This is a genomic window from Bifidobacterium sp. LH_450, from assembly GCF_056356715.1.
Genome location: NZ_JBKEUU010000002.1, coordinates 1 through 57671 on the forward strand (window position 1 = coordinate 1; position 57671 = coordinate 57671).

A 57671-nucleotide genomic window follows, 5' to 3' on the forward strand; every position below is an offset into this window, starting at 1 on the left:
TCAAGCCCAAAACAGGCCGCGTCACGCCCCTTTTAACTCTTTTCGGATTAAAGGCACCCCGACACGCAAAGCGCCGCAACGGATGGACGCCAATATAAGACCCATCTTTTGTTACTTAACCCGCCGAAGACCTAGCCGGCCGGATTCCGTTTGCCTAGGCGTGCTTGCCGGCTGGGTCGCCGCCGCTACTGGCAATCTCCCGCGTAGTCGCACAGAAACGCAACGAAAAGAAACATTTTGCAACACGCCGAAACGGAATCTTGATTTGATTGTGCGCGAATGTCGCGTTAAGCTGCCGCGTAGCTTTTCGAGATGAACAAAAGCGAACACGACAGTGCAAAAGCTCTCATGCACTTCTGCTCACCCCGATTGGTCGAAGTGGATCATGCTGTTGGGTGGCTTTCCAGGCATCCGGCGGCAAAAGCCCGCAAGAGGAAGCTCGTGGCGCCGCCGGCTGGCGGTGGCCATCGAACGCATGCCTGAAACGATCCAAGGAGGAATCATGTCGGCAGTGCAGACCACGCAGCCCGATGGCGCCAGCGGAGGAGTCATCGCGCGCACCCATCACGAAAGCGCTTTTGAGGAAGGCCTCGAAGCAGGCGCCGCAAAGACCGGCTCGATGAAGTACGTCGTCATCCTGGCCGTCAGCGCCGGCCTCGCCGGCCTGCTGTACGGCTACGATACCGTCAGCGTTTCCGGCGCCGTCACCTACCTGACCGCGCTGTGGCATCTGTCGACGGGCATGGAAGGCCTGATCGTGTCCTCGATCATGATTGGCGGCGTCGTCGGCGTCGGCTTCTCCGGCTTCGTTTCCGACCGCTTCGGCCGCCGCCCGGTGCTCATGGTCGGCGCCGCGCTGTTCTTCGTCGCCGCGCTGTGGTCGGCTTCGGTTTCGACGCCGGGCGCGCTCGTCGCGGCCCGCATCGTCGGCGGCCTGGGCATCGGCCTAAGCTCCAGCCTTGCCATCACCTACATCACCGAATGCGCCCCGGCCCGGTTCCGCGGCACGCTTTCGAGCATGTACCAGTTCCTGTGCACGATCGGCATCCTGCTGACCAATATCATCAATTTCGCCTCTCCGCCAACGGCGGCATCCATTCCGATTTCGCCGACAAGGCGTGGCGCTGGATGCTCGGCATTGGCGCGGTCCCGGCTCTCGTGTTCTTCGTTGCGCTCGTCTTCATGCCGGAATCCCCGCGCTTCCTCGTCCAGAAGGGCGAGAAGGAGAAGGGCTTCCGCATTCTGGAGAAGATTGGCGGCACCGCTTCCGCCCGCGCCGACATGGCCGAGATTTCCGCCGCCATCGAAGACGACAAGAAAGGCTCGTTCAAGGACCTGTTCCGTTCGCCGCTGTCGCACGCGCTGCTGATCGGCATCTTCCTTGCGCTGTTCAACCAGTGGGTCGGTCAGAACGCCATCTTCTACTATGCGCCTACGATTTTCGAGGACATCTTCCCCGGCGGCAACACGTCGTTCCTGTGCTCGGCAGTCACCGGCACCGTCAACGTCCTCGCCACGATCGTCGGCCTCTACCTGATCGACCGCATCGGCCGCAAGCCGCTGATGCTGTCCGGCACCATCGGCATGTGCGTGTCGTACGTGCTGATGGGGTGCTCGATGCTCTTCCATTGGAACGGCGTGCTGACGCTCGTCTTCGCCTGCATGGTCATCATCTTCTTCGCGTACTCGATGGGCCCGATTACCTGGGTCATGGTCTCGGAACTGTTCCCGACCTACATGCGCGGCCGCGCAGCCGGCTTCTGCACGATGTTCACGTGGGGCGCCAACTTCCTGGTCGCCCAGTTCACCCCGCTGATGATGAGCGCATGGGGCGGCGGCACGTTCCTGTTCTGGGCCGGCATGGACCTCGTCGCCTTCCTCGGCGTCAAGTTCCTCGTTCCGGAAACCAAGGGCAAGACGCTCGAGGAGATCCAGGCCTTCTGGACCAAGTAACCCCCGCAAGGCTGTCGCCAAGATGCCCGCTCCTGACCAAGCGGCGGCGGCTCGGGGCCGATAACGTCGCCAACGCGCCCGGTTCGGGCCAAGCGGCGACGGGTCCGGGGGCGATAATGTCGCCAACACGCCCGAACCGGGCAATATGGCCACAATCCAGGGGCGAAAAATGAGGCCAACACGCCGCGCATGGGCGTGTTGGCCTCATTTTGGAGCCGTCTTTTCTCGCCGACATGCCGATGGCGGGCGTGTTGGCGACATTTCAGCTTCTACCGCGTGACGATGAGGTTCTCCAGTCCGTCGGATTTGGCTTCGGACGAGGAGGAATTCTCGGCCGAGGAGCCGTCGGCGCCCGTTGCCTCGTCGGCGTCCGATGCCTCGTCGCCGCCGGGCAGCTCGTCCGGCAGCTCCTCAAGCGGCTCGCCGGAGTCGCGCGCGAGCTTGATCTGCTCCTTGAACCACACGCGCACGGCAGGGTTGATGTCCTTTGCTTCGAGGTAGTGCTGGTAGATGGGGTAGAGGGCGTGCAGCCACGGATACATCAAATACAGCTGGTGCTCGCTCTTGTGCTTGCGCCAGTGTTCGGGGTGCGCCTCGAACGTGTTGCGGAACCTGTTCATATAGGAATGGAACGAACGGAACTTCGTGTCCATGCGCCGGGCGGAAATGCCGCAGATCATCCGCTGCGAATACACCGTCTTCAGGCCGCGGCCAAGCAGGTGCAGCGAGATGTCGATGTCCTCGTGCATCTTGTCTTCCTTGTCGAGGCACACCTCGTTGGCGATGAGCTTCCAGGCGGAGGCACGCAGCGCCATGTTCGAGCCGAACAGCAGCACCTGGCCGCCGTCGGCGCGGTAGGCGCGGCGCCGGGCGCGGTCGTCGCCCTTGAGCGCGATCTTGTGGATCGGCATGTCGTAGTAGGTCACCGGCCCGGTGGCGCCCATCGCTTCGGCATCCTCGGTGAAGATGCCCGACACGATCTCCACCCAGTCGGGCTTGAGCATGCAGTCGGCGTCGACGCGGCCGAGCACGTCGCCGGTGGCGTGGTTGAAACCGTAGTTGCGCGTCGGGATCAGGCCCTGCTGCTCGTCCTGGTGCATCAGCTTGACGGGGGTGCCCGGATGTTCGGCGATGAACTGCTGGACCTTGGCGACGGTGGAATCGGTGGACTTGTTGTCGACGACGATCACTTCATGGGGCATCACCGTTTGCCGCGTGGCGTTCACGAGGCAGTCGACGATCCGTTCCTCCTCGTTCCACGCAGGGATGATGATAGAGACGTTAAGCATGGTTTCAAGAATATGAGGTCGGCTCTACCGCCGTTCGCTACAATGGGGGCCATGAGCGAAACAGAGCACCAGCCCAAAGAGGAAAGCAAGATCGACCTTGCCTCCATCTTCCCGTCGAAGGGCGACCCCCGCCGCCCTCCCGAGTGGTATAGCCGGGCGCTGCTGTACCTGGTCATCGCCGTCTACATCGGCTGGTTCTGCTTCTCGAGCTGGGGCAAGATCTCCTACATCGTGCTCGACGTCGTCATCGCGCTGTTCCTCGCGCTGGCCGTCGAACCGCTGATCATCAAGCTGATCAAGCACGGCTGGAAGCGCGGCGCGGCGGCCGTCGCCTGCCTTTCGGGGCTCATCATCATCATCGTCGCCCTGCTGGCCCTCTTCGGCAACATGTTCGTCCAGCAGATGATGTCGATGCTCAAGGGCATCCCGGACCTTTATAACCAGCTGGTGGAGAGCCTGCAGGAATACGCCCACGTCCAGCTGCCGCAGATGAGCGACCTGGGCAGCGAGGTGATGAAGAACGTCAAGTCGAGCTGGGTGACCGACGTGGCCGGCCAGGCCGTCAGCACCACCGTGGGCGTTCTGGGCAACCTGCTCAACCTCGTCACGGCGATCATGGTCGCGTTCTACATCGCCATCGCCGGCCCGCGCCTGCGCCGCAGCCTGTGCCAGTGGCTCGCCCCGCGCGCCCAGCGCAAGTTCCTGCTGACCTGGACCGTCGTGCAGGACCAGATTTCCAGCTACCTGTTCTCCCGCTCGATCCTCGCGGCGATTTCCGCGACCTGCATGTCCATTTTCCTCGTCATCATCAAGGTTCCGTATTGGCTTCCGCTGGCGCTGTTCTGCGGCATCGTCTCGCAGTTCATCCCGACGATCGGCACCTACCTCGGCGGCGCGCTGCCGGTGCTCTTCGCCTGGGGCGAGCGCGGCATCTGGTATGCCGTCGGCGTCGTCGTGTTCATTACCTGCTACCAGCAGATCGAGAACCTGCTGCTGGCGCCCAAGATTTCGGAAAAGACGATGGATCTCAACCCCTGCGTCGCGTTCCTGTGCGTCCTGTTCTTCGGCTCGATCTTCGGCGCGCTCGGCGCCTTCCTCGCGCTGCCGATCACGGCTGCGCTCCAGGTGCTGTTCAAGGTGTATACGAAGCGCTACCAGCTCGTCGACATGCCGCTGATGGAGGATCCGGTGCCGACGAAGAAATCGAAGGTCGCCGAAGCGGGCGAAGCGCTGGGGGAGATGGCGCAGCATCTGCCGCGCGCCGCCCGCGGTTCGTCCGGCCACGTCACGATGGACGACGAGATTCGCGCGCTGCAGCAGGCCGCGTACGACCTTCCGGATACGCACGAGTCGCCTCGCCAGCGCGAGGAGGATCCGACCGTCGCCATCCCGAAGGGCGTGCTGCGCAAGGAACAGCCGGCAAAGACGAAGCTCGACGGCTTGCGCGGCGTCGGCGATGAAGATTCTTCCCAAGATTCAGATTCCCGCGCCGCCAGCGAAGCGTCCGCAACCGCCGGGGGTGCCTCGGCGGCAGCCGAAGCGCCGGCGGTGGCCGGCGGCGAAGCCGCGCAACCCGCCCATGCGGCCGACCGGAAGGACGGCGGAGTAGAATCGTCGGGTTCCGCAAGCGGCGCGGCCGCCGAAGGAAACGCGCAGGCCGGCGCAGACGCGTCCGGCAGCGGTGCGGATGGCCGCGCGTCCGGCGACGGCCACGCCGCGGCGCAGCCCGAAGCGGGCGAGGGCGGCAAGGCGCCCGATACGAAGAACCCTAGGAGAAACTGGCGCTAATGGTCCTGCTCAACGTAGTCAATGCCCTGATGTGCATCGTCGGCGCGGTCGGCGTCGGCTACCAGGCGCTGTGCATCGTCATCTCGCTGTTCGCCAAGCCGGTGACGTTCCCCGAGGCGCCGATGGACAAGCGCTATGCCGTGCTGATTTCCGCACGCAACGAGGAGGCCGTCATCGCCAACCTCGTCAACGACATCAAGAACCAGACGTATCCGTTCGCGCTCGTCGACATCTGGATCGTCGCCGACAACTGCACCGACAGCACGGCGCAGCTGTGCCGCTCGCTGGGGTGCAACGTCGTCGAGCGCTTCGACCAGACGCAGGTCGGCAAGGGCTACGCGCTGACCTACCTGCTCGACCACATGATCGACACGAAGGCGGCCGACGCCTACGACGCGTTCTTCGTGTTCGACGCCGACAACCGCCTCGACAAGAACTACATCGCCGAAATGAACAAGGCGTTCCAGTCGGGATTCCGCATCCTGACCAGCTACCGCAATTCGGTCAACCTCAACGAGAACTGGGTGTCCAGCGGCTCGGCGCTGTGGTTCATCCGCGAAAGCCGCTTCCTGTCCGCCTCGCGCATGGCGCTGGGCAATTCGTGCCATGTGGGCGGCACCGGCTTCATGTTCTCGCAGGCCGTCATGCGCCGCAACAAGGGCTGGAAGTTCCACCTGCTCACCGAGGACCTCGAGTTCACGATGGACTCGGTGCTGCACGGCGACCGCATCGGCTACGTCGGCTCGGCCATCCTCTACGACGAGCAGCCGGCCACGTTCGCGCAGAGCTGGCGCCAGCGCCTGCGCTGGAGCAAGGGCTTCCTGCAGGTGTTCCGCTACTACGGTTCGGCGCTGATGCGCCGCGCCATCACCGAACGCGACTTCGCCTGCGTCGACTTCACGCTGCTGCTGTGCCCGTTCATGCTGCTCGCGCTGCTGCGCATCGGCCTGGGGCTGCTGTTCGCCGCCTGCGGCTTCGTGTCGTGGGCGTCCCAGCTGTCGTCGCTGATCAGCTGGACCGCCGGCATCATCATGTCGTGCGTGGGCATGATGGCGCTGGCCGCGCTGACGATCGTCGTCGAACGCGACCAGATCGGCGCCACCAACAAGGAGCTCATCGCCTACGTGCTGAGCTTCCCGATCTACATGTTCTCCTACGTGCCGATTTCCTTCCAGGCCATCTTCTCGAAGGCACAATGGAAGCCGATCGTCCATTCCGGCGGCGGTTCCGGCTCGATTGGCGCGGCCGACGACGCTGGCTCTGAGGAGAGCGGCCCCGCGGAATCCCATCCTGTCGCTGCGGCATCGGCTGCCCACGCCTAGCCGTCAGCCCTGGTCTGCCCCGGCGTAGTTTGCCAGCCTGTGTCCACCAAGGAGGTGAACACCATGCCGCTCGGTCTGCCCGGCGTAGTTTGCCAGCCCCCTCGTCCGTCAGCCCACCAGCTGCCATGCATCTCCCGTGCTGGCATGCCGGCTTTTCCCGGGGAACTTCCCCTGTCCCATCATCCGCTGGGCGGATAACTCGGCATACCCCCGTCGGGTACTGTAAGCGGCATGGACCAGAACCCCAGAGAACCCGTGCCGGCCGTTGCGTTGCAAGGGCTGACGAAGCGATTCGGCGACAAGAACGCCGTGACCAACCTGTGGCTGGCAATCCCCGCCGGCTCCTTCTACGGCCTTGTCGGGCCCAACGGCGCCGGCAAGACGACGACGATCAACATGATGACCGGCCTGCTGATGCCGGACGCCGGCAACGCCGCCATCTTCGGCACGCCGGTCTGGCCCGACGTCAACCAGGCCAAGCGCCAGTTCGGCCTGATGCCGCAGGCGGACCAGATCTTCGACCGCCTCACCGGCATGCAGCTGCTCGTCTACGCCGGCATGCTGCGCGGCATGAAGCGCGGCGAAACGATCGCCCGCGCCCGCGACCTGCTCAACGCGTTCGACCTGGCGCAGGCCGCCGACACGATGGTGTCCCAGTATTCGGCCGGCATGACGAAGAAGATCTGCCTGGCCTCGGCGATGATCCACAGCCCGCGCATCCTCGTGCTCGACGAGCCGTTCGAGTCGGTCGATCCGGTCTCGAGCGCCAATATCAAGGACCTGCTCGCCGAATACGCGTCTACCGGCGGCACCGTCATCGTCTCCAGCCACGTCATGTCGCTGGTCGAGAAGATGTGCACGCACGTCGCCGTCATCAACCACGGCCAGGTCGCCGCCGCCGGCACCGTCGCGCAGGTGGCGGCGGGGGAGGACCTCGAGGAGCGCTTCCTGCAGCTGGTCGGCGGCCGTCATCAGGCCGCCCACCTCTCGTGGCTCGACGGCGCGGGGGATTCCCAGCCACAGCCGCAATCCGGGCAGCCGCCATACCCGTACAACCCGGAGGCCATGCGATGATCGGCACGCTCGTACGCCTGCGCTGGACGCTGACATTCAGCGCGCTGAAGAAGTCGACCTGGCAGAAGGTCTCCTTCATCGTCGGCATCGTGATCGGCGCAATCGTGGTCCTGTCGGTCATTCCGATGGCCTGGGCCCTTGGCGCCGGCCCCCAGGGCTTCGCGGATCTGTCTGGCGAAGCGGGCGCCCCGATGGACGACGCCGCATTCCGCGCCTGGTTCGAGGCGGTGACGCTGCTCGTGGCGACGCTGGCCATCGGCGTGGCCGCGCTGGTCCAGGTCATGTACATCGGCGAATCGTCGACGATGAGCCCCGGCAAGTTCGGCATGTACGGCATCCGGGACCGCACGCTGCAGGCCGGCCTGCTCGCCTCGGGGCTGACCGGCATCCCGGCCGTCGCCACGCTGCTGGCCCTCTTCGCCTGGAGCGCCGCCTACCGCTGGCTGGGCGCCGGCGGCGTCATCGGCATGCTGGTCGCCGCGCCGCTGATCGTGCTCGTCGCGATGTGCACCTGCAAGATGTTCCTGTCGCTGTCGGCGCTGCTCGTCAAGTCGCAGACCGGCAAGAACCTGTTCTACATCGTCTCCGTCGTGCTCATCGTGGCGCTGTGCCAGGTGCCGAACCTGCTGGTGAACACCGACGCCGGCGCCCAGTTCGGTTCCGGCCTGCTCGGCGCCGCCGGCCCCCTGCGCTTCCTGCCGTGGAGCTGCCTGGCGGCCCTCCCGTTCCGCTTCGCCGACTCCCGCTGGGGCTTCGCGCTGCTCGCCGTCGCCATCGCCGCCGCCTACTGCGCGGCCTGCTTCGCCGTATCGGTATGGTGCCTCAAGCGCGAACGGCTGACGGACGGCGCCGACCATGTGCAGGCCAAGGCGCGCGGCATCGGCATGTTCGCCCGCGTCGCCGACTCGCCGGCCGGCGCCGTCAGCGGCCGCCAGTTCACGCTGCTCAAGCGCGACGCGCGCCAGGCGATGGTCTTCGTCATGCCGGCGTTCTTCCTCATCCTCTTCGCGTTCGAAGGCCACATGATGGACGACGCCGAGGCGATGTCGGCCATGACGTGGACCGGCGTCGTCATGAGCGCCCTGTTCTTCGGCGTGACCGAAAGCAACGGCCTCGCCTACGACGGCACCGGCTTCACGATGGAGGTCATCGCCGGCACCCGCGGCATCGACGACCGGCGCGGCCGCGTGTCCACGATGGTGACGATCGTCATCGCCTCCTACGCCGTCCTCGCGCTCGCCGCGTTCATCGTCACCGGCGACTGGCACACGGCCTGGGGATGGCGCTTCGGCCTGATGATGACGGGCCTGGGCATCGGCCTGGCGTGCAGCGGCATCGGCCTCGCCCAGCTGTTCTCCGCCGTGTTCATGTACCCGGTGCCGTCCATCGACAAGCCGTTCAGCTCGCCGCAGGGCCGCGGGGTGGCGCAGGTCTTCATCCCGCTGTTCTACATCCTGATGATGTTCGTCACGATGATCCCCACCGGGCTCGTCGCCGTCCTGTTCGCCGTTACCGGCCAGTGGGGCGCGCTGTGGCCGTGGATCGGCGTCGCCGCGCTCGCCAACGGCGCCGCGATGGTCGCCATCGGCGTGAAGGCCGGCGGCAAGTCGCTGGACGCACGCCGGCTCGACGTGCTGCATAATCTGGAGGAATTCCGCACGCTGCAGCGTTAGCGCCGCTTCCAGCCAACGTATAGGGTCGCCCCGCTACAATGCACCGAGGGATTTATCCAAGATTTTCGAAAGGTGCGTTGTGGGCGAACGGGACGAGATTGCCGCGGCGGTGCGCCGCAAGCTGCGCCGCCGACGGCTTACCGTCGCCATCGCGTCGGCGGTGACGCTGCTGCTGTGCGCCGGGTACGTTGCCGGCGACGCGGCCGGGCTGCTGCCGGGGATCCTCACGACGCAGCCGGTGTCGGTACGGCAGCTGGACGATGCCGGCGCGCCGCTGGCGGCGGCCGACATCGCCGGCGACGCCGATACGGCGAAGGCGATCGACGCCGGCGCCGCCGGGAATCTCATTGACGAACTCGTCTCGACGGAAGGCGTCGGTTCCGACGTTTCCGTCGCCATTGCGCAGGCGGACGGCACGATCGTCGCTTCCAAGGCCGCCGACACGGCCCGCGAACCGGCTTCCACGATGAAGACGCTGACGGCGCTGGCGGCCGCCTCCGTGCTGGACATGGGCTCGACGCTGTCGACGGACGCGTACCTCGAGCAGACCGACGACAGCGCGACGATCGTGCTGCAGGGCCATGGCGACATGCTGCTCGGCTCGGGCGAATCGGATGCGAACCATGTCAACGGGCGCGCCGGGCTGGGCACGCTGGCCGAAGAGACCGCGAAGGCGCTGAAGGCGCGCGGCATCGGCAAGGTCTCGGTCGCCTACGACGACTCGCTGTTCGGCAATGCGCGCTACCCGAGCACGATCAGCCAGAACAACGGGGACCACCTGTACTACACCGGCGTCTCCTCGATGGCCATCGACGGCGGCCGGCAGTGGAACGGCGCCGAGCCGGACGACCCGGACACGTTCGAGGCATACCCGGTGCTGTCGCAGCGCACGGCGGTGGACGCCGCGGAATCGTTCGCCGCGAGCCTGGAGGACGCCGGCATCGAGGTGGACGGATCGGTCTCGCCAGGCAGCGCGCCGAGCGGCAAGAGCCCGCTGGCGAGCGTCGAGTCGGCGCCGCTGAGCTCGATCATGATGTTCATGCTGCGCCATTCCGACAACACGCTGGCCGAGGAGTTCGGCCGGCTGCTGGCGCTGGCTACCGGGGAGTCGAATTCGCCGGCCGGCGCGACCGCCGCCGTCAAGGCGCAGCTCAAGAGGCTCGGCGTGCCGCTCGACGGCCTCGTCATGGCCGACTGCTCGGGGCTGTCGCCCGGCTCGAAGGCGACGGTGAAGACGCTCGTGGCCGCGCAGGTCAGGAACCTGGACGCCGGCATCGCCGTCGCCGCGGCCGAAGGGCTGTCGGTGGCCGGCCTCGTCGGCACCGCCTCCGGCCGGCTCGCCTCGCCCAAGGCGGCCGGGCTGCTGCGCGTCAAGACCGGCAGCCTCGACACGGTGACGTCGATGACCGGCAACGTCTCGAGGGAACATGGAGGCGTGGCGGCCTTCAGCGTCATCATCAACGACCCGTCCGATTATGCCGCGGCCAAGGAAGCCATCACGACGTTCGTATCCGGCGTGGCCGGACTGTAGGCCATAAATTCAAGGCGGAGCGGAGGCGGCGGCCATGGCGTATGCGAAGGAAATCAAGCAGGCGGTCGGGGCCGTGCGCGCCTCGCTGTCCGCCGCGGGGTTCGGCCCGCAAGGCCCGCAGTTCGCGCGGCATGGGCGGCACGACCCCGAGCCGGACGCCCCGCTCATGCTCGTCGCCTGCTCCGGCGGCCGCGATTCGATGGCGCTGGCGGCCGTCGCCGGCATCGTGTGCGCGGCGTGGGGGCTGCGGTGCGGCGCCGTCATCGTCGACCATCGGCTGCAGGCCGGTTCCGGCGACGTGGCGCGCCAGGCCGCGGAACGCTGCCGCGCGCTGGAACTCGATCCGGTCATCGTGCGCGCCGTCGACGTTCCGGGCTTTACAACGGATGCCCCGGCTTCTCCGGCTTCTCCGGATTCCCGGGATGCTTCGCATGCTCCGGTAGGACGCGGGGAGGGGCTGGAAGCCGCCGCGCGGCAGGCGCGGTACGGCGCAATCTGTGAAACGGCCCGTGAAACCGGCGCTGCCGCCGTCCTGCTGGCGCACACGCTCACCGACCAGGCCGAAACGGTGCTCATCGACCTGATCCGCGCGGCCGGCACCGATGCGATGGCCGGCATGCCGCCACGCTTCGAACGCGACGGGGTCGCGTTCCTGCGCCCCCTGCTGGAACTGTCCCGGGAACAGACGACGGCAATCTGCCGCGCGCTGTCGCTGGACTACTGGGACGACCCGACCAACGGCGACGACGTGCCGCAGGGGGAGCCGCTTGACGCATCGGCGCCGCTGCGCTCGCGCGTGCGGCACGACCTGCTGCCGGCCCTAAACGCGTTCGCCGGCTGCGACATGGCCGCCCGGCTGGCCGCCGGCACGAAGGTCGCACGGCGCGACGTGGCCTTCCTCGATGAAATGGCCGCCGAATGGTACGGGCGCTGCGTGACGGAAGAAGCGGTGGCGGGGGAGAAACGGCCCCATAATCTTGTCGTCGACGCCGACGTACTGGCCCGCGCTCCCGAAGCGATCCGGTTCCGCGTGCTCGCCCGGGCGATGGCGTCGCTCGGCGTAGCGTACAGCGCAAAACGGCTGGAAGCGCTTGAGCGTTTCGCCAGCGATTGGCACGGCCAGAAGCCCCTGAAAGTTTCCGGCGGACTCACTGCATGCCGCAAGAAACACGTCATTCGCTTGTGTAAAGATTGACTCCATGCAAATCAGCGACGTGCAGGATAAAATCGATCATGAACTGATCTCCCACGAGGAGATCGTGCAGCGTATCAACGAAGTGGCCGCACAGGTCAGCGAGGATTATAAGGACAGGAACCCGCTGGTCATCTGCGTGCTCAAGGGGGCCGTCCAGACGCTTTCGATGTTTACCCAGGCGCTGACGATCCCGATGGAAATGGACTTCATGTCGCTGTCCACCTATGGTTCCGGCACGTCGTCGAGCGGGAAGGTAACGGTGCGCGCCGACCTGACGACCGACGTGAAGGGCCGCGACGTCATCATCGTCGAGGACATCGTCGACTCCGGCTTCACGCTCAACTGGCTCATGGGGCAGCTCAAGGAACGCGAGGCCAACTCGGTGGAGGTCTTCGCGCTGCTGGAGAAGCCGGCGCGCCATACCGTCGACATCGACTTGAAGTACACCGGCTTCGTCATCCCCGACGAATTCGTCGTGGGGTTCGGCCTTGACTTCGATGAGGAATACCGTAACCTCGATTCCATCGCCGTACTGAAGCCGTCCGTATACGAAGGGGAGCTTTCATGAGCTATCAGGGGCCCGGCCAGCCGAACGGGAACGGGAACAACCCGTTCAACAACCCGTTCCGCGGCGGCCAGAACAACAACCGCAACAACAACGCGAACCAGAGCGGCAACAATGGCGGCCCGAAGTCGTTCTGGCGCTCGCCGTGGCTGTGGGGCATCATCATCGTGCTGCTCGTCATCTCGATGTTCCAGCTGTTCTCGGGTTCGGGCACGCAGACGATCACGACCAAGCAGGGCCTCGACATCCTCGAGAACAACGCGAGCAACATTGAATACGCCACGATCGTCGACAATACCCAGCAGGTCAAGCTGGAGCTGAAGAGCGACTACTCGGCCGCCGACCCGGATACCGGCAAGACGAAGAACTACGGCAAGGACGTCCAGTTCTACTACGCCTATGCGCAGAGCGCGACGGTAGTCAAGGACGTCGAGGCCGCCAACCCGGCCAACGGGTGGACCACGACGATGAAGTCGACGAGCGTGTGGAGCTACCTGATCACGTCGATCCTGCCGTTCATCATCTTCTTCATCCTCGTGTGGGTGCTGATGAGCCGCATGGGCGGCGCCTCGGGCATGCTCGGCATGGGCGGCAAGAAGAACTCCGGCAAGCTCAACGACGGACAGATCCCCCACACCAAGTTCGCCGACGTCGCCGGCGAGGACGCCGCCGTGCAGGAAGTCGAGGAAATCAAGGACTTCCTCAAGGACCCGTCCAAGTACAAGGCGCTGGGCGCGCGCATCCCGCGAGGCGTGCTGCTCTACGGACCTCCGGGCACCGGCAAGACGCTGCTGGCCCGCGCCATCGCAGGCGAGGCCGGCGTACCGTTCTATTCGATGGCGGGCTCCGACTTCGTCGAGATGTTCGTCGGCCTCGGCGCCTCCCGCGTGCGCGACCTGTTCGACGAGGCGAAGAAGAACGCCCCGGCCATCATCTTCATCGACGAAATCGACGCCGTCGGCCGCAAGCGCGGCTCCGGCATGAGCGGCGGCCACGATGAACGCGAGCAGACGCTCAACCAGCTGCTCGTCGAGATGGACGGCTTCAACAACGACACGAACCTGATCATCATCGCCGCCACGAACCGTCCCGACGTGCTCGACCCGGCGCTGCTGCGCCCCGGCCGCTTCGACCGCCAGGTCGCCGTGGAGGCACCGGACCTCGAAGGCCGCGAGGCCATCCTGAAGGTGCATGCCAAGGGTAAGCCGTTCGTCCCCGACATCGACCTGCGCTCGATCGCCGTGCGCACGCCGGGCTTCACCGGCGCCGATCTGGCGAACGTGCTCAACGAAGCCGCGCTGCTGTGCGCGCGCGTCGGCGCCCAGCTGATCGACAACCGCGCCATCGACGAGGCCATCGACCGCGTGATGAGCGGCCCGCGGCGCCGTTCCAAGGGCATGGCGCTCGACGAACTGCGCAACACGGCCTACCATGAAGGCGGCCACGCGTTGGTTGCCGCCGCCCTGCACTACACCGATCCGGTTACCAAGGTCACCATCCTGCCGCGTGGACGCGCATTGGGCTACACGGCCGTCATGCCGACCGAGGACCGCTATTCGCAGACGCGCAACCAGCTGCTCGACCAGATGGCCTATGCCATGGGCGGCCGCACCGCCGAAGAGGTCGTGTTCCACGACCCGACGACGGGCGCCTCGAACGACATCGAGAAGGCGACGAGCATCGCCCGCCAGATGGTCAACGAATGGGGCTTCACGCAGGAGCTCGGCGCCGTGCTGTGGCAGAAGCAGCAGGACGGTTCCGGCATCGACTCGCTCGAGCCGCACGAGTATTCCGACGCGACGGCCGAGAAGATGGACAAGCTCGTGCTGCAGTTCATCGAGAACGCCCACAACGAGGCGTACCAGATCATCACCGAGAACCGCGACGTCCTCGACGAGCTCGTGCGCCAGCTGCTGGTCAAGCAGACGCTGAACGAGAAGGAACTGCAGGTCATCTTCTCCAAGCTCAAGAAGGCTCCGGAACGTCCGGTGTGGCTGTCGAATCCGAACCGGCCCGACTCCGACATCCCGCCGGTGCCGATTCCCGAATCGCTCAAGAAGACGGTCGGCATCCAGCCGCCGACGCCGAAGGACGGACCATCCGCGTGACCCGGCTGAGCTGCAGCGGCATCGGCGTCGACGGCACGCCGTTCACCGTCGACTTGTCGTGGATCCGCCGGCCGGACGGAGGCGGCTTCGACGAGGCGATTGGCGACGTGCGCCGCTATGCCGCCGCGTTCGCCGGCGACGTCGCCGATGCCGCCGAACTGGCTGAACGGCTCGCGCCTGCGCTGCTGGCATCCCTAGATGCGCAGCGGGTCGAGGTCTGCGTACGGCAGGAACGCGACGGCATCCAGCTGAACGCGACGGCCGAGGCGCCGGCCGACTCAGCCGCCCAGGCTGCTCCTAATACAGGGGGCGAAGGCAGTGCGTGGGCGGATGCCGCCCAGCGCAACGTTGGCCCGGATGATGCCGGCCAAGGCAATCTTGAGCGGCGCGATTCTGAACAGCGCAATCGTTATCAAGGCAATCTTGAGCCCGAATCCCCGCGCTCCGCGTATCCCGAAAGCCATGCAGCGGTGCTGGGGCTCGAATGCCCCGAAAGCGCCGATGCCGAAGGGCTGCTGCAAGCCGTCATCGTCGCCGTTGACGCGATTGCCGGCGTGCAGGTGGAGGGCATTTCGCCGCTCTACCAGGTCTCGTCGCTGGACGGCGCGGACTCGCTGACGGCGGTGCTCTCGCTATCCACGTCGCTCGACGCCGCCGGGCTGCGCGAACGGATCGGCGAACTGGTCTTCGTACGGGACCATGTCTTGACGGTGACGCTGCTTGCGTTCGACGGCGCCGGCTGCGCCAGCGAAGCGCGGCGCGCGGCGTTCCTCGCGCCCTGGCTGGACATGGACGCGCAGGGCGAGCTCGACGGCACGCCCCTGTCGTTCCATCTGGCGACGGCTCCCGACGCATTGCAGGCCGGTCTCAAATCGGACCGTTGGGTGTTCGGAGGCATGCTGTGAACGCGCGGCGTACCCCGTGGTGGATCTATGTGGTGGCCGCAGTCGTAGGTTTCGTCATCGGGCTGCTGGTGACGCTTGCCGATGAGTCGCATGCGATGGGGTTGCTCGGCGCCCCGTGGTTCGTTTCCGGCATCCTCCTGCTGCTTGGATTCGTGGTGCTCTATCTGGCATGGCAGGTGCATAAATACGCCACCACCGACCCGAAGAAGCGCGCCGCGCTCAAAACGTTCGACGTCGACAAGGCCGTCAATACGCTGGTGCTTGCCAAGGCGCTGGCCGTCGCCGGCGCCATCCTGCTGGGGTGGTACGGCGGCCAGCTCGTCATGAGCGTGCCGCACTGGGAGGCCGCCTATTTCCACGACATCGCCATTCAATGCGCGGTGGCGGCCGGGGCGAGCCTTATCGACATGATTCTCGGCATCGTCAGCGAAGGGCTGTGCATGCTGCCGCCCAGCGAGGGCGGCGAGCATCCGAAGATGCGCACCCAGAACCAGGGGTGCGGCCAGCAGTACGCCAGCTGACCGTTACTTATTAGGAACCCGGATCATGGCTTCCTGCACCATCGCGGCGCACAGCTGGCCGTCCTGGTATACCTTCGCCGTGCCCAGCCCACGGCCGTGCGCCGCCGTCGGCGTATCCTGCACGTACAGATGCCAGCGGGTGACGTCGATGTCGCGGTACCACCACATCGAATGGTCGATCGTCGCGTAGCTGATGCCCGGCACCGTCAGCGCAAGCCCTGCGCGGCGCAGCTCCGGCTCCAGCATCACCTGGTCGCAGCCGAGCGCCAGCAGCGCCCGCTGCATTGTCTGCGTCAGCTCCATGTCGCCCGGCGCGCGCATCCACACGAGCTGGCGGCCCGAATCCGCCGCCGCGCTCTCCTTGTCGGGGGCGAGCATGACGGTCGGCGTGACGTGGCGCACGTCGAACGGTGCCGACGTGGCGTAGAACTTCGCGAAGGGGGACTTGTCGGCATACGGCGCCATCAGTTCGGATGCGGACTTGAGCGTTTCGGGGTCCGGCACGTCCTCGGGCATCGGGTCGAAGAAGTCGACGCCGGTCTGCCCCTGCTTCTGGAAGCTGACGATGGCGGTGAGGATCGTGCCTTCGGACTGCGTGACGTTGACGCGCCGCGCTGAGAACGAATGGCCGTCGCGCAGGTTCTCGACGTCGAACAGCACGTCCTGGTGGATGTCGCCGGGGGCGATGAAATACCCGTGGATCGAGTTGGGCAGCCGGTCTTCCGGAACCGTCTTCGAGGCGGCGATCAGCGACTGCGCCATCACCTGGCCGCCGTAGACGCGGCCGGTGGGGAAGTACAGCGACTCGCCATTGACGTACGTGTGGTCGCGGTACGCCGAAGGCTCCCCCAGGTTCAGGACGTGGGCAATGCGTTCCAGCGGCGTGCAGTTCTCTGCGCTCATCTTCCCTCGTTTCGTTCGGCCCGTGCGTCGCGTTCGCCGCGCCGGACAGGCAATCGTGGTGTTCCAACGGAAGTTCAGTGTACTCAGCGGGGGTTAAGAACAGCGAACATGCGCCAGAATGCGTCGGAATGGGTCGGAATAGGCCGGAAGGCGTCGGAACTAGGCCGGAACCAGGCTGGAATTCGCCGGAAGGTGTCCGCGATTTTCCAGCACGAAAGTCACTGGACGCAAATGGGCGTCTCAGCACCTTTCCACAAGCGCAGAAATGGCTATTTTCCCAGGATTTCGCCTTGGGCGTCGAAAGCCGGGATGTCCAGTGAACCTCCTGCGTGTAAAAGTCTGGACAGCACAAACGAAAAGAGGGGTGCTGAACGGTCCAGCACCCCTCTTTGCGCCCATACATGCATTAATCGCGCGTGAGCTTGCGATGCAGGCGGTGCGGCTTGGCGGCGTCTTCGCCCAGACGCGCCACCTTGTTCTCCTGGTAGGCCTGGAAGTTGCCTTCGAACCAGTACCAGTTGGCCGGGTGCTCGTCGTCGCCTTCCCACGCGAGGATGTGCGTGGCGATGCGGTCGAGGAACCAGCGGTCGTGGGAGATCACGACGGCGCAGCCCGGGAACTCGAGCAGCGCGTTCTCCAGCGACTCGAGCGTTTCGACATCGAGGTCGTTCGTCGGTTCGTCGAGCAGCAGCAGGTTGCCGCCCTGCTTCAGTGTCAGGGCCAGGTTCAGGCGGTTGCGTTCACCACCCGAGAGCACGCCGGTCAGCTTCTGCTGGTCGGAGCCCTTGAAGCCGAACGAGGCGACGTAGGCGCGCGTCGGCACCTCGACGCCGCCGACTTCGATGAAGTCGTTGCCGTCGGACACCGCTTCCCACAGGTTCTTGTTCGGGTCGAGGCCGGCGCGGTTCTGGTCGACGTAGCTGATCTTGACGGTCTCGCCAATCTTCAGGGAGCCGCCCGAGAGCGGTTCGAGGCCGACGATCGTCTTGAACAGCGTGGACTTGCCGACGCCGTTGGGGCCGATGACGCCGACGATGCCGTTGCGCGGCAGCGTGAAGCTCAGGTCGTCGATCAGCACGCGGTCGCCGAACGCCTTGTGGATGTGCTCGGCCTCCAGCACCGTCGAGCCCAGGCGCGGCCCCGGCGGGATCTGGATTTCGGAGAAGTCGAGCTTCTTGGAGTTGCGTGCCTCCTGCTCCATCTGGTCGTAGCGTTCCAAGCGGGCCTTGTTCTTGGCCTGGCGCGCCTTCGGCGAGGAGCGTACCCATTCGAGCTCGTTCTTCAGTCGCTTGGCGAGCTTGGCATCCTTGGCGCCCTGGATCTCCATGCGCTTGGCCTTCGTCTCCAGGTACGTCGAGTAGTTGCCCTTGTAGGGGTAGAGGTGGCCGCGGTCGACCTCGCAGATCCATTCGGCGACGTTGTCCATGAAGTAGCGGTCGTGCGTGACGGCGATGACGGCGCCTTCGTACTGGTGCAGGAACTTCTCGAGCCACAGGATCGACTCGGCGTCCAGATGGTTCGTCGGTTCGTCGAGCAGCAGCAGGTCCGGCGCCTCCAGCAGCAGCTTGCACAGCGCGACGCGGCGCCGCTCGCCGCCGGAGCACACCGACACCGGCGTATCCGGGTCCGGGCACTGCAGCGCGTCCATCGCCTGCTCGAGCTGCGAGTCGAGGTCCCAGCCGTTCGCCGCGTCGATTTCGGTCTGCAGCGTGCCCATCTCTTCCATGAGCTTGTCGAAGTCGGCGTCGGGATTGCCCATCTCCTCGCCGATCTGGTTGAAGCGCTCCACCTTGGCGGCGATGTCGCCGAACGCCATCTTGATGTTCTCGCCGACGGTCTTGTCGTCGTCCAGCGGCGGCTCCTGCTGCAGGATGCCGACCGTGAAGCCGGGCGTCAGCTGCGCCTCGCCGTTGCTGACGGTATCGAGGCCGGCCATGATCTTCAGCAGCGTCGACTTGCCCATGCCGTTGGGGCCCACGACGCCGATCTTGGCGCCGGGCAGGAAGCTCAGCGTCACGTCGTCGAGAATGACGCGATCGCCGTACGCCTTGCGCGCGTTGATCATCTGGTAAATAAACTCAGCCAATCCTAGGTTCCGTTTCTCTTGGAGAAATCCCGGCCGCCGCGGCGTTCGCGGCAGGGTGCGCGCCGTGGCCGGCCAATTGGATAGCGGACATAATCAATCGATCATTATTCCAAACCCGCTCTACTATTCCAACCTCCGTTGCAATATGCGCGCAAAGCGCACCCGTCCGTGCCGCATTGCCTTCGCCATGGCCGCTACCGCACCTCGGTGCGGCAATGCCATTTCCGGAAGCCTTCCCTCCTTGCGTCGTGGCGTCCGAGGGGGGCGAGCCGCCGGACGCGTCCGACGTGCATCCCACGGGCCGGACGGATTGTCAAGGATTCGTGAACGGCTATGGAACGCCGCTTGCTGGGACGACGGGGGTGCGCTAGTGTCGGTAGAGGAATGCAAGAGAGTTGGATTCTGATGGATCCGCGCGGCGCGAACCCCTTTCTCTTTCTCTGCGTTTCTCAACGCTACCTCTCGCGCCGCGCGGCCCCATCCTTCTCCGACCCGCTCCCATGCGTTTCCCTGCTTTCCTGCGTGTGTTTCATTCCGTCCCCAATACGTTCCAGTCACTGACGCCGCCTCACCGACTGAAACGTAGATTCTCGGCCACGTCCCAGTCACTGACGCCGCGTCACCGACTGAAAAATAGGCCTTCCGGAATATTCCAGTCGGTAGGCGCCCCAGCGACTGGAAAACAGAAATCTCAATACGTTCCAGTCGCTGGCGTCGCCTCACCGACTGGAACGTAGTTTTTTTTGCCACGTTCCAGTCGCTTAGGGGTCGTCAGCGACTGGAATGTAGATTCGTTGCTATGTTCCAGCGGCTACGATTCTCGCTGGGCGCGGTGGGGTTCTCGCGAAGTGCGGTATGCTTTTAGCGTAATTGAGGGAGATTTTTGCGCGCGCTTGAGGGAGAAGACCGATAAAAACGGCGGAATGACAACGAAAACGCGACATAGTTTTTTGAATTGACAAAATTGGGGCGTCGGTTATAGATTGCTTCGCAGACGAAACAGTTTGCCGGCGAATTGTTCCATCTAATCTGGCGCGACGCTTGCCGTTGCGCTGGTTTCCATACCCAATGCAACGCCACGAGGACGTGGCGGCGGCCGCCGTTGGCCACAGGACGAAAGGAACGAGAATGTCGCAAACGCAATCATTGTCTGCGCGGGGGAGTGCGCCGCGTGCCGGCGCAAGGCTGCCGAAGGGCGTCGTCTATTTCTTCGGGGCGCTCGGAGGGCTGCTGTTCGGCTACGATACCGGCGTCATTTCCGGCGCCATCCTGTTCATCCAGAACCAGATGAAGCTGGGGGACTGGGCGCAGGGCTGGGTCGTTTCCGCCGTGCTGGTCGGCGCCGTGCTGGGCGCCGCGTTCATCGGGCCGCTGTCCGACCGCGTTGGCAGGCGCAAGCTGCTGCTCGTTTCCGCCGTCATCTTCGTCATCGGCGCGCTCGGTTCGGCCTTTTCGCCGGAAGTCGTATCGCTGATCGCGTTCCGCATCGTGCTGGGCCTGGCTGTCGGCGCCGCTTCCGCGCTGATCCCGACCTATCTGAGCGAGCTTTCGCAGGCTTCCAAGCGCGGCACCGTCTCCGGGCTGTTCCAGCTGATGGTGATGACCGGCATCTTCCTTGCGTACGTCACCAACTACGCGTTCTCCGGGCTGTATACCGGCTGGCGCTGGATGCTGGGCTTCGCCGCGTTGCCGGCTATCGTGCTGTTCGTCGGCGGCCTGTTCCTTCCCGAATCGCCGCGCTTCCTCGTGCGCAACGGCAAGCTCGACGAAGCTCGCGGGGTGCTTGACGGCATCTATGACGGCGACGGCGCGAAGGTACGCCGCGAAATGGAGGAGATTCAGGAGCAGGCGCGCATCGAGGGAACGTCCGGAGGCTACCGTGAGCTGTTCGGCAAGCAGGTGCGCCCGGCGCTCATCATCGGCATCGGGCTGGCCGTGTTCCAGCAGATCATGGGCTGCAATACGGTGCTGTACTACGCGCCGACGATCTTCACCGCCGTCGGTTTCGGGGTGTCGGCGGCGCTGCTTGCCCATATCGGCATCGGCATCTTCAACGTCATCGTCACGGCAATCGCCATCGCCGTCATGGACAAGGTCAACCGCAAGACGATGCTGATTGTCGGCGCCGTCGGCATGGGCGTCTCGCTGTTCGTCATGTCGATCGCGATGAAGATGTCCAACGGCTCGCAGGCAGCCGCGGTCGTATGCGTCGTGGCGCTGACCGTCTATATCGCGTTCTTCTCGGGCACGTGGGGACCGGTCATGTGGATCATGGTCGGCGAGGTGTTCCCGCTGAACATCCGCGGCCTGGGCAATTCGTTCGCCTCCGTCATCAACTGGGCCGCCAACGCCCTCGTGTCGGTAACGTTCCCGTACCTGCTCAACCTGTTCGGTACAGGCTCGCTGTTCATCGGCTACGGCGTCATCTGCCTGGCGTCGATCTGGTTCGTGGCACGCTGCGTGTTCGAAACCCGCGGCCGTTCACTGGAACAGATCGAAGCCGACCTGCGCGCCCGCGCCGGAGTCCCGGCCGCCCAGACCGTCGAAATGGCTGAAGATATCGAGCGCGCCAACCCCGACAGCATGGTCGCCGCCCGCTGAGTATCGTTGTCGTTTTCGGCTGGACAGGTTCTCTTTAGAGAACCTGTCCAGCCATAGCTTAGTTGGCCGCATTCCGGCTGGCCGTGGCGGATGCGGAGGAGCCAAATAGGACGATGCCGATTTCAAGACAAAGGCGGTATGGTCCGCTATTGGCGTAGTTGCACTGGTGAGGAGGGTAACGGGTCTGGTATAGGTCCGGCAGCCCCTTCACATCGCGGTGTCTTACCGGTGGAAGAGTAGCGGCTTGCGCAACCATTCAGCAGTGCGTTATTCGCCGATGGCCTTGACGCTATGGCGCTCGATGAGCTCGCCAGGAATGACGGTCTTGACCCCGACCGGCACATGCTCGCCCTTCAGCATTCTCATCAGCATGTAGAAGGACTCCCTGCCGATATCCTCGAATTTGACGCGCATTGTCGTCAGTCCGAGCCGGGGGATGATGCCTTCGAGCGAGTCGTCGACGCCGACGACGCTGACGTCGTCCGGCACGCTCTTGCCTCCGGCGGCCAGGCCCGCGATGACGCCGCAAGCCATCTGGTCGTTGGATGCGTACACGGCGGTGCACGCTGGATCGCGCGCAAGCGCCAGCCCCGCCTGATAGCCGCTGTCCGCCTCCCAGTCGCCCAGATAGGTGCTGGGGATGGCGATGCCGAACTGGGTCAGCGCGTCGCGCCATCCGCGCGCACGGCTTTCGGCGGCGCGCGACGACGATGGTCCGGCGACATGGTAGACGGTCTTGTGCCCTCGGTTCAGCAGATAGTCGACGATGGCGGTGGAACAGCCGTAATGATCGGCGTCGATGGTCGGGCAGCTATCGGAAGGATCCTCGGAAATCAGCACGACCGGCATGTCTTTCGGGGGAGTGAACGTATCGAAATCATTGACCTTCTCCTCGAGAATCATGATGACGCCATCGACTGGCAGCTCCTTCATCCGTCTGGCGGCTGCTTGCAGTGTACGGTCATCGCCCTGCCCGAAATAATGAATGGTGGTTGCGTAACCATATTTGCTGGCGGTGGATGTGATGCCATTGAGGATGTGGGCATTGCCGAAACTGAGGATATCGAACAGGACAATGCCGATGCTGTTGAACCGTCCGCTCTTCAACACCCTTGCGGCATAATTGGGACGATAGCCTAGCCTTTCCATGGCGGCCTCAACTTTTTGCCTGGTTTCCGGCCTGACCGATGGGCTGCCGTTCGCTACTCTCGAAACGGTCTGCGGCGAGACGCCCGCCTCCAATGCGACGTCCTGCATGGAAACAGATGACACTCGACCCATTGTTGCCCCCGATTGCGCTGCGAGAAGATGCTTGCCGGCCTGTTACGACAAACACTACCACGCAGCGCGCCATGCCCGTTAGGGTGCTCGGCGCTATGAAAGAAATGTATGATGATAACGCAAACATTCTTCGGAGGCTTGGTGCTCATGGGAGAGCATGAGAGGGATGGCCCCGGAGAAGAGCGAAGAAGATCCTTCGAGGGGGAAGATAGCGATGAGCGTATCTGATATGGATGCCATGACCGGAGTGGCTTTTTCCGGAACACCATGCACGCCGTTGACGTTGACGGAGGCAACGGCTCCGCCCGGCTCAATGCCTGGAATTGCAGCCGCGGACGCGGAATATTCCGGTCATGCGGACCATGCGGGCCATGTGGAGCCGTCCAGCGGCGTGCCCGTAAACAGACGGCGCCGTGACTGGAGGGGATGGAAGTTCATCTGGCCGTTTACGCTGGTTTTCGTCTTCGTCTTCATCATTCCGATTCTCTACGCCATCTATATTTCCTTTTTCCAGAAGAGAATGATCGGCGGCACTGCGTTTGTCGGCTTCGCCAACTACGCCCGCTTGTTCCGCGACCAGAATTTCTGGTCATCGGTTGGCCGTGTGGCGCTGTTCACCGTCGTCCAGGTGCCGATCATGCTGCTGCTGGCCGCGCTGATGGCCCTTGCACTCGACTCGATGAAGCTGCATGGCACCAGGTTCTTCCGGATTTCGACGTTCCTGCCGTATGCGGTGCCGGCGGTCGTCTCGACGATGATCTGGGGTTTCGTCTATGGCGCGAAATACGGTCTCGTCGGCTCCTTGAATGGCTGGTTTGGCACTCATATCGACGTCCTCTCGCCTGATGTACTGCTCGCTTCGATCGGCAATATCGTTACATGGGAGTTCACCGGCTACAACATGCTGATTTTCTATTCGTCGCTTTCGACGATTCCGAAAAGCCTCTATGAAGCCGCTGCCATCGACGGCGCTTCCGAATGGCAAACCGTCAAGTCAATCAAGATGCCCGAACTGAAAGGGTCCTTGGCCATTACCGTAATCTTCTCCATCATCGGTTCCTTCCAGCTGTTCAATGAGCCGAGCATCCTGCAGAACATGGTGCCGGGCAATGCCATCACAACGTACTACACGCCGAACATGTATGCATACAGCCTGAGCTTCTCGGGCAACCAGACCAACTACGCCGCGGCCCTGACCATCGTCATGGCCGTCATCACGATGGCGATTGCCTACGTGGTGCAGCTGCAGAGCATGAAGGAGCAGATGAAATGAAGCATGTTCGCAACAGTGAAAACGCGAGGGAAAGAAGGCAGCCATGCGCGCAACAGCACCAGCGGTAACCGAACCGACCCTTCGCCAACGTGAGCGGGCGGCCAGGAAGGAACGCAAGTCCCATGAACGCCGCGTCGCGAAGGACGAAGCCGCCGAACGCAAGCGCTCCGCCCAGCGTGGCTTTGCCAACGTCGCCAACCCCCGCCGCTCGACGCTGCTGACCGTCGTGTGCGCGGTGTTCGCCGTCTATTGCCTGCTGCCCTTCGTCTACCTGCTGGTCAACTCCACGAAGACCCAGGCGGAGTTCACGTCCACGTTCGGGCTTGGATTCGGCAAGACGTTCGCGCTCTGGGACAACATCCAGACGGTGTTCACCTACCAGAACGGCATTTTCGGCCGCTGGTTCCTCAACACGGTGCTCTACGTCATCATCGGCGCGGGTGGCGCCACGTTGCTGGCGATCATGGGCGGCTATGCGCTTGCCAAGTTCCGCTTTCCGGGCCGCAAGGCCGTATTCGCCGTCGTCATCGGCGCCATCTCGGTGCCGGGCATCGCGCTTGCCGTCCCGCAGTTCCTGCTGTTCGCCAAGCTTGGCCTGACGAACACGCCGTGGGCCATGATTATCCCGTCTCTGATTTCGCCGTTCGGCCTGTACCTGATGTGGATTTTCTCCGAGCAGGCCGTGCCGACCGAACTCTTGGAATCCGCACGCGTGGACGGCGCCAGCGAAATGCGCACGTTCTTCACGATCAGCCTGCCGCTGCTCGCTCCAGGCATCGTCACGACGTCGCTGTTCACGATCGTTGCGACATGGAACAACTATTTCCTTCCGCTGATCATGCTCAAGGACTCCAGCTGGTACCCGCTGACCATCGGCCTGAACCAGTGGAAGAGCCAGGCGGCCACGGCTGGCGGCACCGCAATCCAGAATCTGGTCATCACGGGCTCGATGATCACGATCATCCCGCTCGTCATCGCGTTCCTGTGCCTGCAGAAATACTGGCAAGCCGGCCTGGCAGCGGGCGCTGTCAAGGAATGACCAAGATTCAGCGGCTGCCGCTGCCGGCATCGTTGGGTGCGGCGACGGCAGCCTTACGGTCGGCTTTCCGGGGAAATCCTCGAGAATGCCGCTTCCTGCGTCAGGAAACAGGATGTTTGCGCTCGCCAAACGTCTGGTTCTAACGAGTACGAATCCTTTGAACAACACGCTATTACAGAGATGTTTGCGCAAACATCAAAGGATGTTACACTGACGCATGACGTTACTGGGCCCGGATGGTTGGGTCCAGCCGTTTCACACAAGGAGAGCGAACAATGAAGTTCGGTAAGAGAATGGTCGCGCTGGCCGGCGCGACGGCAATGATCGTAGCGGTAGGTGCCTGCGGCAACGGCTCCGACAGCTCGTCAACGGCATTGGATGGCGGAAACGTTGCGATTACGGTCTGGTCCTGGGACTCCACCCTGGGGCGCACCGTCGAAGGATTCGAGAAAGCCAATCCCAATATCACCGTCAATGTGACGAACGTCGGCACCAGCGCGGACGACTACAACGCGTTGAACAACGCAATGGAAGCCAAGTCAGGCGCTCCCGACGTTGCCCAGATTGAATACTATGCGCTTCCCGAATATGCGATTCTCGGCTATCTCGAGGATCTATCGGGCTATGGCGCCAAGGACTACTCCGGCTTCTATACCCCCGGAACCTGGTCATCGGTGAACATCAGCGGCGGCATCTACGGACTTCCGCTGGATTCCGGCCCGATGGCCTGGTTCTACAACAAGGAGGTATTCGACAAGGCCGGCGTAGAGCCCGACAGCATCAAGTCCTGGGATGACTTCTACGAGGCAGCCAAGAAAATCAAGGCGGCCGGTTCGTACATCACGTCCGATTCCGGCGACGCCGGCTTCTTCGACTCGATGACATGGCTGGCCGGTGCGCGCCCGTTCTCCACGTCCGACGACGGCACCGAAGTCACGATCGACCTGACGGGGGACAAGGGCGTCCGGACCTTCGAGGAATTCTGGCAGAAGATGATCGACGAGGGGCTGATCGATACGAAGACCGTCGGATGGACCGACGACTGGAATCGGGCGCTCGACGACGGCTCGATTGCCTCCCTGCTGACGGGTGCATGGATGCCATATAATCTGCTTTCCGGCGCTCCCAGCGGCGAGGGGAAGTGGAGGATCGCCCAGATGCCGACGCCGGACGGCAGCACGACGAATGCCGAAAACGGCGGCTCCTCGCTCGCCGTCGTCAAGACCGACGACAACGCCAAGGCGCAAGCCGCCTACAAGTTCGTAGAGTATGCCACGCACAACGCCGACGGCATCAAGGTCCGCGTCGATGGAGGCGCATTCCCCGCCGATGAGGACACCCTGTCTTCCGATGAGTTCCTGGGCAAGACGGCCCTGACCGATGCCGACGGCAACGAACATGAGTACTTCGGTGGCCAGGAATACAACAAGGCACTTGCCGAAGCCGCTTCCAATGTGTCTACCGGCTACCGGTTCCTGCCGTTCGAAATCTATGCCCGCGGCAAGTTCAGCGACTTCATCGGAGACGCCTTCACCGGCAACGGCAAACTGTCTGATGGCATAGCCAGCTGGCAGAAGGATCTCAAGTCCTATGCCGAGCAGCAGGGCTACACGGTGAAATAGCCTTCACTCTTATGTTCAGCCGCGCCGGTCTTCGTACTGGCGCGGCGCAGGCCGTGGCGAGAATAGCGTGATTGCGCATTCTTGCCGCGGCCTGCGGATTCAGATGAGGACGCCGTTGCAGTGGTCGACTTCGTGCTGGATGATCTGCGCCGTCCAGCCGGCGAACCTCGCGTGGCGCGCCCGCCCCTTGCCGTTCTCGTAGTCGACTTCGATGCGCTGGAACCGGCGCGTGCGGCGCTCGCCATGCAGGCTCAGGCATCCCTCCGCCGCATCGTATTCGCCGTCGGCGGCGGTGATGACGGGATTGAACATCGTGGCGATGCGCCCTCCCATCTCCTCGTCGACGAACGCGATGATGCGCTTGCGCTCGCCGATCATGTTGGCGGCCATGCCGACGCAGCCGTCGCGGTGGGCGTCCAGCGTTTCCGCAAGGTCGCGGGCGATGGCTGCGTCCCGTTCGCTGGCCGGGTCCGCCGCCTCCGACGGCATCCCAAGCAGTGCGATATCGGTACAGATACTACGGATCATGCAGCCGACTATAGAGAAAGGAGCCAACACCGTCCGCCCTGCTGGACGCCCTATTGAATGGACGCGAGCGCCTGGTCGAGGTCGGCGATGATGTCGTCGGCATTCTCAATGCCGCACGACAGGCGCACCAGGTCGATGCCGACGCCGGCTTCCTCGAGCTGTTCCTCGGTCAGCTGGCGGTGCGTCGTTCCGGCGGGGTAGAGGCTGCACGAACGCGCGTCAGCGACGTGGGTGGCGATCGAGATCAGCTGCAGCGCATCGAGCATCGACGACACCTTCTCGCGTCCGCCCGGCACGCCGAACGAAATGACGCCGCACGTGCCGTTCGGCATGTACTTGGCGGCAAGCGCATGGTACTTGTCGCCTTCCAGCCCCGGGTAGCTCACCCACGACACGCGCGGGTCGCCGGCGAGCCATTCGGCCACCTTCTGCGCGTTCTTGCAGTGCCGCTCCATGCGCACGCCGAGCGACTCGAGGTGCATCCCCATGATCCACGAGTTGATCGGCGCCGGCGTCGAGCCGAAGTCACGCATCAGCTGCGCCGTCGCCTTCGTGATGAACGCGGCCGGCCCGAAGTCCTGCGCGTAGCGCACGCCGTGGTAGGAATCGTCCGGCGTCGTCAGCCCGGGGAACTTCTCGGCGTGCTCGAGCCAGTCGAAGTTGCCGGAGTCGACGATGGCGCCGCCGACGCACGAGCCGTGGCCGTCCATGTACTTGGTCGTCGCGTGGGTGACGATATCCACGCCGTATTCGAACGGCCGGCAATTGACCGGCGTCGGGAACGTATTGTCGACGATGAGCGGCACGCCGTGGGCATGCGCCGCCTTCGCGAACTTTTCAAAGTCAAGGACAATGAGCGCCGGATTGGAGATCGACTCGCCGAACACGGCCTTCGTATTCGGCTGGAACGCCGCGTTGAGTTCCGCTTCGGAACAGTCGGGGCTGACGAACGTGCAGGTAATCCCCATCTTGCGCATCGTCACGTTGATGAGATTGAACGTGCCGCCGTAGATCGCGCTCGAACAGACGATATGGTCGCCGTTATTGCAGATATTGAACAGCGCGAAGAAATTCGCGGCCTGCCCGCTCGACGTGAGCATCGCCGCCGCGCCGCCTTCCATTTCGCAGATCTTCGCGGCGACGGTATCGTTCGTCGGGTTCTGCAGGCGCGTGTAGAAATAGCCGGCTTCCGACAGATCGAACAGCCGGCTCATCTGCTCGCTGGACGTGTACTTGAACGTGGTTGCCTGGATGATCGGGGGCGTGCGGCTTTCGCCGTTGCCCGGCCGGTAGCCTCCCTGCACGCAGATCGTGTCGACGTTCGGTTCGGGGTTGCGTGCCCATTCGGTTGCCATGGATTTCCTGCCTCTCTGCTTGGGTTGGCCGCGTTGGCTACGTTGCTGCAACGCTAGCACGGCGCTGCCGTCACCGCCTCTTGCGTTCCGCAACGTAGGAACAAGATTTTGCGATTCCTTCTCGCGGCTATCACTGGGCAAAGTTGCGCGAACCGTTGGAACGATAGGGAAACGCCGAAGCGGCACACGATTAATTCAACGATTTGACAAATATAGTTCAGTCGATTTATTATCTATTCCAGACGACGGAACGTCGTTCGAAGCAACCAGCTGGCGGCCGAGCCGCGCCGAAGGCGACGCGGCGGCCGCGCGAACCAGATCGACAAAGGAGTGATCCATGGGACTGTGGGATATCGACAAGATCGAGTACGTCGGCCGCTCGAAGGGGCCGGTGGAAGGCCTTGGGTTCCGCTACTACGACGCCGACAAGGTCGTTGCCGGCAAGAAGATGAAGGACTGGTGCCGCTTCGGCGTCGCATGGTGGCATACGTTCGACGCGCCGCTGGTCGACCCGTTCGGCGACGGTACCGCCCAGCGCCCGTGGGACGGCAAGTACTCCGACCCGATGGACAACGCGCTCGCCAAGGTCGACTACGCGTTCGAGTTCTTCACCAAGCTCGGCGTCGAATACTTCTGCTTCCATGACCGCGACATCGCCCCGGAAGGGGAGACGCTGCGCGAGACGAACGCCAACCTCGACCGCGTCGTCGACAAGATCGAGGAGAACATGAAGTCGACCGGCGTCAAGCTGCTGTGGAACACGTCCTCGCTGTTCACCAACCCGCGCTTCGTGTCCGGCGCCTCCACGTCGCCGTTCGCCGACGTCTATGCCTATGCGGCGGCCCAGCTGAAGCATTCGCTGGAGATCGGCAAGCGCCTGGGCGCCGAGAACTACGTGTTCTGGGGCGGCCGCGAAGGCTACGAGAACATGTGGGTCACCGACATGGACCGCGAGCTCGACCACATGGCCTACTTCTTCCACATGTGCGCCGACTACGCCAAGGAAATCGGCATGGGCGCCCAGTTCCTCATCGAGCCGAAGGCCAAGGAGCCCACGACGCACCAGTACGACTTCGATGCGGCGACGGCCTGCAACTTCCTGCGCAAGTACGACCTCATCGACACGTTCAAGCTCAACCTCGAAGGCAACCACGCGAACCTGGCTGGCCACACCTACCAGCATGAAATCCGCGTGGCCCGCGACAACGGCGTGCTTGGCTCGCTCGACGCGAACCAGGGCGACATGCTGCTGGGCTGGGACCTCGACGAATTCCCGACCAACCTGTACGAAACGACGTCGGTCATGTGGGAAGTGCTCGACGAAGGCCAGATCGGCCCCCACGGCGGCCTGAACTTCGACGCCAAGCCGCGCCGTACCAGCTTCAGCGCCGAGGATCTGTTCCGCGCCCATGTCGCCGGCATGGATTCGTTCGCCGCCGGCCTGCTGGTCGCCGCGAAGATGCACGAGGACAAGTACATCGAGGACCTGGTGGCCAACCGCTACTCGTCGTTCGACTCGGGCATCGGCAAGACCGTCGAGGATGGCACCGCCACTCTCGCATCGCTCAACGACTACGCCATCGACATGCCGCAGTCCCAGATCATCGCCTCGACGAAGCCCGACCACCTCGAGGACGTCAAGGCCACGATCAACAACTACATCGTCGACGCACTGGCGGAGGCGTGACCTGATGCGCCGGGCGACCGGCGCATCCCCTGACAATATCCATTTTCAATTTTCATAACTGAACCTTCTCTTCTCTTTCTTTCCTTATCTCTGCGCATGAAGGGGCCGTCAAGCACGGCCCCTTTATGCGTTTTCGGGGGCTTCCGGCTCGGGTGTCGGAAGGCAATCGGCGCCGACGGTTCCGGCATTCTGGTCCTTTTTCCGCGGGGAGGGGCCTTTAGGGACTTGCGCTGCGGTTCCTGCGCGTGTCCGTGCCGTCTCCGCTTTTCCTGGGTCTGCAGGGACGGCCGTCGCAGCTGAAACGGCCCGCGTTGTCTGGACGACATCCCTTTGCGTGCCCGTTGACGGCCTATGCAAGCCGATAATATCCTGAGTTTATCAAATGATTTAATAAAGTAGGCGCCGCAGGAGGAGGGGGTATCCTTCGACGCCTCTCTCTTCAACGATGAGCGAGAGGATGGATCATGAAGAACACATGGCTTCGCGGCGCGGCAGCCTGCACGGTGGCGCTGTCGCTGGCGCTGGTAACGGGTTGCGGGACGTCCCGCAACGCGGACGGCACGTCGGATTCCCAGACGGTGTATGTCGGCATCTCGATGCCCGAGCAGATGCTGGAACGCTGGAAGAACGACGGCGAGAACCTCAAACGGATCCTGGAGGGCTACGGCTATGACGTCACCCTCCAGTATGCCGATGGCAAGACGGACCTGCAGACCTCGCAGATCCAGAACATGGCGAACAACGGCATGGACTACGTCGTCATCGCGTCCATCGACGGCACGTCGACGGGCGCGGCGGCCGAACAGGTGCGCGACAACGGCGGCAAGGTGTTCGCGTATGACCGGCTCATCATGAACACCGATGCGGTGGACTACTACGCGACCTTCTCGCTGGAGGACGTCGGGCGCATGCAGGGCGAATACATCGAAAGCAGGCTCGGGCTCAAGGACGGCGCCAAGGGGCCGTTCAACGTCGAGCTCATGGCGGGTTCGCCGACCGACAACAACGCCGGCTACTACTTCAAGGGCGCATGGGACGTGCTCGGCAAATACTACGCATCGGGGGTGCTGCGTGCCGAATCCGGCAAGGTGCCGAGCTCGGCCGCCGACTGGCAGTCGATCGGCATCGATAACTGGGACCGCCAGAAGGCCCAGAACGAAATGGAGAACCGCGTCAACTCCTTCTACAACCACGGCGCCCATCTGGACGCCGTGCTGGCGCAGAACGACGCCGAAGCGACCGGCGCCTACAACGCCGTCGAGGGGGCCGGATGGGACTACTACCCGGTCATCACCGGCCAGGACGCCGAGAAGGTGAACGTGCGCGCCATCGTGGAGGGCAAGCAGGCGATGACGGTCTACAAGGATACGAACGAACTGGCGCAGGCGACGGCGAGCATGATCAAGGACATGGTCGAGGGCAAGACCCCCGACGCTCCGGACACGTTCAACAACGGCACGAAGGACGTCCCCTCGCGGCTGCTGACGCCGGTCACCGTGGACAAGGACAACGTCCGCGAGCTTCTGGTGGACACGGGGTACATCAGCGCCGAGGACGCCGGGCTGTCCTGACGCCATCCATCGGGGCGCCGGGTTGCCGGCGCCCCGGGCGTTTCGTTGAAAGGAATTCCATGGAACATCATGAGGACGACGTCATCCTGCGCATGACGCACATCACCAAGCGGTTCGGTCCCGTCACGGCCCTCGAGGACGTGAACCTGACCGTCGGCAGGGGAAGCATCTTCTCCATTTGCGGGGAGAACGGGGCCGGCAAGTCCACGCTCATGAACGTATTGTCCGGCGTCTATCCCCATGGAAGCTACGAGGGGGAGATCGTCTACGACGGCGAGCCCTGCGCGTTCAGGAACATCCGCGATTCCGAGGCGCGCGGCATCGTCATCATCCACCAGGAGCTCGCGCTCGTGCCGTACATGTCCATCCAGGAGAACATCTTCCTGGGCAACCAGATCCGCAAGGGGATGGCCATCGACGTCGAGGCGCAGCGGACGCGTGCGCTGCAGGTGATGGCCACGGTGGGGCTCGACGACGACCCCGACACGCTGATCGCGAACATAGGCGTCGGCAAGCAGCAGCTCGTGGAGATCGCCAAGGCCCTGACGAAGGACGTGCGGCTGCTCATCCTCGACGAGCCGACGGCCGCGCTCAACGACGAGGACTCCATGAAGCTGCTCGGCCTGATCGACAGGCTGCGCCGCGAACGGGGAGTGACGGCCATCATCATCTCCCACAAGCTCAACGAAATCGAGCGTTGCGCCGATGTCGTGCAGGTCATCCGCGACGGACGCACGGTGGGGCATTTCCTCAACGGCGCGGGCCATGCGCTGGACATGGACGCCCTGATCCGCCAGATGGTCGGCAGGCCTTTGGTCAACCGGTACCCGCAGCACGAATCGCACGCCGGCGATGAGCTGTTCCGCGTCGAGGGCTGGCGGGTGCGCCATCCACTCGATCCGGCGCGCAGGGTCGCCAAGGACGTGGACTTCAAGCTGCGGGCAGGCGAAATCGTCGGGCTGGCCGGCCTCATCGGCGCCGGGCGCACCGAAACGGCCATGAACGTCTTCGGGCGCCAGTACGGCATCTACGAAGCGGGCACGGCCTATCTGGAAGGCAGGCCGGTGCGGCTGCCCACCGTGCGGGCGGCCATCGACCAGGGCATCGCCTATGCGACCGAGGACCGCAAGGTCTACGGGCTCAACCTGCTCAAGAGCATCCGCGAGAACATCGCCATGGCGAGCCTGCGCAGGCTGAGCCATCGGGGCGTCATCGACGAACAGGCCGAACACGGCGTCGCCGAACGCTACCGCCGGGAGCTCAAGATCAAGGCGCCATCCGTGGAAGTGCAGGTGGACACGCTCTCCGGCGGCAACCAGCAGAAGGTCGTGCTGGCGAAATGGATGGCCGCCACGCCACGCGTGCTCATCCTCGACGAGCCCACCCGGGGCATCGACGTGGGCGCGAAATACGACATCTACGAAATCATCGACCGCCTTGCGGACGCCGGTTCGGCCGTGCTGGTCATCAGCTCCGAGCTGCCGGAACTGCTCGGCATCTGCGACCGCATCTACACGATGAGCGAGGGCGCGATCACCGCCAATCTCGACGCCCGGCATACGGACCAGGAGGAGCTCATGCGCTACATGACCTCCTCCACGCCCCTTGCGCGCGAACAGGCGCTGGCGGACGTGGCGTAACGCACAGATCGCATACATAAGGAGAATGCATCATGTCATCCGAACGAATTGCGCCGGAACATGCCGACCGTGACAACCGTCTTGGCGCGCTGCTGCTGGGCAACGCGCGCTCCTACGGCATCTTCCTCGCATTGGTGCTGGTCATCGTCGTCTTCGAGGCCCTGACGGGCGGCCGCCTGCTGCACCCCAACAACGTCGTAGCCCTGTTCCAGCAAAACGCCTACGTGCTCATCACGGCCATAGGCATGCTCATGGTCATCATCGCCACCCACATCGACCTGTCGGTCGGCTCCGTCGTCGCGTTCATCGGCGGCGTGGGGGCCTATGCCATGAAGAGCGGCGTGCCGTGGTACCTGACCATCGTGATCATGATCGTCGCGGGGCTGCTCATCGGCGCCTTCAACGGGTTCTGGGTCGCCTACGTGGGGGTGCCCGGATTCGTCACGACGCTGGGCAGCATGCTCATGTTCCGCGGCCTGGCCACCGTCATCGCCGGCGAGTCCATCCCCGTCTCCGATCCGGCCTTCCGCGCGATCTCCAAGGACTACATCCCCACGATCTTCGTCGGGGACCTTTCTCTGAACGCCCTGATCGTCGGGGCGGCCGCCATCGCGTGGGTCGTCTGGTCCATGCTGCGCCACCGGGGCAGGCGCAGCCAGCCGATGAGCTTTACCATCCTCAAATGCGTGCTCGCCGTCATCGCCATCGGCGCCGTGACGTACCTGTTCGCGCGCTCTGGCAACTCCACGCAAGGAGGCGTGCCCATCGTCCTGGTCATCATCGGCGCGCTCGTCGGCATCTACTACTTCGTGCTCAACCGCACGGCCTTCGGCCGCGACGTCTACGCAGTCGGCGGCAACCGCAAGGCGGCGGTGCTTTCCGGCATCGACGCCAGGAAAGTCGATTTCATGATCTTCGTGAATATGGGCTTCCTCGTGGCCGTCGCCTCGGTGATCACCCTCTCACGCCTGGCGTCCGCCACGGCGCAGACCGGCACGGAGTTCGAAATGGACGCCATCGCGGCCTGCTTCATCGGCGGCACCGCCGTGTCGGGCGGCGTCGGCACCATCCCCGGCGCCATGGTCGGCGCGCTCATCATGGGCGTGCTTAACCAGGGCCTGTCCATCATGGGCGTGGACGCCGCATGGGTGAAGACCATCAAGGGCCTCGTCGTCATCCTCGCGGTCGCCTACGACCTGCTGTCCAAGCGCCGCCATTGACGCGGCGTCCCTACCCATCATTCAGCCGTCCGCGCCAATGGCGGCGCGGACGATTCAGAACGGGGACCTCGACGCCAAGCTGCGCCCAAAACAGGCTGCCTCACGGTCCCTCTTAACCTTTTTGGATTAAAGGCACCCCGACACGCAAAGCACTGCAACGGATGAAAGCTAGTATAAGTTTTATCATTTAACCTAGCGTTGCGGAATCGAAGACGATTCCCGGCCCTCATTCGGAAAGGCTTTGCGATGACGATTGTCAACCCGATTCTTAGAGGCATGCACCCTGATCCCAGCTGGATCTGGGACGATGCGCGCAACCAGGCCGTTCTGGTCAATTCGACGTTGGAAATGACGCCCGGGTTGCCGCTGCATGTTTCAGACGACCTTGAACGTTGGACGCTGGTCGGCCACGCCGTCGATGAGGAGATGGCACGGCGTCTATTGCTGCCCTATGTCGAGGATTCCGGCGGACTGTATGCCCCGACGTTGCGGGTCATTCGCGGCCGCTATGTTATTGCCTGCACGGTGTCCCGGCTTGATGAAGCCAAAGCTCGCGCTGATGGCGTCGATGAAGCCGTGCTTGAACGGTTCCGCCGAAGCGAAGGCAATTTCGTCATTGAGGCGGATGCCGTGGAGGGTCCTTGGCGAGGACCGTACTGGATTGATGGGGCCGAAGGGGCTGATCCTGATGTATTCGAGGACGTTGACGGCGCCGTATTCTGGCTGCAGGTGTCGTTGGCTCCATCCCCGAAATGGCCCGGGCAGACTGAAATCACGATGCGCCGCATTGATCCGGACTGCTGGCGTTTCACCCGTTCGCGGCTTGAGGGCGACCATATCGACAGTACGATTGTCTGGAACGGCCAGATGGTCGGGGGCGTGTGGGCTGAAGGGCCCCATTTGCTGCGTCGCGGCGATTACGTCTACTTGATGACCGCGGAGGGAGGCACAAGCCGGGACCATTGCGAAATGGCGATGCGCGTCTATGCGCCGGATGGACTGTGGCATGCTGTGGAAGACTTTGTACGCCAGGGAGGCGGGGAGTTGCGCGGGGATAATGAGCTTGATGTCACAGGGCCGGTGCGCCGTTTGTTCATCCCCGACTGCAAGAACCCGATCCTGACCCATCGCCACCTTGGCAACCGGTATCCGATCCAGTGCGTCGGGCATGCCGATATGATGCGGCACCCGTGGCTTGGCTGGTGGCTCGTTTGCCTTGGCACGCGACAGACGGCGACGTCGGATGGGCGTTCATTGAACTTCGTGGGCAGAGAGACGTTCATTGCGCCGGTCGAATGGCAGGAAGATGCGGAAACGATATTGGTTGAGCTGCCCCCTGATGTTCCCCACGATGGAAATCCCGATCGTGACAAGCTATGTGCGTCGTGGCCCGTTGTCGCACCGGGTCTGGGCCGTCTTCCGCGGGAGATTCCCAAGCCGCCCGAGGTGGTTGCCGAGGCTGGGGGAAGGCTGGAAGCCGCCTGCGCGGCGGCGGCCGACAGTGAGCTGAAAGCATTTGCGCCATGGCGCTCGAAGGAAATGCCGTTGCATGTGCGCTTGGATCCGACATGGCTGTATTGGCGTTTGGAGGACGATGCGGTTGCGGTGCCTCTCGAGGATGGCCGGCCTGTACGGTTCCGCCTTGACGATCGGCATTATGCCGAATTCGTCGTAACGGCTATGCCGGAACGTCGTCAGGGGGAGGCGCTGGAATCCAATGCGTCTGCCGCGTGGACCGTCGTGAATGGCGATGACATCGACCGTGGCAGCCTAGCCATCCCTGCTCCGGCAGCCGTGCGGTTCCATTCCGGGTCGCTGTCGCTGGGTGTGCAGCGCGGCGAAGGCGATGGCCTTCAATGGGATGCTTCGTTTCTGTCCACGGAATGCGGCGGCAGCTTTACCGGCATATTGGTCGGCATACCGGCGTGAGGAAGCGTTGCGCAGGAGGTTCGGCGCGATGTCCCGGCACGAGGGGCTATGCGCCGACCTTCTGCGTGCTGTTGCGCACGACGAGGTTCGTCGGCAAAATGATGTGCTTCTCGCTGATGGCGTTGTCGGCTGCCTCCAGAATGAGCTGCGTGGCGGCGCAGGCCATGTCCTGCAATGGCTGGCGCACCGTCGTCAATGCTGGTCCCAGATAGGCCGATGTCTGCACGTCGTCGAATCCGACGACTGAAACATCCTCTGGGATGCGCAGCCCCAGCTGCCGTGCAGCCTCGTACACGCCCATGGCCTGCAAGTCGCTGCCAGCGAAGATGGCGGTAGGCCGTTTCGGCAATTGGAGCAGCTCGATTGCCTGGGCGTAGCCGCCTGTCATCGTGTAGTCGCCTTCGGTAATGTAGTGGTCCGGCGGGACGATGTCCTGTTCCTTGAGGGCGGCGCAATACCCGTCGAAACGCGCCCGGGAGCACATCATTTCGTCCGGGCCGTTGATAATCGCGATGTCCGTATGGCCGAGCGCGAGCAGATGCCGCGTCGCGATGATGCCCCCCGACCAGTTGTCCGCCTGCACCGAATACCGGCTTTCGGTCGGGTCGCCCGAGGGATCGAAAATGACGTAGGGGATATGATGCGATTCGAGCTTGTCCTTTTCTGTCGCCGATAGGTCGGAGAAGACGAGAATGGCGCCGATTGGCTGGCGCATGAGCAGCGAATCCACCCAGGTCGGGTCGGGGTGCTGCCGGTCGCCGCTCTCCGTCGTGACGACGCTGAGGTCATGCTGCTTCGCTTCGTCGAGAACGCCGCGAAGGACCTCAAGCGCCCATAGCGTATTGAAGTCCTGGAAGACAATCTCGATCATGCCGGGCCTTTTCACGGTTTTTCCGCGCCTTTGGTAGCCATGGCGCTCCAGTGCGGCGTTGATTGCGGTGCGGGTCGCGTCTGCAACGTCGGCTCGTCCGTTGACTGCTTTCGAAACGGTCGCCAGCGAATACCCCGTCTCCTGTGCGATATCGATCAGCCGGATTCTCGATGCATGGGGGTTTGGATTTTCGGAAAGATGTCGTTGTGTCATCGTTGCCTCCCGGTTGTTGTCTGATAATATCGAAACTTTCGTTTTTCGGCAAATATGTCATTTTCGGCGTTTCCGTGGATGGAAACCTTGATAATAAAGGAAAAACCAGTGAATTCTCAACGGAAACACTTAGTTTGACGTTTTAACTAAATAGCGCTATCGTAACATATAGCGAAAACGTATTTGGGTTTTCGTTCAATCTGAATCGAAAGTTTCGTTATGAAAGTTTTGATTCACTTTGGTTCCACCGCACTGTCGCGGCGGGATCGCTGGAACAAACATCACAGGCGAAGGAGCTGAAGATGAAGTTGAAAACGGCAGCGGCGGCGCTGATTGCCATCGCCACGCTCGCGGGAACGTCCGCATGCGGATCGTCCATTGATTCGTCCAACGGTGGCAAGACCGAAGTGACCGTGTGGATGAACTCGACCACCGGAGACGGCAAGCAGTACTGGGAAGATGCGGCAGCCGCCTTTGAGAAGAGCAACCCGAATGTCGACGTCAAGATCGAGGCGATCCAGAACGAGGATCTCGACGGCAAGCTGCAGACCGCTTTGCAGGATCCGTCGTCGGCTCCTGACGTATTCATGTCGCGCGGTGGCCGCAAGCTGCGCGATATGGTCGAGGCCGGGCAGGTGATGGACCTGACCGACAAGATTTCCTCGGATGTCAAAACGCAAATGGGGGCGGCGCTGGATACCGGCACCGTCGACGGCAAGATCTACGCCGTTCCCCAATCGATTCAGCCTGGCGGAATCTGGTATTCAAAGGATTTGTTCGAGCAGGCCGGCATTACCGATACTCCGAAAACCTGGGACGAATTCAAAACGGTGGTGCAGAAGCTGAAGTCGGCCGGCATTACGCCGATTGCGCTCGGCGGCAAGGATGCATGGCCGGCGGCGCACTGGTACTACTGGTTCGCGCTGCGCGAGTGCTCGCAGGACACGCTTAACCAGGCTGCCTCCGACATGAATTTCACGGCGCAATGCTGGGTGAAGGCAGGCGATGACGTGCAGGACCTGCTTGATCTTGACGGTTTCAACGACGGCTTCCTTACCACTTCCGCGCAGCAGGGTGCCAGCTCGTCCGCCGGTCTGCTGGCCAACCATATGGCTGCGATGGAGCTGATGGGCGCATGGGAGCCCGGTGTCGTACGCGACCTGACGGCCGATAAGAAGGACATGGCGGATCTCGGCTATTTCACGTTCCCGGAAATGCCTGATGAGGAAGGCTCCGCTACCGCGGTGCTTGCTGGAGCCGACAGCATGGCAGTAGGGGAATGGGCACCGCAGGAAGCCGTCGACTTCCTGAACTTCATTTCCTCGAAGGAATGGCAGGAAAAGTATGCAGAGGCGTTCGTGACGATTCCGGCTGCGAAGAATGCGCAGGGCGTCGTAACCAATGCGGCGCTGAAGGAGACGCTTGCCGCCTACGACAACGCTTCATACGTATCGCTGTGGCTGGATACCGTGCTCGGCCAGAACATCGGCAACGCGCTCAATGAAGGCGTGGTGAACATGCTCGCCGGCAAGGGCAATGCGGAAGACATCGTCAAGAGCGTGGAGGATGCCGCGGCGAAGGGGTGACCGACTGCCGCGCGCCTCTGCGGAATCTTCAATGACCAGCCAGGGCGACGCCGGGAAAGAGGCAGCTGCCGCAAGCCAATAGGCGACTCCGGCGTCCCTGGTGGCCAAACAATATCACCAAGCATCCTTCATAGAATTCCGCCAGCTGTTGGCAACTCACAGCGGTTCATGTCGGAAAGGAAAAACCATGTCATCTATAACAGCGCCCGGCATTGCCGGGAGGGCCAGCAGCAAGGAGCGCCGAAAGCTGGGCGACAAAGGGCGCCGTCGCTTCGAGGTGAGCGTGCTGTCGATTCCGGCGCTCATCATGTTCCTCGGCTTCGTCATACTGCCGGTGTTCATGGCGGCGTACTACGGATTCTTCAAGTGGAAAGGTTTTGGCAAGCCGAACGTCAACGGTACGTTCGTCGGCCTGGATAACTACAGGATCATCCTGACTGATCCGAGCTTCCAGCAAGCCCTCGGCCATACGCTGTTCATCGCCGTCATGTCGTTGATCATCCAAGGGCCGCTGGCGATTCTATTCGCCCTGCTGCTGAACCAGAAATTCAAGGGCCGCGGCCTCATCCGCACGCTCATTTTCGTACCGTACGTCGTTTCGGAAGTCATCGTCGGCACCGGCTGGAGCCTTATGCTGCAGCCGACAGGCGCGGTGAACGCGGTGCTGGAAAAGTTCGGATTGCAGGGGGTCGACTGGATTGCCGATCCGCACATCGCCATCTGGACGCTGATGTTCATCATCTCGTGGAAATACATCGGCTTCGCTGTCATCCTGATGATTGCCGGCATGCAAGCCATCCCTGAAGAGCTTTATGAAGCCGCTAGGGTCGACGGTGCAGGCTTCTGGCGGCAGCAGTGGAGCATCACGTTGCCGTTGCTGGGACCCACCATCCGCATGTGGGCGTTCATGTCGATCATCGGTTCACTGCAGCTGTTCGACCTGGTCTACATCATCTGGGGCCAGTACGTGGCATCCACTGCTGGCACTTCCACGATGGCCACCTACATGGTGCGCGAAGGACGTCTGGCCAACAACTACGGCTACGGTTCAGCCGTCGCCGTCGTCATTTTCATCATTTCGCTGGTGATTGCGCTCACATATCAGCGGTTCGTGTTGAACCGCGATCTTGAAGGAGCCGTGGAACAGCGCGATGCCAAGCGTTTGGAGCGCAAGAACCGGAAGAGCCTGAAGCGCCAGGCGGCTGGTGAGCAGGAAATCGGCGCCGCCCGCGCCGCGATTGCGATGGAGGAAGATTAAGATGAGTTTTACGGCGAAAAAGGCTGATCCCTATGCTCTGAAGCGTTCCGCGAAAACGCCGTGGGGGCATCCGATAGTCTACATCCTTTCGTTCATCCTTGTATTGATTTGCGTGGTGCCGGTACTGTACATCATTCTCGGTGGATTCCGTACCAATTCGCAGATTACCCGCGATCCGGCAGGATTGCCGAATCCCTGGAACTTCCAGAACTACATCAATGTGGTGCTGTCGAATACGTTCTGGACTGAGCTGGTGAACTCGCTGATTGTGTCGCTCGGCACGATGGTCGGCGTGGTGGTGCTTGCCTTGATGGTGAGCTTTGTTATCGCCCGCTATCGCTTCCGCTTCAGCAAGGTACTGTACACGCTGTTCTCTGCTGGCATGATGTTCCCCATCACCGTTGCGATTACGCCGCTGTACCTGCTGCTGCGCAACCTGCACCTGATCAACAGCCAGCTGGGCATCATCCTGCCGCAGATTGCGTTCGGGCTGCCGCAGGCCATCATCATCCTCGTGCCGTTTCTGCAGTCGATTCCAATGGAGCTGGAGGAAGCGGCGATGCTTGACGGATGCTCCCGGCTGGGGTTTTTCCGGCGCATGGTGCTGCCGCTGAGCGGCCCGGGCGTCGCGACAATCGCGATTCTCTCGTTCGTCGCCAGCTGGAACGCCTACATGCTGCCGCTGTTCCTGCTCAACGATTCGGCGAAGTACACGCTGCCGCTGGGCGTGCAGATGTTCAGCTCGCAGCATTCCGTCGACACTTCGCAGGTGCTGGCATTCACGTCGCTGTCGATGATTCCGGCGCTGATCTGCTTCACGATTTTCCAGAAGCGCATTGTCGGCGGCCTCGCTGGAGCGGTGAAGGGGTGAATGGCTACTGCGCCGCAATGCCATCCCTCCCAAGCCATAACCATACGAAAGAAACAATCATGACCATTGTCAATCCAATTCTGCCCGGCTTCTATGCCGATCCGTCGATCATCCGCGTTGGAAACACCTACTATATTGCGAACTCGACGTTCGAATGGTGGCCGGGCGTGACGCTGCACGAGTCGACCGACCTCGCGCACTGGACGCCGGTGCCCAGCCCGCTGAACCGCGTTTCGCAACTCGATATGAAGGGCGAACCGGCAGGCGGCGGCGTGTGGGCACCTGACCTGTCCTATGCGGACGGGAAGTTCTGGCTCGTCTATGCAGACGTGAAGTGCCGGGACGGCGCCTTCACCGACCTGATGAACTACCTGGTGACGGCCGACGATATCCGCGGGCCGTGGAGCGAACCGATTCCGCTCAACGGCGTCGGGTTCGACGCCAGCCTGTTCCACGATGCCGACGGCCGCAAGTACCTGGTGCAGCAGACCGGCGATTTCCGGCCCGGACACCATGCATTCAACGGCATCACGATCACCGAGTACTCGGTGGCCGAACGTCGGCTGCTGCCGCAGACCGCGCGGACGCTGTGGGAAGGCACCGACGTCAAGGTTGTCGAAGGACCGCACCTTTACCAGCATGATGGGTGGTACTACCTGTTCTGCGCCGAAGGCGGCACGAGCTGGGAGCATCAGGAAAGCGTGGCGCGCTCGCGTTCGCTAGACGGCCCGTTCGAAACGATGCCGGGCAACCCGTTGATCTCGAATTTCACTACGCCCGATTTCCCGCTGCAGAAGCAGGGACACGGCTCGCTGGTGGAAACGCCGGGTGGCGAATGGTACTACGCTTCGCTGGTGGCGCGCCCATGGCGGCACGATGCCGATCCGGCGCATGGCACCCGCGGCTATTGCACGCTAGGCCGTGAAACGTCGATCCAGCAGGTGGAGTGGGATGCCGACGGCTGGCCGCGCATCATGGGCGGCCCGGCCGGGCAGCTGGAAGTGCCGGAGCCAGCCGACGCGGTGCCATGCAATGCTCCCGACATCCACCATTTCCACGACGATTTCAACGGAGCTGCCGGGCAGTCGGGCGCCGACCCGACACAGCTGGAAACCGGATGGAACACGCAGCGCGTGCCGTTCGGTCCCGCGATGGGGTCGGTCGGCGACGGCAAACTGACGCTGGTCGGCCAAGGATCGCTCTGCGACCGGTTTAACATGTCGCTGGTGGCGCGGCGTTGGCGTGATTTCGCGTTCGATGCGAGCGTGGAAGTGCGGTTCGATCCGGCATCGTATATGCACATGGCCGGCTTGACGAATTATTATTCCGACCGGTTCTGGTCGTGGGCGTTCGTCACCGCCGACGACGATGGCAACCGGGTGCTGAAAATCGGCGTCAACGATGACAACCGGTATTCCGAACCGCTGGGCGACGGTGGGCAGCCTGCAATCGCGCTGCCATCGTATGGCGCGGTGACGCTGCGCACCCGCGTGCGCACGCAGCGCTACACCTACGATTATTCGCTCGACGGCGGCGCCAGCTGGAACGAAACCGGCATCTGGCTCGACGCGAAGCTGCTATCCGACGACTACGTTATGGGCAAATACTGGGGCTTCTTTACCGGCGCCTTCGTCGGCATGGCTTGCGTCGACATGGCCCGCTACGGCCGCGCGGCCACGTTCCGTAGCTTCGACTACCAGGCGGTCTGACCGTGAAGCTGTCGACGGTGTTTGCTGATGGCTGCGTACTCCAGCAGGGCGTTCCGGTTTCCATCTGGGGCACCGGACGCCCAGGGGTGCGTTTCGATGTTGCCATCCAGGAACGGTCCGTGGAGGGCATTGTTGGCGACGACGGATGCTGGCGCGTTGAATGCGGGCCGCTGCGTCCTGGCGGTCCTTTTACGCTAACCGTTGCCGTTGCCGGCGATACGGTCATCTCGAGAAGCTGCTTTGTAGGCGAAGTGCTGGTTTGCGCTGGCCAATCGAATATGGAGTTGCCGGTGAGCTGGATCGCCGTCGACTACCCCTCGATGCTCCATGTGGACGATGCGCTGCTGCGCCAATGCAAGATTGGCGTCGCTTACGACTTCGACGGTCCACGGGCGGAGCCGGCAAGCGCCGAGTGGACTCCATACGAAGGTGATGCTCGATATGGGTTCACGGCACTTGGCGCTTATGTTGGTCTTGCATTGCGACGCTGGCTTGGCGTGCCGGTAGGCCTGATCAACATGACGCTCGGAGGTTCCCCGATTGAATCATGGCTGGACCGGTCAACGGTAGCTAGCCATGGCGAATTTGCTGCGATGCTCGAGCGCTATTCATCGACGGTGGAAGCGGACCGGCTGAGTGCCGCCAGCATCGCAGCCCGCGACGAATGGAGGCATGAGGAAGAACGCCGTCGGCGCCCAGCTGCCGGTTTGCAGTGGTCGAGGGTCCTGCTGCCGGGCGATGTATTTGCCCAGCTGTCGCAGTTGCGGGGCTCTCATGGAGAACTGCTGCTCAGGAAACGGTTCGTTCTGCCGGCTGATGGCGAAGACTGGGAATCGGAGGAAGGGCTGCTGCGGCTGGGGACAATGACCGACCGTGATGAGACGACGGTCAATGGCATACGTGTCGGTGCCGGTGAAGACCGCTACTGCCTGCGTGACTATCCCATACCGGCCGGCGTGCTGCATGGCGGCGTGGATGAAATCATGGTCCGGCTGTCCGTTGACGGCGACGATGCCCGGGTGGCATTGGGCAAGCAGATGTCGCTGGCTGTCGGTGATGCCGATGGCCGGAAGACCGTTGTGGACTTGGCTGGAGCGTGGGAATGCTCTGTGCTGGCGCCGATGGACGGTCCGTGCCCCCAGGAAGATTTCGTGCGCTGGAAGCCGACCGGCCTGTTTAACGCAATGACGGCTCCTATTGCCGGGTACACTGCGCGCGCCGTGCTGTGGTATCAAGGGGAATCCAATACGGGTGAACCGACGAGCAGGATGTATGGCGAACTCTTGGGCGAGATGATCGGGCTGTGGCGCCGCAAATGGGCTCAGCCTCGGCTTCCTTTCATAATCGTGCAGCTGCCGGAATTGACGGTCGATGCCGCCGATGATGGCGGCTGGCCTGCCGTGCGCGATGCGCAGTGGAAGGCCTCATTGGCGCTTGACGATGTCGCAACGGTCGTGACGCTTGGCTGCGGCGACCCGTATGACCTGCATCCGGTCGATAAGCGCAGCGTCGCAGGCCTGGTCGTTGAAGCGTTGCGCGACCTTGCCTACGGGGATGATTGCGGGCGTCCGATACCGTTTGCTTGCGAAGCCGGTATGGCAGCTGCGGAGGACGGTGGGTGGAATTTGACCATCCGGTTTGCGCAGGTGTCGTTCCATCATGGCATGCGAACGGTTGAACCGTTTAAGGGTACGTTGATAGCTGGCGATGACGCGGAAGGCTGCGAGGTGGTCGTCGAACTGGCCGATGGAGCCAAGCGCAGCGTGGACGCTGTCATCGACGGCAACGTGCTGCGCGTCCACGGTTGTGCGGATCTTGGTCGTCCGGTAGTCGTCGAATGCAACTGGGCGAACAATCCGCGTGGCAATCTACTGGCCGCATCGTCCGGCATTGTCGTTCCCCCATTCCGCTTGACCGTTGCGTGATACGAGTGCGTTGTCCCGTGGGCCGATTCCATCGCTATGCAGATGGAATCGGCCCGTTGCCCTTAGTGGCTGTTGCCTTTGCTCAAAAGGTCGCGTCGCAGTCTTCCATGGCGTAGGCGCGTGCGCAGGCTAGTAGGGCATAGCCGGCGGCTTTCTGCCGCGCCGTCATACGGTGCCATTCTGTGCAGTTCGCTATACTCGCAATCAATATTGTTAATTCAACGAACAAAGGAGTTGGCGTGGATATCGGGCATACGGACGGCATGGAGAAGAGGATTGCGCAGGCGTTGGCGGCGTATCCGGACGACGAGGACCTGCGGCGCGTGGTGACCGGGCTGCCGACGCAGTACCGCAAGTCCCGCACGCTGCAGGGCCATACGGCCCGCGGCGCGAAGATGTGCGCCGCCATCAACGCGCTGTACTACGACGATCCGGATGAAGCCTACCGGCTGTTCCACGAGTTCGTGCCCGGCGCCGAGGAGGGCGTGCAGTTCACGCCGCGCATCGACATCGAATACGGCATGTCGCTGTTCATCGGGCGCAACACGTTCCTCAACAAGGACTTCATGATCTGCTCGGGCGGCATCGTCTCGATCGGCCACGACTGCCTGATCGGCCCGCGCTGCACGATCAACACGCCCAACCATGCGTTCGACGTGGCCAACCGGCTCGACGGATGGGAGCATGCGCTGCCGGTGGCGATCGGCGACAACGTATGGTTCGGCGCCTGTGTCACTGTATGCCCGGGAGCGTCAGTGGGCGACAACACGATTGTCGGCGCCGGCTCCGTAGTGACGGGGGAGATCGGCCCCAACGTCATCGCCGCCGGCAACCCGTGCCGTGTCATCAAGCCCCTCCCGGCCGCCGATCCGTTCTTCGCGTAGTTTCTTCCGCAAGATTTCCAGGGGAACGGGATTTCCAAGGGGACGGAATTTCCGGAGAAACGAGATTCTCGGAGAAGCGGGTTTTCAAGGAAACGAGATGTCCGGGGAAGTGAGATTTCCGGGGAGGCGGGATTTCCGGGGAAGCGGGATTTCCGGGGAAGCGGGATTTCGGGGAAGCGAGTTTTCCGGGGAAGCGAGTTTATAGACGGAGCCTTATCGCTGTTGGCTGCTTTTGAAAAACGCAGCCAACAGCGATAAGGCTCCTCTCTTATCTTACGTTGCCGTTGCTGAAACCAGCTCGAGTCGGGCGTCGTCGTTCAGCCGCGTGCCTTGACGTACGCCTCGTAGACGGCCGGCTGTGGCTTGCCGGTTTCGACGCTGGCAATCGACACCGGCCAGTCGGGTGCCTGCTCGGCGCCCGAGACGACCCATGCGGCCTGGCGTGCGGCGCCGATGGCCACGTATTCGTCGGTGGCCGGGCAGGCGACGTCCATTTCCATGATGCCGGCGATGAGCGCGCGCACGGCACGGGACTTCGCGCCGCCGCCAATCAGCTCGATGCGCTCGACCGGCGCGCCCAGCGACCGGATCAGCTCAAGGCAGTCGCGCTGCGAGCACAGCAGCCCCTCGACGAAGGCGCGCGCGACGTTCATGCGCTGCGCGTTGCGCAGCGTCATTCCCGACAGCGTCGCCGTCGCGTCCGGCCGGTTCGGCGTGCGCTCGCCGTCGAAATACGGCACAAGCGTAATGCCGCAGGCTCCCGGCTTCGACGACAGCGCCAGCGTGGCCAGTTCGTCGTAGTCGACGTCCAGCACCGCGCGTGCCGCGTCGAGGATGCGCGAGCCGTTGATCGTGCACGCCAGCGGCAGGAAGCGCCCGGTTGCGTCGGCAAAGCCCGACACGGCGCCGGTCAGGTCGTATACCGGCTGCTCGCTGACGGCCGCGGCCACGCCCGAGGTGCCCAGCGACACCGATACGTCGCCGGGCTGCATGCCCAGGCCAAGCGCGGCCATCGCGTTGTCGCCGCCACCGGGGGCGATCAGGCAGCCGCCTTCGACGTCGCGTCCGGCTACGGCGGGGTCGGCCTTGACGGCGGCCGCCTCGTGCGGTCCCAGCACCGTGGGCAGCACGATGGACTTCGCCTGCTCGAGCGCGGCCTGCGTGGGCTTGCCGTCGGGGCCGCAGCCCAGCGCCATTGCCAGCAGGTCGCGGCGGTATTCGTTCGAGGCGGCGTCGAAATACAGCGTGCCCGATGCATCGGAACGGTCGGTGAACAGCTGCTCGAGATGCGCGTCCTCGCCGTCGCCGACCGGCCCATAGCCGGCGATGCGCCAGCTGAGCCAGTCATGCGGCAGGCACACGGCGGCGATTTTCGCCGCGTTGTCCGGCTCGTGGTCGGCGACCCATGCGATTTTCGTCAGCGTGTAGGAGGCTACCGGCGACGAGCCGACGGCGCGTACCCAGCGCGCCCGGCCGCGCGCCTGCACGGCTTGCGGCGACGGTCCGGCGTCGAGCCCCTGGGCCAGTTCCTCGTCCGTGGCGTCCGGCGTGCCGAGCCGCTCGATCAGTCCGGCAGCCTGCGGCGCCGAGCTGGTGTCGTTCCACAGCATGGCATCGCGGATGACGCGTCCGCACCGGTCGAGCAGCACCATGCCGTGCTGCTGTCCGCCTACGGCGATGGCGGATACGTCGTCCAGGCCCCCGGCCTGTTCGCAGGCCTCCTCGAAGGCGTCCCACCAGACTTGCGGGTCGACGGTCGACCCGTCCGGGTGCTTCGCCTGCCCGAAGCGCACGAGGCGGCCGGTTTCGGCGTCGGTGACGCGCACCTTGCATGACTGCGTGGAGGTATCCACGCCGGCAACGAGCATCTGTGCCATATCAAGTCCTCCCTGACTTGCAGCCGGCTTCGCGCCGCACGGCGCGGAGCCTCTTGAACAACAAATAGTTAGATGATTAAACTATTACTAGTAGTGTACCATCGAAAAGACGAATTCCCTACGACCCTTGCGACACGCATGGCGCCGCGAAGCTGCATGATGCGCCACCGAAAGGCGGCGCTCGGGGCGTGCAGCGGGACAATCCGGCCGGCGCTGCGAGCGGGCCGGGAAAGGACGGGCGATCATGCCAGCTTTGAAGCGCATCAACCAGGACGACCTGCGCACCCATAATCTTTCCGTTGTGCTCAGCGCGATGCTGCGCTCCACGCAGCAGCTCTCGCGCGCGGACCTCGCCAAGGAAACGAACCTGACGAAGGCGACGATGTCGCTGCTGACCGCGCTGCTGCTGGACAACGGCATCATCCAGGAAGGCAAGCCGTCCGCCCAGCCGGTCTACGGCCGCCCGAGCACGCCGCTGACCATCCGCGGGGGAGCGATGTGCGGCATCGGCATCCAGATCAACACCGACGGCTACGGCTACCTCGTGCTCGACCTCGACGGCTCGATCATCGCCGAACGCTGGATCGGCGCCGACCTGCAGCATGCCGATGCCGACGAGATCTTCGGCCAGCTCGACGCCATGCTGCTCGAACAGGAGAAGACGCTCTCCTCGCGCGGCTACGCCATCGCCGGCGCCGGTCTGGCGCTGCCCGGCCTGGTCACCGAATCCCGCCAGCTGCTCGTGGCGCGCAATCTCGGCTGGGAAAGCCTCGACCTCAACGCCTTCGACGTCGTGCGCCGCCTCGACGTCATGGCCGCCAACGAAGCGAACATGGCCGCCATCGCCCAGCTGCCTGGCTACGCGTCGATGCGCCAGGGCGAAAGCCAGGTCGACCCCGACGGCTCGTTCCTCTACCTGTCCACCGACATCGGCATCGGCGGCGCCATCGTGCGCGACGGCAAGGTCGTGCTCGGCGACCACGGCTTCGCCGGCGAAATCGGCCACCTGTCCGTCGGCATGAACGGCCCGGTGTGCCGCTGCGGGCGCCGCGGATGCCTCGAAGTCTACGCCGGCCGCCGCTCGATGGTCGAGGCCGCGGGCATCGCCACCGGCGACGAGGCCGCCAGCGAAGCGGCGCTCGAGGAGCTGCTGAGCCGCTGGGCCGCACAGGACCCTTCCGTCGTCGACGTCGTCACGACCGGCTTCGACGCCATCGCGTCGGCCCTCGTCTCCACTATCAACGTCGCAGACATCGCCACCGTCATCGTCGGCGGCCTGTGGTCGCGCCTCGACGACGAGCAGCTCGTCGACCTGTGCCGCGAGCTGCAGGCCCACATGCTGCCGCGCGCCGCCGTCGAGGCGAGGGTCCTGCGCGCCCGCGACGCCACGCGCCCCGCGCTGCTCGGCGCGGCGGAAGTCGGCCTGCGCCGCTTCGTCGACGACCCGCTCAGGTACCTGCGCCAGCGCTGAGCGTCCGGCCGCACGATAGCCGGCTATCGGTTTTTCCTATGACGCCCCGTGGCTGGAACGCGCCGCGCGCCGCCCTGTGTTGCTAGAGTGGCCTGTGGCGTTTCCGCCCGGGCCGCGCAGGTCGGGGAACGCCCCGGCGCCTTCGCGTCGCGTTTTCGTCCAACACACTGCGCGGCGACGACATAGAAGGCGGCATCATGACTGCTCAATCTTCCACCTCTTCTTCCGCACGCACCGTTGCGCGGGGCTCCTACCGCTGGCGCCCGGCCGACATCGCCGTCGGGGCGGCGCTTGGCGTCGCCTGCGGCGTGGTGTTCTGGGGTTTCAACTTCGCGTACTCGGCCGTCTCGCCGCTGCTGGGCGCGCTGCTTCCCGGCTGCGCGAGCATCCTGCACGCGGTATGGTACTTTTCCGGCACGCTCGCGGTGCTGATACTGCGCAAGCCCGGCGCCGCCGTCTACGTCAATCTCATCGGCTGCTTCGCCGAAATGGTGATGGGCAACCAGTTCGCGTTCAGCTTCGTTTTCGTTTCGGCGTTCCTTCAGGGCGTCTTCGCCGAGATTCCGTTCGCGATTACCCGCTACCGCGTGTTCAACCTGCCGATTTCGGTGCTTTCCGGCCTGTGCACGGCGCTTGAGTACGGCTTCTACCTGCTGCTGTTCCAGTACCAGGGCGTTGCGTTGCTTTCGCCGCGCGGCATCGTGCACATGATCAGCGAGCTGATCGGCGGCGCGCTGATCGCCGGCGTCTTCAGCTGGTACCTGTACAAGGCGATCGCCGCCACCGGAGCGCTCGACCACTTCGCTTCCGGCCGCGCCCTGCGCCGTCGGTAACCAAGATTCCGAACGTCCCGTTGCGCCCTACGGTTGCGTAGGCTGGGGCCTTCGCCTGACATTGCGAACCCTTGCGGCGCGCTCCCTTCCGTTTCGAGAAAAGGAGCGCGCCGCAAGGGTTCCTTTCCTATTTCGTTCCGTAGAAGGAGCGGTGGTGCAGCTGCATCCAGACGATGCCGAACAGCACGATCGCGGCATAGACGGCGAACAGCACGACGGCGTTCGAACCGCTCTCGTTGAGCCCCCACACGGACAGCCCGCCGAAGGGATGCGCGGCGATCGGGCCGCCGAACAGCGCGATGCCGATCGCCGCCGAGCCCTGCATCGCCAGGTCGTTCATGCCCACGCCGCGACCGGTCTGGCTGGCGGGAAGCGTATCGAGCACGGTGTCGACCGTCGGCGAATAGATCGTCGCCATGCCGGCGTAGACGAGCGCCATCGCGATGCCGATGGCCACCGGGCCGCACTTGAGCAGCAGCGCCGCCAGCGCGAAGCCGGCCGCCATCATCGAGGCGCCGAGGATGACGGCGTGGTGCTTGCCGAGCCGTCCGACGACGCGGCCCGAGCATACGCCGGCGACGGTGGCCAGCAGCAGCCCCGGCAGCAGCATCAGCGAAATGCTCGACGGCGACATGCCGAAGACGGCGTTGCCGAAATCGTTGACGAGCGGCGTGATCGAATAGTTGATGAAGTAGAAGATGACGATGAGCAGCACGGCCTTGCGCCAGCGGCGGTTCTTGAAGAAGTCCGGCGTGATGAACGGGTCGGACGCGCGTGAAATGTAGACGGCGAAGAGCGTCAGGAACGCCAGCGACGCCACGAACATCCACCAGTCGAGGAACGTGAAGAACAGCGTCAGGAACAGTATCGCGCAGCCGAACAGCGCAAAGCCGGGCACGTCGATATGCGTCGGGCCCCCGTTCGCGCCGGGGAGGTTGCGCGCCAGAAGCGGCACCAGCACGACCGATACGACCGGAATGAGGAACAGCACGGCCCAGTTGACGGTGCTGAAGAAGCCGGCGCACAGCACGCCGACGGCGGTGGCGAGCTGGTAGTCGGCGGTGAACAGGCCGAAATACAGCAGCTTCTCGCGCATTGTCAGGTACCGCGCGGCGATGACCAGGTATACCGAGCCGGCCGTCTGGAAGCCGATGGTCTGGATGATGCGGAACGTAATGACGAACGCGAGGTTGCCATGGATGAAGAAGCCGAGCAGCGAGCCGGCGACGAGCGCACCGATGCCGAACATCGTCATTCTCTTCAGCGACGCGAAGTCGCCGAGCGAGCCGTAGATGAAGCATACGATGCCCAGCACGACGCCGGGGATCGAGGTGATCAGCGACGCCTGGTCGGGCGCGCCGATATCGCTGCCGATTTTCTGGAAGACCATGTTGAAGGCCTGCAGGCACAGCACGCCGACGAAATAGATGAGCAGCAGCGCGGGCAGCGTTTTCCTGGCGCGGGCGGCCGTTTCGTCAAGGGAGGGAGATTCGTGCAGTGCGGACGTCGTCATCGGTTCGCTGGATTGCATGGGATGGTTGTGGCTCTCTGGCGGCACTGGCTTTCATCGGCTGCGGCAGGCCGCGACGGGCCGCGCCGAGAGGGGCCGCCTGGAGTGCAGGCAGCCGGTTCGTTATCGTACATGCGCAAGGCGACCGCCGGCGCAGCGGTTCGTTTGGCAGCGAACGCGGCGCCGGCGGGGCAGGCGGCCTTCTCGTGGTCAGTCAGGCCGCACGATCCGGTCAGACGATGACCTGGTGGATCAGCTTGATCGGTTCGGCCTGCTCGCCGATCATGATGTTGTCGCGCAGCAGCTTGACGACGTCGTCGACGTCTTCGCGGTCCGAGTAGATCGTCAGGATCGATTCGCCCTCCTCGACATGGTCGCCGACCTTCTTGTCGAGCATCAGGCCGACCGCGTAGTCCAGCTTGTCTTCCTTGGCGGCGCGGCCGCCGCCCAGCAGCATCGAGGCCATGCCGAGCTCGTCGGCCTTCATCATCGTGATGACGCCGGAACGGTCGGCAAGGAACGGAATGCGGTACTTGGCCTGCGGCATCAGCGCGTAGTCGTCGACGACGTTGCCGTCGCCGTGCTGCGCCTCGATCATGCGGCGGAACGTGTCGAGCGCCTCGCCGTTGGCCAGCTGCGCCTCGAGCATCGTGCGGGCCTCGTCGAGCGTGTCGGCCTTCTTGGCCATGACGACCATCTGCGAGCCGATCGTCAGCACGAGGTCGACGAGGTCGGCGGGGCCGTTGTTCTTGAGGACCTCGATGGACTCCTGGATCTCCAGCGCGTTGCCGATGGCGTTGCCCAGCGGCTGGTTCATGTCGGAAATGACGGCCATCGCGTCCATGCCGGCGCCCTTGCCGATTTCCACCAGCGTGCGTGCGAGCTTTTCGGCGTCCTCGTCGCTCTTCATGAACGCGCCGGCGCCGGTCTTGACGTCCATGACGAGCGCGTTGGTGCCGCTGGCGATCTTCTTGCTCATGATCGAGCCGGCGATCAGCGGGATCGAATCGACGGTGTCGGTCACGTCGCGCAGCGCGTAGATCTTCTTGTCGGCCGGCGCGATGTTGCCGGTCGCCCCGGCGATGATGCAGCCCACGTCGCGCAGCTGCTGCTTGAAGTCGGCTTCGGAAATCTCCACCTCGAAGCCGGGGATGGCCTCGAGCTTGTCGAGCGTGCCGCCGGTGTGGCCCAGGCCGCGGCCGGAAATCATCGGCACGACGATGCCCAGCGACGCCACGAGCGGGGCGAGCGGGATCGACACCTTGTCGCCGACGCCGCCGGTCGAATGCTTGTCGACCTTGATGCCGGGAATGTCGCTCAGGTCGAGCTCGTCGCCGGAATGGAGCATGTCCATCGTCAGCCGCTGCGTTTCCGCTGCGTTCATGCCGTTGAACCAGATCGCCATGAGCAGCGCGGACGTCTGGTAGTCGGGGATCGATCCGTCGACGACCCCGTTGATGAAGAAATCGATTTGCTCGTCGGAGAGGGTTCCTCCCGAACGCTTCGTATCGATGATGTCAACCATGCGCATGATGCGGGCCTCCTTGCCTTGCTTTGCGCCAGTACGTTATTTACGGTATTGCGTTATGTAGTGCGGTATTGCGTTGGATGTCCGGGCATCGCTTCCGGGCGCCCGGACCGGCGCCGGCCGTTGTATTGGAGCCGGCGCCAGAATATGTCAGCTGATCTGCGGCAGGAAGCTCGTGCCTTCGCCGTTGCCTTCGACATTGAAGTTGTCGAGGATCGTCGCGCCCATGTCGCTGGCCGTCTTCCTTACGCCCAGGTCGGTGCCCGGATGGGCCATCGATGGCGAGTAGGCGAGGATCGGCACGAACTCGCGGGTGTGGTCGGTGCCCTTGTAGGTAGGGTCGTTGCCGTGGTCGGCCGTGATCATCAGCAGGTCGTCTTCCTTCATGGCATCCAGCACGGTTCCGAGCCGGCGGTCGAAGTCCATCAGCGCGTCGCCGTCGCCCTGCGCGTTGCGGCGGTGGCCGTACATCGCGTCGAAGTCGACGAGGTTGGCGAAGCACAGGCCGGTGAAGTCGATGCCCATCGCCTCGTCGACGTGGTCCATGCCGTCCATGTTGCTCTTGTTGCGCCAGCCGCGGTCGATGCCGTGGCCCGAGAAGATGTCGTTGGTCTTGCCGACGGCGAGCACGTCGTAGCCCGCTTCATGCAGGTAGTCGAGCACCGTCTTGGCGACCGGCTCGAGGCCGTAGTCGTGCCGGTTCGACGTGCGCGTGAAGTGGTCCTTGTCGGGGCCGACATAGGGTCGCGCGATGACGCGGCCCATGACGATGTCGGGGCCGTTGATCAGCGTGCGGGCGTAGGCGCAGATGCGGTAGAGCTCGTCGAGCGGGATGACGTCCTCGTGGGCCGCGATCTGCAGCACCGAATCGCCCGACGTGTACAGGATCAGGTCGCCGGTGGCCATCTGGTGTTCGCCGTAGTCCCTGATGACCTCGGTGCCCGAGTAGGGCTTGTTGACGATGACCTTGCGGCCCGAGAACTTCTCGAGCGCGTCGACGATCGACTGCGGGAAGCCGTCGGGGAACGTGGCCATGGTGAACCGCACCGGCAGGCACATCATCTCCCAGTGCCCGTCCAGCGAATCGTTGCCCCAGCTGGTGATCGTCATCTTGCCGTAGGCGCCGATCGGATCGGCGATTGGCGGCACGCCGTCGATGGGGTCGTCCGCGCGGATATTGCCCAGCCCGAGCCTTTGCATGTTGGGCAGCTTGAGGGCACCGTTGAAGAACCGGCCGATGTGGCCGAGCGTATCGGCGCCGACGTCATCGAACTTCGCGGCGTCCGGCGCCTCGCCGATGCCGATGGAATCGAGCGCGATGGCGAAGACGCGCTTATAGCGGTAAGTCATGGGAACATTGCCTCTTTCGTCGTTGAAAGGTGGTGGAAAAGCCGGTGGAATTGCAGGGCGCCCCGCAGGGCGCCCGTATGCGATCAGTAGTTGGAGTCCTTGGCCGCGGCCAGCGCCTCCTCGTCCTCCTCGAGGATGGCGACGGCGGCCGAGACGCCCAGGCGCGTGGCGCCTGCCTCGATCATGTCGTAGGCATCCTGCAGCGAGTGGATGCCGCCGGCGGCCTTGACGCCGAAGTCGGGGCCGACCGTCTCGCGCATGAGCCGCACGTCCTCGACCTTGGCGCCGGCCGTGGAGAACCCGGTGGACGTCTTGACGAAGTCGGCGCCGCCTTCCTTGGTCATGCGGATCGCGCGGACCTTCTCGTCCTCGTCGAGCAGCGCCGTTTCGATGATGACTTTGAGCAGCTTGCCCTTGGCGTGCGTGGCGTCGGCGACGGCCTTGATGTCCTCGAGCACCACGTCGTCGTGGCCGCCCTTGAGCTCGCCGATGTTGATGACCATGTCGATCTCGTCGGCGCCGTTGTCGATGGCGTCGTTGGTCTCGAACACCTTCGTCGCCGTCGTGTTGGCGCCGAGGGGGAAGCCGATGACGGTGCACGTCTTGACGTCGGTGCCTTCGAGCGCCTGGTGCACGCGCGGCACCCAGTAGGGGTTGACGCAGATCGAGGCGGTGCCGTACTTCTTGGCCTCCTCGATGATCTGGTCGATCTGCTCTTCGGTCGCGTCGGCCTTGAGCAGCGTGGCATCCATGTACTTGGCGAGCTGCGCCTGCGTGAGTTCCATGGTGTTCCTTTCTGATGGATGAATGAAAGATTTGGTAAAACGTTTTAGCAGTTGCACTTGCATAGCCGCGACGACGTCATTGTCCATTGTATGCAGCCGGGAAGCGGAGCGGCGGCGCCGCGCTGTAGGCGATAAACGCCTGGCGGCAGCGGCCATGGCAAGAGGGAGGGGGAGAAGGGACCGGGCTGGCCGTGGCTGGGATGGCGGCCCGGTCCCTGGCTTTAGTAAGGCATCACCATTCGAACAGGCCCACCATGGCGGCGGAGCACAGCGACACGAGGATGCCGGAGAGGAAGATGCGGCCGATCTGCTTGGAGATCACGTCGTTCTTCTCCTTGTTGACCATGGACTTGAAGCAGGCCACGACCATGCCCAGCGTCGAGATGTTCGCGAAGGAGGTCGTGAACACGCACAGGCAGGCCTTGTAGTGCTGCGGGAAGCTGTTGATCGTCTTGGTGACCTCGCCCATCACGACGAACTCGTTGGTCACGAGCTTGAGGCCCATGTACTGGGCGAACTGCCATGCCTGGTCGACCGGCAGGCCCATGAGCCAGGCGGGGATGAACATGAACACGGCGAGGATGGACTCGAGCGACAGCTGGTTCCAGATCAGGCCGAGGATCTCGTCGATCAGGCCCGCGAGGGCGACGAACGCGATGACGTTGGCGGTGATGATCAGGATCAGACGGCCGCCGGTGAGGATCGAATCGCCGAGGAACGTGAAGAAGGGCTCCTTCTTCGGCTTCGCCGGGTTGTGGGTGGTGATCTTCTTGTACCAGGGCAGCGCCTTGTAGGCCTTGACCTCCTCGGACTCTTCCTGGCGCGCGGCCGGGGTGGAGGTGTCGGGCACCGTCTCGTCGCCTGCGGCCTGCAGCGAGTAGATCTTGTCTTCCTCGGGGGTGACCTTGACCGGGTAGAGCATGTGCGACACCAGCAGCGCGTTGATGCAGTTGAGCGGGATGGCGGTGATGACGAACTCGCCCGGGATCATCTGGATATAGGAGCCGACGATGGCGGCGGTGATGCAGCTCATCGACATCATGGCCAGCGTGACGTCTCGGTCGGCCTTCATCTTCTCCAGCTGGGTCTTGGAGACGGCGAGGGCTTCGGTGTTGCCGAGGAACATCATCTCGACGGCGAAGAAGGTCTCGAACTTCGGACGGCGGGTGATGAAGCCGAGGATCTTGCCGATCCACTTGATGAGCCACGGCAGGAAGCCGATATAGGTGAGGATGTCGAACAGCGGGACGATCATCAGGATCGGCAGCAGCGCGCTGGCGATGAAGTTCACCGGGGCCGGGTTGGTGCCGTCGGCGCCGACCCAGTTGGCGAAGGCGAAGTTAATGCCCTGATACGACACGTTGACGATCCAGGCGAAGCCGTCGGCGGCCGCCTTCACGGCTGCGCGGCCCCATTCGAAGCTGGTGAGCAGCCAGGCGATGACCAGATTGAGCAGCACCATGCAGCCCACCGATTTCCAGTCGATGTTCTTGCGGTCATGGGAGAACGCCCACCCAAGGCCTATGAACACCAGGAGTCCCACGATGTTAACCACGAGATACATGGGGAACCTACTTCCTTGTTTTCCTGTATGCCGCGCACGTTTTTTCCGCAAGGAAATTTGTTCGCGGCGAGCCGAGCGTTTGCGTTGGCAAACCGTTTTACCAAAATGACCGCAATCAACGCTTGCACACACCCACGGCAATGGGCAGAGACGTTGGTTTTCGGAAGCTGGCTGTGACGGCGCCATTGCGGCGCAGGGCTTTCCTTTCTCTTTGAGGAGGCTCCGGTCCCCGCCATCGGCGGCGGGAGCCTGCGCTTCCTTCTCACATAGAACAGGGTAGACCTAAAATGAATGTTCGTTTAACGGCGTGTCTTATGTGCGGTTCTGTTCGTTTGAAATCTCGGAAAAACGTTGTGATTGCTGGCATTTCGCTGGCAGCGCAGCAAAGAGCGTGTGCGAAATCTTGTGTTATTTGTACCGACGGGGGTGTGGAGGGTGTCGTGAGGGGCGGATTTATGTAAAGCAGCTTGCATGTTGGAGGCAGGCTCCGGCGAAACCAAAGTATCTTGTGCCGACTACACTAGGGGCACAGGAAAAACGCCCGGAATAACCGCCTGCGTGCCTTGGGAAGTGCTGAAAAGGCTCTAGGAAGGCCCTGGGGGATGCTTCGCGCGACGACGTGCAAAGGAAACGGCAGTGGAAGAAGAAGCTGGCAGCGCAACCCAGATCCTGCGTCCCGAAGACATCATGAATGCGGGCCGCGGCGCGTCCAACGGCCCGCGGCATGGACGCCACAAGAACGACGAGCCGGACGACGACCGCAAGTTCTACAAGTGG

Annotated in this window: 42 protein-coding genes and 1 pseudogene (1 of these 43 running past the window's edge); 30 read left to right on the plus strand and 13 right to left on the minus strand. The window is 63.6% G+C overall.

The annotated features are described in order from the left end of the window. Window positions 1-619: 619 nt before the first annotated feature. Together AC1AXT_RS02615 and AC1AXT_RS02620 are read left to right on the plus strand one after the other, a co-directional pair. Window positions 620-1018 (plus strand): annotated as a pseudogene (locus AC1AXT_RS02615) (MFS transporter); the annotation flags it as partial. A 110-nt stretch (window positions 1019-1128) separates the two neighbouring features. After that, complete coding sequence (locus tag AC1AXT_RS02620; RefSeq protein WP_476540441.1) at window positions 1129-1953, plus strand: MFS transporter; 825 nt, start codon at window positions 1129-1131, stop codon at window positions 1951-1953. Between the two features lie 269 nt (window positions 1954-2222). On the opposite strand, the gene AC1AXT_RS02625 is transcribed toward AC1AXT_RS02620, so the two are convergent. After that, window positions 2223-3242, minus strand: coding sequence for a glycosyltransferase family 2 protein (locus AC1AXT_RS02625; protein ID WP_476539004.1), 1020 nt, complete (start codon window positions 3240-3242; stop codon window positions 2223-2225). A gap of 51 nt (window positions 3243-3293) precedes the next feature. Here AC1AXT_RS02625 and AC1AXT_RS02630 point away from each other — a divergent pair, with 51 nt between their 5' ends. From AC1AXT_RS02630 to AC1AXT_RS02675, 10 genes are all read left to right on the plus strand, one after another. Next, window positions 3294-5030 carry an AI-2E family transporter gene (locus tag AC1AXT_RS02630; protein ID WP_476539005.1) on the plus strand — a complete coding sequence of 579 codons (1737 nt, stop codon included), beginning with the start codon at window positions 3294-3296 and terminating at the stop codon, window positions 5028-5030. Then, complete coding sequence (locus tag AC1AXT_RS02635) at window positions 5030-6352, plus strand: glycosyltransferase family 2 protein (protein WP_476539006.1); 1323 nt, start codon at window positions 5030-5032, stop codon at window positions 6350-6352. The genes AC1AXT_RS02630 and AC1AXT_RS02635 overlap by 1 nt, the downstream gene beginning before the upstream one ends. A 231-nt stretch (window positions 6353-6583) precedes the next feature. Next, complete coding sequence (locus AC1AXT_RS02640; RefSeq protein WP_476539007.1) at window positions 6584-7426, plus strand: ABC transporter ATP-binding protein; 843 nt, start codon at window positions 6584-6586, stop codon at window positions 7424-7426. Next, window positions 7423-9099 (plus strand): ABC transporter permease, encoded by a 1677-nt coding sequence (locus AC1AXT_RS02645; protein ID WP_476562499.1) that lies wholly within the window; start codon window positions 7423-7425, stop codon window positions 9097-9099. The genes AC1AXT_RS02640 and AC1AXT_RS02645 overlap by 4 nt, the downstream gene beginning before the upstream one ends. 79 nt (window positions 9100-9178) lie before the next feature. Continuing rightward, on the plus strand, window positions 9179-10630 hold the full coding sequence (gene dacB, locus AC1AXT_RS02650; protein ID WP_476539009.1) for a D-alanyl-D-alanine carboxypeptidase/D-alanyl-D-alanine endopeptidase: 1452 nt from the start codon (window positions 9179-9181) through the stop codon (window positions 10628-10630). Window positions 10631-10664: 34 nt separating this feature from the next. Further along, the gene (locus AC1AXT_RS02655) at window positions 10665-11825 is read left to right on the plus strand and encodes a tRNA lysidine(34) synthetase (RefSeq protein ID WP_476539010.1); all 1161 of its coding nucleotides are present in this window, start codon (window positions 10665-10667) and stop codon (window positions 11823-11825) included. Window positions 11826-11829: 4 nt separating this feature from the next. Beyond that, window positions 11830-12393, plus strand: coding sequence for a hypoxanthine phosphoribosyltransferase (gene hpt, locus AC1AXT_RS02660; protein WP_476539011.1), 564 nt, complete (start codon window positions 11830-11832; stop codon window positions 12391-12393). Continuing rightward, window positions 12390-14498: an ATP-dependent zinc metalloprotease FtsH gene (gene ftsH / locus AC1AXT_RS02665; protein ID WP_476539012.1), complete on the plus strand. Its 2109-nt coding sequence runs from the start codon at window positions 12390-12392 to the stop codon at window positions 14496-14498. Before hpt ends, ftsH begins: the two co-directional genes overlap by 4 nt. After that, a complete protein-coding gene (locus AC1AXT_RS02670) occupies window positions 14495-15403 on the plus strand; it encodes a hypothetical protein (RefSeq protein WP_476539013.1) in 909 nt (302 codons plus the stop codon). Before ftsH ends, AC1AXT_RS02670 begins: the two co-directional genes overlap by 4 nt. Next, the gene (locus AC1AXT_RS02675) at window positions 15400-15924 is read left to right on the plus strand and encodes a DUF3180 domain-containing protein (RefSeq protein WP_476539014.1); all 525 of its coding nucleotides are present in this window, start codon (window positions 15400-15402) and stop codon (window positions 15922-15924) included. Before AC1AXT_RS02670 ends, AC1AXT_RS02675 begins: the two co-directional genes overlap by 4 nt. Window positions 15925-15927: 3 nt before the next feature. On the opposite strand, the gene AC1AXT_RS02680 is transcribed toward AC1AXT_RS02675, so the two are convergent. Both AC1AXT_RS02680 and ettA read right to left on the minus strand, forming a co-directional pair. Continuing rightward, window positions 15928-16827, minus strand: a complete 900-nt coding sequence (locus AC1AXT_RS02680; RefSeq protein ID WP_476539015.1) for an acyl-CoA thioesterase — start codon at window positions 16825-16827, stop codon at window positions 15928-15930. A 406-nt stretch (window positions 16828-17233) separates the two neighbouring features. Beyond that, a complete protein-coding gene (ettA, locus tag AC1AXT_RS02685; RefSeq protein ID WP_476539016.1) occupies window positions 17234-18913 on the minus strand; it encodes an energy-dependent translational throttle protein EttA in 1680 nt (559 codons plus the stop codon). 1128 nt (window positions 18914-20041) lie between these two features. On the opposite strand from ettA, the gene AC1AXT_RS02690 reads away from it, so the two are divergent. Then, the gene (locus tag AC1AXT_RS02690) at window positions 20042-21514 is read left to right on the plus strand and encodes a sugar porter family MFS transporter (RefSeq protein WP_476539017.1); all 1473 of its coding nucleotides are present in this window, start codon (window positions 20042-20044) and stop codon (window positions 21512-21514) included. Window positions 21515-21781: 267 nt separating this feature from the next. Here AC1AXT_RS02690 and AC1AXT_RS02695 read toward each other — a convergent pair whose 3' ends face one another. Continuing rightward, window positions 21782-22771 carry a LacI family DNA-binding transcriptional regulator gene (locus AC1AXT_RS02695; RefSeq protein WP_476539018.1) on the minus strand — a complete coding sequence of 330 codons (990 nt, stop codon included), beginning with the start codon at window positions 22769-22771 and terminating at the stop codon, window positions 21782-21784. 307 nt (window positions 22772-23078) lie between these two features. Here AC1AXT_RS02695 and AC1AXT_RS02700 point away from each other — a divergent pair, with 307 nt between their 5' ends. The 3 genes from AC1AXT_RS02700 to AC1AXT_RS02710 all read left to right on the plus strand — a co-directional run bounded on the left by AC1AXT_RS02700 (window position 23079) and on the right by AC1AXT_RS02710 (window position 26729). Then, complete coding sequence (locus AC1AXT_RS02700) at window positions 23079-24068, plus strand: carbohydrate ABC transporter permease (RefSeq protein ID WP_476540443.1); 990 nt, start codon at window positions 23079-23081, stop codon at window positions 24066-24068. 43 nt (window positions 24069-24111) lie between these two features. After that, window positions 24112-25107, plus strand: a complete 996-nt coding sequence (locus tag AC1AXT_RS02705) for a carbohydrate ABC transporter permease (protein WP_476539019.1) — start codon at window positions 24112-24114, stop codon at window positions 25105-25107. Window positions 25108-25382: 275 nt separating this feature from the next. Further along, the gene (locus AC1AXT_RS02710) at window positions 25383-26729 is read left to right on the plus strand and encodes an ABC transporter substrate-binding protein (protein ID WP_476539020.1); all 1347 of its coding nucleotides are present in this window, start codon (window positions 25383-25385) and stop codon (window positions 26727-26729) included. A gap of 99 nt (window positions 26730-26828) precedes the next feature. Here AC1AXT_RS02710 and AC1AXT_RS02715 read toward each other — a convergent pair whose 3' ends face one another. Both AC1AXT_RS02715 and AC1AXT_RS02720 read right to left on the minus strand, forming a co-directional pair. Next, on the minus strand, window positions 26829-27257 hold the full coding sequence (locus tag AC1AXT_RS02715) for a peptide deformylase (protein ID WP_476539021.1): 429 nt from the start codon (window positions 27255-27257) through the stop codon (window positions 26829-26831). Window positions 27258-27307: 50 nt separating this feature from the next. Beyond that, a complete protein-coding gene (locus AC1AXT_RS02720; RefSeq protein WP_476539022.1) occupies window positions 27308-28612 on the minus strand; it encodes an O-acetylhomoserine aminocarboxypropyltransferase/cysteine synthase family protein in 1305 nt (434 codons plus the stop codon). 337 nt (window positions 28613-28949) lie between these two features. Here AC1AXT_RS02720 and xylA point away from each other — a divergent pair, with 337 nt between their 5' ends. The 5 genes from xylA (at window position 28950) to AC1AXT_RS02745 (ending at window position 36659) form a co-directional block, all read left to right on the plus strand. Further along, window positions 28950-30299 carry a xylose isomerase gene (xylA, locus tag AC1AXT_RS02725; RefSeq protein ID WP_476539023.1) on the plus strand — a complete coding sequence of 450 codons (1350 nt, stop codon included), beginning with the start codon at window positions 28950-28952 and terminating at the stop codon, window positions 30297-30299. Between the two features lie 464 nt (window positions 30300-30763). Beyond that, window positions 30764-31870 (plus strand): substrate-binding domain-containing protein, encoded by a 1107-nt coding sequence (locus AC1AXT_RS02730; RefSeq protein WP_476539024.1) that lies wholly within the window; start codon window positions 30764-30766, stop codon window positions 31868-31870. Window positions 31871-31929: 59 nt separating this feature from the next. Next, a complete protein-coding gene (locus AC1AXT_RS02735) occupies window positions 31930-33510 on the plus strand; it encodes an ATP-binding cassette domain-containing protein (protein WP_476539025.1) in 1581 nt (526 codons plus the stop codon). A 32-nt stretch (window positions 33511-33542) separates the two neighbouring features. After that, entirely contained in the window at window positions 33543-34730 is a 1188-nt protein-coding gene (locus AC1AXT_RS02740) for an ABC transporter permease subunit (protein ID WP_476539026.1), read from the plus strand. A 246-nt stretch (window positions 34731-34976) separates the two neighbouring features. Continuing rightward, window positions 34977-36659, plus strand: coding sequence for a glycoside hydrolase family 43 protein (locus tag AC1AXT_RS02745; RefSeq protein ID WP_476539027.1), 1683 nt, complete (start codon window positions 34977-34979; stop codon window positions 36657-36659). A 46-nt stretch (window positions 36660-36705) separates the two neighbouring features. Here the strand turns inward: AC1AXT_RS02745 and AC1AXT_RS02750 are convergent, their stop codons facing one another. After that, window positions 36706-37743 carry a LacI family DNA-binding transcriptional regulator gene (locus AC1AXT_RS02750; protein ID WP_476539028.1) on the minus strand — a complete coding sequence of 346 codons (1038 nt, stop codon included), beginning with the start codon at window positions 37741-37743 and terminating at the stop codon, window positions 36706-36708. 302 nt (window positions 37744-38045) lie between these two features. Between AC1AXT_RS02750 and AC1AXT_RS02755 the strand changes: the two genes are divergently transcribed. From AC1AXT_RS02755 to AC1AXT_RS02780, 6 genes are all read left to right on the plus strand, one after another. Continuing rightward, the gene (locus tag AC1AXT_RS02755) at window positions 38046-39329 is read left to right on the plus strand and encodes an ABC transporter substrate-binding protein (RefSeq protein WP_476539029.1); all 1284 of its coding nucleotides are present in this window, start codon (window positions 38046-38048) and stop codon (window positions 39327-39329) included. Between the two features lie 187 nt (window positions 39330-39516). Next, a complete protein-coding gene (locus tag AC1AXT_RS02760) occupies window positions 39517-40587 on the plus strand; it encodes a carbohydrate ABC transporter permease (protein ID WP_476539030.1) in 1071 nt (356 codons plus the stop codon). A 1-nt stretch (window position 40588) separates the two neighbouring features. Further along, window positions 40589-41458: a carbohydrate ABC transporter permease gene (locus AC1AXT_RS02765; RefSeq protein ID WP_476539031.1), complete on the plus strand. Its 870-nt coding sequence runs from the start codon at window positions 40589-40591 to the stop codon at window positions 41456-41458. A 59-nt stretch (window positions 41459-41517) separates the two neighbouring features. Then, window positions 41518-43167: a glycoside hydrolase family 43 protein gene (locus AC1AXT_RS02770; protein WP_476539032.1), complete on the plus strand. Its 1650-nt coding sequence runs from the start codon at window positions 41518-41520 to the stop codon at window positions 43165-43167. A gap of 2 nt (window positions 43168-43169) precedes the next feature. Further along, a complete protein-coding gene (locus AC1AXT_RS02775) occupies window positions 43170-45092 on the plus strand; it encodes a sialate O-acetylesterase (RefSeq protein WP_476539033.1) in 1923 nt (640 codons plus the stop codon). A 263-nt stretch (window positions 45093-45355) separates the two neighbouring features. Next, window positions 45356-45976: a sugar O-acetyltransferase gene (locus tag AC1AXT_RS02780; protein ID WP_476540445.1), complete on the plus strand. Its 621-nt coding sequence runs from the start codon at window positions 45356-45358 to the stop codon at window positions 45974-45976. Window positions 45977-46293: 317 nt separating this feature from the next. On the opposite strand, the gene AC1AXT_RS02785 is transcribed toward AC1AXT_RS02780, so the two are convergent. Further along, complete coding sequence (locus tag AC1AXT_RS02785; RefSeq protein ID WP_476539034.1) at window positions 46294-47853, minus strand: xylulokinase; 1560 nt, start codon at window positions 47851-47853, stop codon at window positions 46294-46296. Window positions 47854-48097: 244 nt separating this feature from the next. Here AC1AXT_RS02785 and AC1AXT_RS02790 point away from each other — a divergent pair, with 244 nt between their 5' ends. Continuing rightward, window positions 48098-49324, plus strand: a complete 1227-nt coding sequence (locus AC1AXT_RS02790; RefSeq protein WP_476539035.1) for an ROK family protein — start codon at window positions 48098-48100, stop codon at window positions 49322-49324. Between the two features lie 197 nt (window positions 49325-49521). Then, window positions 49522-50157 (plus strand): ECF transporter S component, encoded by a 636-nt coding sequence (locus tag AC1AXT_RS02795; protein ID WP_476552879.1) that lies wholly within the window; start codon window positions 49522-49524, stop codon window positions 50155-50157. Between the two features lie 127 nt (window positions 50158-50284). On the opposite strand, the gene AC1AXT_RS02800 is transcribed toward AC1AXT_RS02795, so the two are convergent. The 5 genes from AC1AXT_RS02800 to AC1AXT_RS02820 all read right to left on the minus strand — a co-directional run bounded on the left by AC1AXT_RS02800 (window position 50285) and on the right by AC1AXT_RS02820 (window position 56894). Next, window positions 50285-51688: an MFS transporter gene (locus AC1AXT_RS02800; protein ID WP_476552877.1), complete on the minus strand. Its 1404-nt coding sequence runs from the start codon at window positions 51686-51688 to the stop codon at window positions 50285-50287. Window positions 51689-51899: 211 nt separating this feature from the next. After that, a complete protein-coding gene (locus tag AC1AXT_RS02805) occupies window positions 51900-53198 on the minus strand; it encodes a pyrimidine-nucleoside phosphorylase (protein WP_476552875.1) in 1299 nt (432 codons plus the stop codon). Window positions 53199-53345: 147 nt separating this feature from the next. Continuing rightward, window positions 53346-54545 (minus strand): phosphopentomutase, encoded by a 1200-nt coding sequence (locus tag AC1AXT_RS02810; RefSeq protein WP_476552873.1) that lies wholly within the window; start codon window positions 54543-54545, stop codon window positions 53346-53348. Between the two features lie 83 nt (window positions 54546-54628). Further along, the gene (gene deoC, locus AC1AXT_RS02815; protein WP_476539040.1) at window positions 54629-55330 is read right to left on the minus strand and encodes a deoxyribose-phosphate aldolase; all 702 of its coding nucleotides are present in this window, start codon (window positions 55328-55330) and stop codon (window positions 54629-54631) included. Between the two features lie 232 nt (window positions 55331-55562). Continuing rightward, entirely contained in the window at window positions 55563-56894 is a 1332-nt protein-coding gene (locus tag AC1AXT_RS02820) for a NupC/NupG family nucleoside CNT transporter (protein WP_476552871.1), read from the minus strand. Window positions 56895-57530: 636 nt separating this feature from the next. Between AC1AXT_RS02820 and AC1AXT_RS02825 the strand changes: the two genes are divergently transcribed. Then, window positions 57531-57671: the start of a hypothetical protein gene (locus AC1AXT_RS02825; protein ID WP_476552869.1), read on the plus strand. 774 nt of this gene lie beyond the right edge of the window; the window shows 141 of its 915 coding nt (coding positions 1-141); its start codon is at window positions 57531-57533; its stop codon lies off the right edge, out of view.

Coding starts and splice junctions, on each gene's coding strand:
- AC1AXT_RS02620 (WP_476540441.1), top strand. CDS start 1,129: ATGCTCGGCATTGGCGCGGTCCCGGCTCTCGTGTTCTTCGTTGCGCTC.
- AC1AXT_RS02625 (WP_476539004.1), bottom strand. CDS start 3,242: ATGCTTAACGTCTCTATCATCATCCCTGCGTGGAACGAGGAGGAACGG.
- AC1AXT_RS02630 (WP_476539005.1), top strand. CDS start 3,294: ATGAGCGAAACAGAGCACCAGCCCAAAGAGGAAAGCAAGATCGACCTT.
- AC1AXT_RS02635 (WP_476539006.1), top strand. CDS start 5,030: ATGGTCCTGCTCAACGTAGTCAATGCCCTGATGTGCATCGTCGGCGCG.
- AC1AXT_RS02640 (WP_476539007.1), top strand. CDS start 6,584: ATGGACCAGAACCCCAGAGAACCCGTGCCGGCCGTTGCGTTGCAAGGG.
- AC1AXT_RS02645 (WP_476562499.1), top strand. CDS start 7,423: ATGATCGGCACGCTCGTACGCCTGCGCTGGACGCTGACATTCAGCGCG.
- AC1AXT_RS02655 (WP_476539010.1), top strand. CDS start 10,665: ATGGCGTATGCGAAGGAAATCAAGCAGGCGGTCGGGGCCGTGCGCGCC.
- hpt (WP_476539011.1), top strand. CDS start 11,830: ATGCAAATCAGCGACGTGCAGGATAAAATCGATCATGAACTGATCTCC.
- ftsH (WP_476539012.1), top strand. CDS start 12,390: ATGAGCTATCAGGGGCCCGGCCAGCCGAACGGGAACGGGAACAACCCG.
- AC1AXT_RS02680 (WP_476539015.1), bottom strand. CDS start 16,827: ATGAGCGCAGAGAACTGCACGCCGCTGGAACGCATTGCCCACGTCCTG.
- AC1AXT_RS02690 (WP_476539017.1), top strand. CDS start 20,042: ATGTCGCAAACGCAATCATTGTCTGCGCGGGGGAGTGCGCCGCGTGCC.
- AC1AXT_RS02695 (WP_476539018.1), bottom strand. CDS start 22,771: ATGCAGGACGTCGCATTGGAGGCGGGCGTCTCGCCGCAGACCGTTTCG.
- AC1AXT_RS02705 (WP_476539019.1), top strand. CDS start 24,112: ATGCGCGCAACAGCACCAGCGGTAACCGAACCGACCCTTCGCCAACGT.
- AC1AXT_RS02710 (WP_476539020.1), top strand. CDS start 25,383: ATGAAGTTCGGTAAGAGAATGGTCGCGCTGGCCGGCGCGACGGCAATG.
- AC1AXT_RS02715 (WP_476539021.1), bottom strand. CDS start 27,257: ATGATCCGTAGTATCTGTACCGATATCGCACTGCTTGGGATGCCGTCG.
- AC1AXT_RS02720 (WP_476539022.1), bottom strand. CDS start 28,612: ATGGCAACCGAATGGGCACGCAACCCCGAACCGAACGTCGACACGATC.
- xylA (WP_476539023.1), top strand. CDS start 28,950: ATGGGACTGTGGGATATCGACAAGATCGAGTACGTCGGCCGCTCGAAG.
- AC1AXT_RS02730 (WP_476539024.1), top strand. CDS start 30,764: ATGAAGAACACATGGCTTCGCGGCGCGGCAGCCTGCACGGTGGCGCTG.
- AC1AXT_RS02735 (WP_476539025.1), top strand. CDS start 31,930: ATGGAACATCATGAGGACGACGTCATCCTGCGCATGACGCACATCACC.
- AC1AXT_RS02740 (WP_476539026.1), top strand. CDS start 33,543: ATGTCATCCGAACGAATTGCGCCGGAACATGCCGACCGTGACAACCGT.
- AC1AXT_RS02745 (WP_476539027.1), top strand. CDS start 34,977: ATGACGATTGTCAACCCGATTCTTAGAGGCATGCACCCTGATCCCAGC.
- AC1AXT_RS02750 (WP_476539028.1), bottom strand. CDS start 37,743: ATGACACAACGACATCTTTCCGAAAATCCAAACCCCCATGCATCGAGA.
- AC1AXT_RS02755 (WP_476539029.1), top strand. CDS start 38,046: ATGAAGTTGAAAACGGCAGCGGCGGCGCTGATTGCCATCGCCACGCTC.
- AC1AXT_RS02760 (WP_476539030.1), top strand. CDS start 39,517: ATGTCATCTATAACAGCGCCCGGCATTGCCGGGAGGGCCAGCAGCAAG.
- AC1AXT_RS02765 (WP_476539031.1), top strand. CDS start 40,589: ATGAGTTTTACGGCGAAAAAGGCTGATCCCTATGCTCTGAAGCGTTCC.
- AC1AXT_RS02770 (WP_476539032.1), top strand. CDS start 41,518: ATGACCATTGTCAATCCAATTCTGCCCGGCTTCTATGCCGATCCGTCG.
- AC1AXT_RS02780 (WP_476540445.1), top strand. CDS start 45,356: ATGGAGAAGAGGATTGCGCAGGCGTTGGCGGCGTATCCGGACGACGAG.
- AC1AXT_RS02785 (WP_476539034.1), bottom strand. CDS start 47,853: ATGGCACAGATGCTCGTTGCCGGCGTGGATACCTCCACGCAGTCATGC.
- AC1AXT_RS02790 (WP_476539035.1), top strand. CDS start 48,098: ATGCCAGCTTTGAAGCGCATCAACCAGGACGACCTGCGCACCCATAAT.
- AC1AXT_RS02795 (WP_476552879.1), top strand. CDS start 49,522: ATGACTGCTCAATCTTCCACCTCTTCTTCCGCACGCACCGTTGCGCGG.
- AC1AXT_RS02800 (WP_476552877.1), bottom strand. CDS start 51,688: ATGCAATCCAGCGAACCGATGACGACGTCCGCACTGCACGAATCTCCC.
- AC1AXT_RS02805 (WP_476552875.1), bottom strand. CDS start 53,198: ATGCGCATGGTTGACATCATCGATACGAAGCGTTCGGGAGGAACCCTC.
- AC1AXT_RS02810 (WP_476552873.1), bottom strand. CDS start 54,545: ATGACTTACCGCTATAAGCGCGTCTTCGCCATCGCGCTCGATTCCATC.
- deoC (WP_476539040.1), bottom strand. CDS start 55,330: ATGGAACTCACGCAGGCGCAGCTCGCCAAGTACATGGATGCCACGCTG.
- AC1AXT_RS02820 (WP_476552871.1), bottom strand. CDS start 56,894: ATGTATCTCGTGGTTAACATCGTGGGACTCCTGGTGTTCATAGGCCTT.